Source organism: Microcoleus sp. AT8-A3, from assembly GCF_036705675.1.
Classification (GTDB): domain Bacteria; phylum Cyanobacteriota; class Cyanobacteriia; order Cyanobacteriales; family Microcoleaceae; genus Microcoleus.
In genome coordinates this window covers 1-41153 of record NZ_JAUBVD010000005.1, presented here as the reverse complement: position 1 = coordinate 41153, position 41153 = coordinate 1, and the positions used below count along the sequence as shown (strand labels likewise).

The following is a 41153-nucleotide window of genomic DNA, read 5'->3' as shown; positions in this document are numbered from 1 at the left end:
CGGAAACGGTCAATTTGGTGCTCTTCGGTGGCAATGTCGGCAGTAGTCCGTCAATTTTGACGATTAATGATGTGGCGGCCCCAACGCCGACGCCGACGCCGACTCCAACTCCGACATCTCCAAGTATCTTCCAGTTCACCCAACCAAATTACACGGTGGCTGAAGGCGGCGTGGTTACGATTGACGTTACTCGCACCGGCGGCACGGAGGCTGCATCGATTAACTACTCTACTCTCGACGGTTCGGCAAGTTCAACAGGCAGTGCACCTGATTACACTGGAACGGCGGCGGGGGTATTGAATTTTGCTGCGGGGCAAACTACCGCTAGTTTCACGGTGACGGCTTTGACTGATTCGATTTTGGAATCGCCGGAAACGGTCAATTTGGTGCTCTTCGGTGGCAATGTCGGCAGTAGTCCGTCAATTTTGACGATTAATGATGTGGCGACCCCAACGCCGACGCCGACGCCGACTCCAACTCCAGCAACATCAACAGCAACCCAGTTTGTTTTTAGTGCGGCTACTTTCACCACTCCAGAATCATCTGGCTTTGCTACGGTGACAGTCAATCGCATCGGCGCCACTACGGCTGCCGCAAGCATTGGCTACGGTACTCTTGACGGCACCGCCCTATCAACTGGAGGAAGTGCGGCTGATTATGCGTCTACTGCTGGTGTACTCAACTTTGCCCCTGGGGTAACTTCCACGACGTTCAACATCTTTGTCAATGCTGATACTGTGCCTGAAATGACTGAGATTGTTAACCTATTTCTCAACAGCGGCCCCGTCGGCACTCCGTCAACAGCACAACTACAGATTATTGACGGTAGCAGCAGTGCATCTGGCAATATCTTCGAGTATAGTGCGTCTAATTACGGATCGATCGCCACTCAGGGGGGCAACACAACGGTTACAGTTACCCGCTCAAGCGGCTTAGGTGCAGCATCGATTGATTATATTATTCTGGCGGGTACTCCAGGCGCCGGCCCTGCACCTGTATATGGTACCGACTACCTGCTTAACCCGGGCGGCCCCACTGGCGGCACGTTGTCCTTCGCCAACGGCCAACTCAGCCAAACCTTTACTATTGAAGACAACCCATTTAGTACCAATAATGGGATTGTGCGCTTAGGTCTTGCTAACCCCACTGCGGGCTACAGTTTCGGCAGTACAGCGGCAACAAGTATCACTCTCATCTAAGGCTGTTAGTAGGGCGAGCAATCCTTGCTCTACTAATATGTCCCGCAAGTAGTTAAATGCTTTTTATCAGTCTGATTCCTCACTACAGCTTTTTTCAAGAAAGCGAGGTACGCGGGTAAAATCTTCGCTGTGGGACAGTCGCTGGCACTGACAACTAATGGGATTCACCCACAGGGTCGATTGTGGGAGGTCTCGACCCGAATCCCATTGCTGGTGCTAGTTTCGTTGCCTTCAACCCATTGCTTAATTGGGTCTGATAGAACCATTTCAAGGTCGTACTCTTAGATGCTGCGCGCGTTATTCGAGTACGACCTTGAACCCTTGTATGTGGAAAGAATTAGATGGCGATTTGCCCTTGGGTGGGGGTTTTTGAGATTGTCGGTTTTTGGCAATAATTTTTGATAAAACCTGCCCCTAGAATTATTGATTGGATATTATTGTTTTTTTCCGCTTACCTACTTAATCCTTAATTTTTTGATAAGCTTGCTGACACTGTTCAAAGATTGAGGCGTCAGCTTCTCTATTCCCAAAATATAGTTGCTGATGTATTTTTATCAAAGTTTCGTAAGGCGCTGGCTGGGGTAATTGCTCGATTAATTGCAAATATTCGCCATCAGTGCGGCTGGGTTGGTGAATCGCGGTTCCCGCATCATTTAACCGCTGCAACCGCCATGTAAAGCAAGCAGCAAGCTTGGTGGTATTTCCCTTGCTGCTGCAACTTTTGCGATCGCAACAACAACTCTGCTACGGATAAATCTTTAATTGTTGTTTTGCACTGCCATCAGTTGTTTTATTCCTATTTTTGAAATTATGAATATAAAAACGCGACAGTTGCCAAATCCGCCAACTCGCCCAGACTGCGAGCAATGCTAAGATTAACCAAAAGGCTGCTTTAGCGATCGCCCCCAAGATGGGGGAATCAAACCAAGATGGCAATTAGACATTCGGTATATTTTGGGCAGTTTTTAGTTCCCACCACTCCTGCAATCGTTGTTGCGACTGTCCTAATTGCCAACCCAAATTAGTTTTATCAAAGGAACTTTCGGACATAGCTTTACTTCACTGAATCGATTTTGCCCTGTGGATTTGGGCTTTTTTTATTCGATCGTCTTACTGCACATTTTGTACAGCTTTTAAGTTGGTACTAACTAAGGAATGAGAATTAAATAACTTCCACTCTTGAAAGTGGGATGGGCGTCCCGCCCGTCATGAGTGGACGGGCGGGACGCCCATCCCACAATAACAATTAAAATTGTAAGTTATTTAATTCGCGATCCTAACTGACTGCTCGATCACAATTTCCATGCAAAACCAAGTTCGATCGGTTGGGCGATCGAACTTGGTTTCCATAGCACACATATTAGGTTTTTGTCAATACATAGAGATCAGTTTTGGGATGCTTAACTGAGTGATAGGAAATTTTATAAAGATTTACAAAAAAAACGTGTCAGAATGAAGACAATAAGGTAATGGGTAAAAGACAAGGAGGCACTGATGGTAGCGCTGACTGAACGAGTCCAACGCAGATTGACGGTGGAAAAAGTCGAAATTGCCTCTGACACAACGGCAATTCGATGCCTGGATTGGGATAGAGACCGCTTTGACATCGAATTCGGACTCAAAAACGGTACAACATACAACTCATTCATCATTCGCGGTGAAAAAACGGCCCTCGTGGATACCTCGCACGAGAAGTTTCGCCAGCAATACATGGAAACTCTAACGGGCGAAATTGACCCCAAAGAGATTGACTATCTAATTATCAGCCACACCGAACCAGACCACAGCGGTTTAGTCAAAGACGTGCTGGCGCTGGCACCCCAAGCGATTGTCGTGGGGGCGAAAGTAGCAATTCAATTTTTAGAAAACCTTGTACACCAACCATTTGAGCGATTGGTGGTCAAAAACGGGGACAAACTAGATTTAGGAAACGGCCACATTATCGAATTCGTATCGGCGCCGAACTTGCACTGGCCTGATACTATTTTCAGCTACGACAGCAAAACTCAAGTGCTGTTTACCTGCGACGCTTTCGGGATGCACTACTGTTCCGACAGCACCTTCGATGACGATTTAGCAGCAATTGAGGAAGATTACCACTTTTATTATGAGTGTTTGATGGGTCCCAATGCTCGATCGGTACTCGCTGCGATGAAGCGGATGGCAGAATTGGGAGAAATCGGTACAGTTGCGACCGGTCACGGGCCGCTGCTGCGGCACAATGTGGTGGAACTTACCGGACGCTACAAAAAGTGGAGCCAAGCGCAAGCTAAGGCAGAAACCACTGTAGCGGTATTTTACACCTCCGACTACGGATTTAGCGATCGACTCAGCCAAGCGATCGCCCACGGTATCACCAAAACAGGTGTCGCTGTGGAAATGATGGATTTGAGAATCGCCGACTTACAAGAAGTTGCGGAACTTGTCAGTAATGCTGCCGGTATCGTAATTTGTTCGCCACCGAGTGGCGGTACTGCTGCTGTAAATGCCGAAGCCGCAATCAACACAATTTTAGTTGCAGCTAACAACAAACAATCTTTCGGTTTGTGTGAATCCGGCGGCGGCGATGACGCATCGATTTACCCGCTGCGAAACAAGTTCAAAGAGTTGGGTTTAAAAGAAGCATTTCCCAACATTTTAATTAAAGAATCACCGACTGAAGCGAGTTATCAACTTTGCGACGAAGCCGGCACTGACTTAGGACAGTGGCTGACGCGGGACAAAGCAGTCAAACAGATGAAATCCCTCGACAGCGACCTCGATAAAGCTTTGGGAAGAATCAGCGGCGGACTGTACATCATTACCGCTCAAAAAGGCGAGGTTAGCGGTGCGATGCTAGCTTCTTGGGTAACGCAAGCCAGCTTTAAACCGCTGGGTTTAACAATAGCAGTTGCGAAGGATCGGGCGATCGAATCGATGATGCGCGCGGGAGATAAATTTGTTCTCAACGTGCTGGAAGAAGGCAATTATCAAACTTTGATGAGGCACTTTTTAAAGCGTTTTGCTCCTGGTGCCGATCGATTTGCCGGAGTTAAAACTCAACCAGCAACCAACGGTTCTCCAATTCTGACAGATGCTTTAGCTTACATGGAATGCGAAGTAGTCAGCCGGATGGAACTTTCGGATCATCATATCGTATATGCGATCGTTGATAGCGGCCGCGTATCCAATCCCGATGCACTGCCTGCTGTTCACCACCGCAAAGTGGGAAATCACTATTAGGAAGTCAGTTGACGGTTGACAGTTGTCAGTTGATAGTTGACAGTTGACTGTTGTCAGGTGCAAAGGGGAAATTCAACGATATATTGATTGACTGTCTGAGTCAACATACCCCAAACGTATTAGTAAGGTGCGTCAGCCGATGTTTTATTCGACTTCATCATCGACTATCTACTGACGCACCCTACAATTACAGTCCAGGACACAACTGGCTAGCCAAAAACTCTCAACTTTGGGTGCTTGTGGCGCACCTTACCGGCTTCTGGGTGTTGGGTGCGCCACCAGCAGCAAACCGGGCAAACCGTTGTCATTTAGACTTCATTTTAATAGGGGAATTGCCAATGCCTGCCAATCTTTTAGAAGACCGAGATTACACAATTATTATTGCCAGAAGCGATGCCAGCAGAGACCCTCACCATCCTTGGTACGAGGATTGGGTAGAAGCACAGGCATCTCTGATCGACTTAGCAAAAAAATGTCAGCAATTTGACAGCGACGGCATCACCGTTTACGAAGCTTCTACTCCTATGTGGAAGTATCAAAATTCCAATGTTGCGCGGTTAGCTCAAATTTTGCAGCGACAAAATACGGAACCGGATTCAGAAAACCCCACTGCAATTAATTTGGAAGAAGCTCTGAAAGCAACTTTTAGTGATTATTTTGCAAGCAAACCAAATGCCAAAGGGAAAAACGGAACAATAATTGTTGCAGTTTTAGATCAAAAACCCGAAAATACCGCTGCTGTTGCCGAAATTCTTGTAAGTGCGGCAAATAAAATAGATAAAGATGAAGAAATTGGAGTGAGCTTTATCCAAATTGGCGACGATTTGAAAACCAGGGAATTTCTGATTGACCTGGATACCAATTTACAGGGTAGAGGTGCAAGGTTTGACATTGTAGATACCAAGTTTTGGCACGAAATCAAAAGAAGTTCTGTAGTTCAGTTTCTCATAGGTGCAATAAATGACTAATACTTTGACTCCTAGACTCGCATCGGATGCCAAACCCCGCGATGTGCAGTTTATCCCGATCGCACTCGATACTTTTATTGTGCGATCGCGCACTTGGGACAGACTCAAATTTGAAGTCGAGTATTCGCTGCAAAAGGGGACGACAGCCAATAGCTATATTATTCAAGCTGACAAAACTGCTTTGTTCGATCCGCCGGGGGAATCTTTTACTCAAAATTACATCGATTTTTTACAGCAACGGGTGGACTTGACCAAGCTGGATTACATAATTTTGGGGCATTTCAATGCTAACAGATCAGTAACAATTAAAGCTCTGTTAGAATTAGCTCCTGAAGCAGCTTTGGTTTGCACGAATCCAGCAGCAATTAGTTTGCGCGCCGCTTTCCCCGACCAAGAATTAAACATTATGGTCGTTCGGGGAGAGGAAACTCTCAACTTAGGAAAAGGTCACGCCTTAAAATTCATCGCGACTCCGACTCCCCGCTGGCCTGACCAACTTTGCACCTACGATCCGCACACTCGAATCGTGTTCACTGACAAACTATTTGGAGCTCACGTTTGCGGCGACCAAGTATTTGATGAAGGGTGGAGCGTTTACAGCGAAGATCGGCGCTATTATTACGATTCCCTGCACGCATCTCAGGCAAAACAAGTGCTGACGGCAATGGATAAATTCGCCGATTTACCCGCAGCATTTTATGCTCCCGGTCACGGCCCGATCGTCCGTTACGGCCTTAATGAACTGAGCAATTTGTATCGGGAATGGAGCCAGCAACAAAATTCAAAAGACTTGACAGTTGCTTTGATTTATGCTTCGGCTTACGGAAATACGGCTACTTTAGCGCAGGCGATCGCCAAAGGAATTACGAAAGCCGGCGTGGCGGTGGAAAGTATTAACTGCGAATTTGCCGAACCGGGAGAAATTCAAGAGGCGATCGAAAAATGCGCGGGATTTATCATCGGAACTCCCACGCTAGCAGGACACGCTCCGACGCAAATTCAAACTGCTTTGGGAATTGTTTTATCTACAGCAACTAAGAGCAAACTAGCGGGGGTTTTCGGTTCTTTTGGCTGGAGTGGAGAGGCGATCGACTTAGTGGAAAATAAGCTGAAAGATGCCGGCTATCGAATTGGATTTGAGCCGATTCGAGCCAAATTTAAGCCGACGGCGGCGACGATTCACGAGTGTAAAGAAGCGGGAACGGATTTTGCTCAAGCTTTGATTCGATCGCAAAAATTGCGGGCACCGAAACCGCAGTTAGCAGCCGGTAGCGATCGCACTGAACAAGCAGTAGGGAGATTGGTTGGTTCGCTGTGCGTACTCTCGGCGAAGCGGGGGGAGGTAGCCAGTGCGATGCTGGCTTCGTGGGTGTCGCAAGCAACATTTAATCCGCCCGGTGTGACGATTGCGGTGGCGAAAGATCGATCGATCGAAGCTTTGATGTACGCCGGAGATAAGTTTGTGCTGAATATCTTAGCCGAAGGGCGACAGTTGCGGAAGTATTTCATGAAAAACTTTGCTCCGGGAGAAGACAGATTTGCGGGAGTCGAAACAATGGAAGCTAGCAACGGCTGTCCGGTTTTGACTGATGCTCTAGCTTATCTCGAATGCGAAGTGATAAGTCGGATGGAATGCGGCGATCACTGGGTAGTTTATGCAGCAGTTGAAAACGGTCATTTGCTGAAAAATGACGGCGTGACAGCGGTGCACTATCGGAAATCTGGGAGCCATTATTAAGGGGAAGTAATCTTGATAAACCTCGCTTTTCCCCCAGTCCGCCGGGGGTTTAAACCCCCGGCTAATAGCAAAAGTCCTCTTTAGAGGACTGATGATTTTAATAGTTAATCGGTAGGGTGCGTCGCTCCGAGATATTGGATAAAACTTGAAGATTGACGGGTGGCGACGCACCAAACAGCAGGCGATCGCTTTTCTTGTGTGTACTACATATACATGGAATATGCTGTATTTGCTAAAGATGGTGTTGAAGAAATCCTAAATCTTCAACCCAAAGGCTCGCAAGCCAAAGCCTATCAAGTCAGGCAAATTCGTGAGGTAATTCTCAAACACCAACTAGGAGGTGCAAACGATGCTTCGCTATGAAATTATCCTCTACTGGAGTCAATCGATTTTAGATTTTAGATTTTAGATTTTAGATTGACCCCACGGATAAATGCGGGGGCTTGAGGATTTTAGATTTTCGATTTTGGATTGATTCCACGGATAAATCCGGGGGCTTGTACCATCAAGAAATTCCTGGTCAAGAAGACCAAGTATTTATTGCCGAAGTGCCGGAATTACCAGGATGCGCTGCAGATGGCGAAACTTATCAAGAAGCACTACAAAATATAGAGATTGTTATGCAGGAGTGGATTGAGACGGCTCAGGAATTGGGGCGTTCTATTCCTCAACCGAAAGATCGCTTGATTTCGGCTTAGTTTAATAGGAATTAAACTCGTTACCAGGAATAGCTTGGGAACAAGTAATCAAGAAGGTAGCTTACTTTTCCTCACCAGTCTTTTCCGGCCACAGATAAATAGCGCCAGAAATCAAAGTTAAAGCCACAGAAACCCAAAAAGCAATTAATGCGGGAAAATTCCACGCTTCAGACAAAGGAGCAATTAAAAGTGCGATCGCCACAATCTGACTCACCGTCTTCAACTTCCCCCAAATATTAGCTCCCGAAATCGTAGTTTTATTAACACGCCACCCCGCAATTGTCAACTCCCGACCAAAAATCAAAAACACTCCCCAAGCCGGGATTTTCCCCAACTCAATCAACACTAAAAGCGGCGCGAGCACCAACAATTTATCCACCAGAGGATCGAGAAACTTACCCAAATCCGTAATTTGATTCAACTTCCTAGCCAAATAGCCGTCCAGCCAATCAGTAGCCGCAGCTATCACAAAAATTGCGGTGCAAATCCAGCGGCTTTGCGCGCTTGGGTCGTACAAACCGTAGAGCAGAAAAGGCACTCCCAGTAAGCGAGAAAAAGTAATCAAATTAGGCAAATTCATAATAGATACGGCTAAGGCAAACTGGAAAATTAAACAAAGGTATGTAGTTGCGCTTTAGCGCTCTTAGCTTAAGAAAGAGCGCCCAAGCGCAACTACATACATAAAATTTAACCCTATTTGTGACAGTTGGCCTTAATCTTAATAGAAAGAAGTTCGGCAACGCGCCGTGAATGCGGATTTAACGGATGTAACAGATATCAGGAAGAAGTCAATCGATTTTAGATTTTAGATTTTAGATTTTAGATTTTAGAATTGAAGCATTGACCCCACGAATAAATACGTTCGGCAAGTTTCATCGGATACAGGTTTTTTATTTCTGGACGGATGAATCACGTGGCGGGTATCCTGGATGCTTTCGGTCAGAAGTCGATCGTGCAATTCATTAACTGTCGATCCAGTTCTATGATATAATCTCTGCCATAAGATTGATTTTCTAATCCTTGTACCAGATTTTCTGGCAGGTCTTGGGCAATTTCACTGCTACAGGAACCAGCCGCTAAAGCAATAGTGGCTACTGTATCCACATCTCCAGAAAAGGCAATGCAATCTTGGAGCAGTTTGCTCATACTATCATTTCGCATGATCGCAGTAATAGCTGCTCTAACACAGACCAAACCTTTAACGCTGACTTGTCCTTGCCAAGGTATCGACCACTCACCAGGGACGTGCTTTTCTAGAAAATTTCCCAAATTCTTCTTTAAACCTAGCTGATAAATAAAGTAATGGGACATCAAAGCGGCCGCTATAGCTGCATTAATGCCATCTGGACTATTGTGGGTAATTGCAGCTTGAATGGTGGCATTTTCGATGACTTTTTCAATAGTAGGAAAAATGCCAATGGGGCCGGATCGCATCGCCGATCCGCTTTTATCGCTAGCGGAGTGCATTTTTTCTAAGAATTCTTTGCCGTCTTGAACTTGCAGCAAAAAATTGTACATTTTACCAGCATAACCAAATCGCCGATCGCGGTGAAAAGCTGCAACAAATTTGCTGGCTAAAAGTTCGGGCGTCCAAGGTTCTCGGCTGACGATAGCTTCTGCGACGGCTAAACTCATCTGCGTATCGTCCGTGTAACATCCAGGCTGGATATCGTGACGGGGATGCTGGATGTAGCCGTTGAGATTGTTGTACATTGCGATCGTCTGCTGGTCAACAAATTCAAAACCCGCACCGTAAGCGTCACCAATCGCTAATTCTATTAACATATATTTAATGTGTTTCCTACTATTTCATCCCGTGTTTTTTCCTAAATTTTAAAATCAAAAAACAACCCAAAACAGCAAGTCTATTAACACGCACCATTTTTGCTGAAGACAACCAAAATTGTTTTGCAAATCAGAGTGATGTCGTAGACAATAGACCACTTGCCCTGATAGTCGAGATCCATGCGGACAATCTCGTCAAAGTCTTTAACTCTAGACCGTCCGTTGACTTGCCACTCCCCAGTCAGACCGGGTTTGACATTTAAACGTTGCCAGTGGAACTCGTCATAGGCAGCCACTTCATCGGGAGTTGGCGGTCGAGTTCCCACTAAACTCATGTCGCCAACTAACACATTCCAGAATTGAGGTAACTCGTCCAAACTCGTGTTCCGCAAGAAGCGGCCGACGCGGGTAATTCGCGGGTCATTTTCATTCTTAAAAATGTGACCCTTGGCTTGGTTGCTAACTAAATGTTTGAGATTTTCTGCACCGACAACCATCGATCGAAATTTCCATATTCTGAAATGTCGCCCTTTGAAGCTGCAGCGGACTTGACTGTACAGCAGCGGGCCCGGATTGTCCAACAGCATCGCCACAGCCACCGGCACCGCCACCACAGCAGCAATTGCCAGTCCCAGCAGCGCACCCAAAATATCGATCGACCGTTTTACCTTGCTCGTTACGGATCGGTGAGCGTGTTGTTTTGATACACAGACATTGTAAGTAGATTCTGGAAAACATAACGACATCATTTCTGATAATAATGATTTCGACGAGGCACCCATCGGAAATTTCATATCATTTGTCTCAACTTTAACGATCTCTTACGTCCATCTTATTAGCCATCCCAAATCTGCTGAACCTGAAATACTCAGCTTTGCACAATCTTTAAAAAGCAATCACACTTTTATAAAGTTTCTATGTATTTTTTATAAAAACGTATAAAGTTTCTGTAAACTTACGTAAATTTACAGAAAAAAGTTAGTCCGGGACGCAAAAAAACCTGGTTTCGGCTAGGACTCTTCCCGGAAGACAGGGAGGATTCTACTGAGAAACCGGGTTTTTTGCCGTTTAGCGATAAATATCGGTGCGAACATCCCAAGCAAGTGTTAGCGGTTCTAACAATTTTTGCTGGCTGCTAGAGGCGAGTTTGCCTAAATATTTGCGAACAACAAAGGCGTGTTCGAGATTCAAACGATAACCGCGTGAGACATCTTCAAAGAAAAGCGGCTCAGCCCAAATTTCTTCCCAATCAGGATTTTGCCTTGACTCCTCGGCAAGCAGGATGAAATCTTCCTCCGCAGGCACAAGTCCCGCCGGCAAATTTCCTTCCAAAATCCGCAAAATCCGGGGTTCGCAGGTGCGGGTATTCACGCCTTGGCCCTCCAACAACTGCAAAATTTCCTGAAAGCTCAAAGTTTCCCCGCCCAAAACCTTCATTAATTCCCACAGCAGAAAAAAGTCGCTGTACTGCTGCTGCGACACATCCAAAATGTGAGGATAGAGAGCCAAACTCGCTAACCCGCAGGCAACTCGACCAATTTTTTGGGAACTTGTACTTTGAGATACAGAATTTAATGCAGAATTGTGAATCTCAAAAATATCTCGATCGCCCTGCAATTCCTGGTCTTGAACCACGATCGCATTCGGCAACTTCTGCCGCAACCAGCGGGCAATCGCAGGCCAAGCACCCATACCCCCCGCACAAATCGCCTGATTAATCCCCGCCGGCGACATTCCCGCGCGGCTGAGCAAAGCATTCAATTCACGGTTCAACTGCTGCACAAAAGGCACTAAAACCAGACTTTCCAAATCTTTGCGCTTCACATCCCAATGCTGCTGACCAATATCCAAAGCAAAACTTTTTTGATGTTGCAAAGTAACTTTTATTTGTCTTGCCGCCTCTAACAATTGCAGGCCAAAAGCAGAACCTTGTAACCGCTGCTGCAATTGATAGCGACTCGGCAAATCTGGATGGCCAGGACGTGGCAAATCGATCGACATTCCCCAAGTTTCATTTTTAGCCAACAACTGACAGATAATATCCTGATCGAAAGCATCGCCAGCCGCATCAAAACTGTGGCAAGTAAAATCAGCACGAGTTAAATCTTGAAGATTAGACGGCAACTCAACTAAAGCTAATTCCACCGTCGCCGCCCCCGCATTCAAAATCAAAGTTCCCCCGCTAAAAGACGAAGCATTCACAGTCAGCGGTGCAGCTTCTTCAGTGCCCTTAGCAGAATCCACGGCTGACGACTCGACTTCCATGTCATTTTTCACAGGAGTTACAGCAGCAAGCAAAGTGGCGATCGCATCTTCCACCACAAAAATTTGCGAACCAGAAGCCACCAGAGACGCACCCAAAACCGCCTCCCGCAGATTAAACCGATAAACATCCGACCAGCCGGCCGGAGTCCCCAAAATTACACCCTGCAAGTCTAAAAGCGCCGCATCAAGAGTTTCTGGCGTCAGTCCCGAAGCCCTACAAATTAAATTAGAAACTGGCAATCCTGCAAAATTCGCCCTTGGTGCAGAATCCAAAATTTCCCCCGATTCGGCAAATTTTTGTCCCCGCAAACTCGGATTCAAAGTAGCCAGCAGCGCCCGCACACATTGCAGCGGCAAGGCGATCGAAAAAGCCTGCAAGGGATCCCACTGCAACAGCGGTTCGTACATCCCAGCAGCCTCCCGCTGATAAGGAATGCCCACCTTTAGAGGCAATTTAAAATTTTCCAGTAAAAATTCTCCTGCAGGCAAAGCCTGGGGTCGGAATCCCACCGACTTGACTGTCACCTCTGACCCTGGGCTACCTGGGGATGTTTGGGTCAGCACCGCAGCCGAGGGAATCCGACAACTGGCGTCTGCTGGCCAAGCCTCAGCCTGCGATGCTTCCCAGTAAATCGGGTGCAATTCGCCACTGGTGCGATCGAGTAAAGCCGCAGACAGGCCGCTGGAACCAAAATCAATGCCCAAATACCAGCTAGAATTCCGGCGTTGTCGGGATGGGGCGATCGCACCTGCTGCAGAATGCCCAGCCGCCTCTTGCTGCTGTGTTTCGGCAAACTCGCTAAAATCGGTTTTCCCCTCAACAACTCCTGCTTTACTCTCTGTCGAAATTAGGTTTTTTTTTTGACTTTCTGGAGGACTCGATCGCAGTTCGTTAGTTTCGGCAGTTTCTGGAGGGGGAGAATCAGTCAAAGGTCGATCGGTTTCGGTCAAACTAGCCAAAATCTCGTCTAGCGTCAAATTCGAGTCGTCTTCCTCAGCCAACAAATCATCCTCAAGTTCGTCTTCCAAAACAAAAGGTTGATCATCCGAGGATAGTTCCAAAACATCGGAGAACAAATCCTCCAGCGTGCCGAGTTCTTCCTCTGCCACCTCGGCAAAGGGATTGTTTGCAATGCCTTCGGGGGAACTCGCCGATAAATCCAAGCTGTTAGCGACTGAGAAATTCGATCGCCGGGAGCTAGTATTTTCCACTTCCTCCAGATTGTAGAGGTCTGCCTCCAAAAGTTCCAGAGTGTTGTTGTCCAAATTTAGAGCTCGATCGAGGTCATCTTCTAATTCCTCTATCGGCAGCAAATCCTCGTCCGGCGAAGCTTGGATGTACTCCTCATCGAGTCGCTGCGACGAAGTGCCGGACTCGCCAGTTTGAACCTCACCGATACTTGGCACATGAGACTCGGCACTGGGGAGGTTTGGGCTAATTTCGGCTGGCGTTCTCAACGGCAAAGGTGGCGATTCAGGCATCGCAGCGTCGAACTGCTCGCCTTGGTTTTGACCCGTTTCTAGATTTTCTCGATCGTCCCCGTCAATTTTCACCTCAGCAGTTGAGGCTGGTGCTTCTGACACTTCAGCTACTGTTTCCACTTGCGGTTCAAATAAATCTGCACTATCTAAAGTTAGAGACTCTACAGAATTCCCCATTACAAAGTCTGAATTTTCATCTCCTAAAATCTCTTCCAAAGATTCGCCTTCATCCAGCAGATTTACAAACAAATCTTCGGTCATTTTTAGCGATTCGGCAGTTTCCAGATCCGTCGTCGCTCGGTATTCTAAGCCTTCTGTTTTTGTCTTGATTTCAGTATTTTCTACCAGGAAACTTTCGACTTGTAATTCTACTTCAGGAACCGCTTCTCCCGCGAACAAACTTGCATACAAATCCTCAATCTCTTCGTTTGTTTCTGTAAACCTATTGTCCGATTCTTCCCCCGTATCTAGAGTTGAATTTTGAGATGTTTCGGGTGTAGAACCCAACAAATTATCTTCCAACTCCGGGAGCAAAATTGGGGATTGAATGCGATCGCGTTCGCGCCTCAACTGTCTGAATTGCGGAGAAATTTCTGTACCGGCGTAGGGAAATCTGTCTTGTTCTCCGAATTCGCCGGTGCGAATGGACTGCACCGAGTCTCCCGTCTGAGTCTCTGGGGCTGAGTGTTCGATCGCAGTATTTGAAAGGGCTGGAGCGACAGGAGATCGATCGGCTGCGGTTGGGGTGACGGTTTCGAGATTATTTGCTAAATCGATCGGCTGTTGAACGTAGGAAGAAGCTTCTCGCCCCAACTGTGCAGCTAAATGGTTGACCAAAGCCGCGAACATCGCCTCGCTCTGCTGGTTCAAACCGTACATATTTTCGAGTTCTTGTCTCAAGGAAGCTTGATAGCTTTGCAGATTTGCTTGCAAAGCCTCGAACACGATAGCCATCCTCGAATCGAGGCTCATCAGCAGACTGTCAGCATGAGATTGGAAAAGTTGCATTTGCTCCAACCTCTGAGCCGGCGTCAGCAGCGGGTGTTCTTCTGAGGTTTGTCGGTGAAGTGTTACGTCAATAGCCGATTCTTCATCAGGCGCACTGCCCAAAGAGTATGGTGCTGAGATACTTTGCAATAACTGATTTTCTAGGGAATTTAGAATTTGGGAGAAATCGCTAGTCAAGGTTTCTTCCAAGCGGGCACTCAGTACCTGCAAAAATTCAGCAATGATTTGCTGTTGGTTGGCTTGTTGCTGAGCTAGGGATTGTTGCTGCTGCCGTTTTGCTTCTAGCTGTTTGATTTCTTGAATGAGAGCTTGCTGCTCTTGCCGCAGAGCTTCTATGTCTTCTTGGAGCGGCCCTGTCAGGCTGGAACGCAGGTGGCTGATTTCTCCGGTTACTGCCAGCATGATTTGCTCTGCTGCTGAGGGGCCAGGGGGGGGCAGAGGCACTTTGGGTACTGGAACTGGTTCGGGGCGGACATTTTGGCGGGCCGCGGCCTTTGGGGCCGTTAGCTTTGAGTCTGAGGAAACCAGATAAGCGCGAACTCGCTCTAAAAGTTGGCGCTGGTGGACAGTATCAAGAGAACCCGTCCAAGGCAAGCGGGGTGCGGGCTTGCTGAGTACCTCGTCTATCTCAGCAATCAGTGCTTGAATTTTGTACTTCTGAGAATTCAAGGGCGGAACCTCTGGGAATGCGGCTTGGGAGAAACTTTACCGACAAAAGACTGAAGTCAATCGATTTTAGATTTTAGATTTTAGATTTTAGATTGAAGCATTGACTTGCGCGAGATAAATACGTTCGGCAAGTTTCTCGGATACAGGTTTTTTATTTCTGGACGGATGAATCCGGGGGCTTGTATCCTGGATGCTTTCGCTCAATAATTCACTAATATTTTCTGACAACAGTTAATTAACCTTTTGTCTTCGGATAACTTCTATTGCCTATCATAGGTTAACCGGTACTTCCGCACCAAATGCCCGCTTCTATCAATTGCAAGTGCTTTCAAATTCTGCGACTCAGGGGCGAGTTTCCTGACCCGGAGGCTGATTCCTGCTCGGAATAGCTGTGATCCCGACCAACTTTTGCCTTCACCCGCTTGAACAAAGAGCCCCACACTGTCACCGCGAGTTTCGTTAGGATGTCTGCGCGCCACTGTCTCTTCATTTTTCACCGACTTGGAAAAAACCTCAAACAATTTGCGATTTGGGATACCGAGATTCGGGATTATCCCCGTATACTGGATTTGAGTAACCTTTAATTATAGCCTATTATCTGTATTCATGGCTAGATACTAATGGTACAATAATCTTGGGTAGCAGAAAATTTTGCTGGGAAGTGGGAGGGTTTCGCTCGCCAAGAGCGCCAGTATTTAGGCTTGCAATGGCTGTGGATTTTGCCGATCGTGCTGACATTGGCCAGATTCTAGGCAGTTGCTCGGATTTGGGATCTGTCTGCCGTGGCACCCCTTGCGATCGTGGATTCTGCCTTCTCGAAAGCAAGGCCGAGTGACAACAAATCTCTCAGCAGTGTTAAGCTTGTCTTCGCGAAGTGCTTTCAAAGGTAATTCGATCGGCTCAGTCGTTTGCCACATAGCTAAAATTTTGTTAATAAAATTTGCTCAGTGGTATGTATCTAAAAAATTATGGTATATTCTTTAGTTTCTAGCTCCCAATCAGAGCTTGAGGCTATTAATTACCATATTGAGCCTTTGACCGCAAAACTTTAGAGGTAAAATTGCCGATTTTAGATCCTTGTTTCTCAAATCTGGAATCTCAAATCGAATGACTCGGCTGCAAGCTATTTGTAACTGCCCAGCGCAGCTCAAGCGCATAAATTAAAATGATGGCCTCATGGAAGACCGCTTTAACACCCGAGACCCGAATTCTAATATAAATCAATTGATAGTTTCTACTCCTTTTTTTGCAGGATTACCCGATCCTGTAATCGAGAGAGCAACTGTCCACATCGTTACCCGAAGTCATCCGTCAAATCAAGTGATTTTACTCGAAAATGACTGGGGAACATCAGTGTATTTTATATTGGATGGTTGGGTGAAAATTCGCACCTACAACCTAGACGGAAAAGAAGTAACACTGAATATTTTAGGGAAAGGAGAATTATTCGGGGAAATGGCCGCGATCGAAGAAGCACCGCGATCGACAGATGTGATCACCCTAGCCCCGACACTGATCGGCAATATGCCATCTCAGGATTTTGTGCAGCTCATTCATACCGAGCCTCTAGCAGGCATTCGCCTAGCTCAACTGATGGCGCGTCGCCTGCGACAAGTCAACCGCCGCCTGCGTTTACGAGAGTCCGACAGTACCTCGCGAGTAGCAGATATTCTCTTATTTTTGGCCGAAGGGCAAGGCAAAAAAATCCTGGAAACAGGAGGTACAGAAATACCGAACCTGCCACACAGAGAATTAAGCAGCCTCAGCGGGCTGGCTCGCGAAACAGTAACGCGAGTGCTCAGCAAGCTGGAAAAAAAAGGAACTATTCAGCGCGAACGTGACGTTTTGTGCATTCCCGACCTGCACGCCTTAGAGCGTCTGTTAGTCTAGAAGTATCAGAGTTTGCTTTTATTGAATCTAATTCAAAAGCACTCTCTGTTAACTAAGTGATATTAATGATTTCCTGCAGGAGGTAAAGCTGTGAGTTTTAAGAAAATTTTCGCCGCCTTAGATGATTCTGAACTGGGCCACCGTGTTTTCACGCAAGCTTTAGAATTAGCTCTGAACGATCGCGCCCAGGTGATGCTATTTAACTGCGTTACTGTCAGCACGCTGGGGGAGACGGCAGTGCCAATTCCGGTAGATTTGGGCATGAATGTCGAGTTAATGGATCAAGCTTATCAAGCTCAACGTTTGCGGCTGGAAAGCGACGTAAAACACGCTTCGGGTTTGCTAAAAAATTACTGCGACGCTGCAGCAAAAAAAGGATTGCAGGTAGAATTTGACTGCAAAAAGGACGGCGATCCGGGGCATTGTATCTGTGAAGCAGCCGAAAATTGGGGCGCAGATTTAATAGTATTGGGGAGGCGCGGCCGCACGGGGTTCGCAGAAGCTTTCCTCGGCAGTGTCAGCAATTATGTCGTTCACCACGCATCTTGTTCGGTTTTGGTAATCCAGGAAGGCAAAATTGAAAAATAATGCTGCTGAAAATGTTTGCTGAAAAAATCGATCGAAAATACAGCACTTTCCAGGTAAGTGAAGTACAGAGAAACCGGGTTTCTTGAATAAAACCGATTTCTGGCGAGAAATCCAGAAGAAACCCGGTTTCTGGGGTGTACTTTATAAACCTGGAATCCGCTGTAAGACTTCCGCTCCTGGCTGATTCCCGGTTTCTGCGAGCAATATTAAATTTGGCGGCGAGGCATCCAAACACTGAAACCGGGAATCAGCCGTATCGGGGGCCAGTCCCGTAAAATCTAAAATCTAAAATCTAAAATCGGATGAGTGATTTTTTGTCAGCAGATGCTGCGTCTAATTCGGGTAGTTCACCCAGTACAAATAACGAGCCCCAAACCGCCGATATTTCAGCAATGACTGGCGATCGCCCAAATCCCGATCCGGGGAAGCACATCTCTGGGGAAGCGCCTTTAAGGCTGGTAGAAACGGCTTTTTTGGCAAGTACCGCTAGCTTAATTTGGCTGGTAAATTATTACTTTCCGCTGGGGCCTTTGCTGCGGGTTTTTTTTCCGATACCCATCGCCCTGGTTTACTTGCGCTGGGGCAACCGAGCAGCTTGGATGGCAGCTTTGGTATCGGGTTTGCTGCTGTCGGTACTCATGGGCCCGACGCGGAGCATTTTATACGTGATGCCTTTTGGAATTATGGGAGTTGCGCTGGGAGGACTTTGGAGGCGCAAAGCGAGTTGGTCACTCTCTATTAGTGTGGGCGCTCTCATTGGTACTGTCGGCTTCTTTTTTCGGTTTTGGCTGCTGTCAGCGTTGGTGGGTCAAGACCTCTGGGTTTACGTAACGGCCCAGGTAACAGAGATGGTGGAATGGGTGTTTGTGAAGCTGGGCTGGCTTAATGTACCGAGTTTGAACACAATTGGGGCGATCGCAGCCGGGATGATTTTAGTTAACAATATTGTCTATTTATTTGTAGTGCATTTAGTAGCTTTGCTGCTATTAGATCGTTTGGGAAACCCAATTCCGCGCCCACCAAGCTGGGTGGAAGTTTTGATCGATTATAACGATCAAGCATGAAAACCCCGTGACTTTAGTCCGGGGAAGAAAAACAGAAGGAGGCTAAAGCCTCCCATTTCCTTTGTTAGAACCAAGTTTTTACGACTAACTTTATAGTATACGAAACTTACGTGTAAAGCTTTGTGAACAACTCAAGCGATATTAAGCCGATGTTGTTAGCATAAGCATATCGTGATGAGGTCGAAGTCATGCTAGTTTTTGAATTCAAAGCATACGGAAAAAAGCAGCAATTTGCCGCTGTAGACGAAGCAATTAGAACAGTACAATTCATCCGTAACAAAGCATTGCGCTTTTGGATGGAAAACCAAAAAGTCAACAAGTATGACTTGAATAAGTACAGTGCTGTTTTAGCTAAAGAATGGACGTTTTGCGATGAACTCAACAGCATGGCTCGACAATCAAGCGCAGAAAGAGCGTGGTCGGCAATCGCCCGATTTTACGACAACTGTAAAAATAAAATTACCGGGAAAAAGGGTTTTCCGCAGTTTCAGAAAGACAATCGGTCGGTCGAATATAAAACGACCGGGTGGCGGATGGCAACTGACCGAAAATCTATCACTTTTACCGATAAAAAAGGCATCGGAAAACTTAAGCTGAAAGGGACGCGCGACTTACATTTTTATCAGCTTACCCAGATTAAGCGAGTACGCTTAGTCAAACGAGCCGATGGATACTACATCCAGTTTTGCGTTCAAGTTGACCGTTCCGAGAAGATTGAAGTTACAGGTAATGCTATTGGATTAGACGTGGGGCTCAAAGAGTTCTACACAGACTCTAATGGTGTTACAGTCGAAAATCCGCGTTTTCTGGGCAAAGGAGAGCGCCGACTAAAGAAAGCCCAAAGGCGGCTTTCAAAGCGAGTCAAAGGTTCAGAAAATAGAAAAAAAGCTAGGGTAATTCTAGGAAAACGCCACCTCAAAATAAGTAGACAGCGTAAAGATTTTGCTGTGAAATTAGCAAGATGCGTCATCCAGTCAAACGACTGTGTAGTCTATGAAGATTTGAGAATCAAAAACATGGTGAAGAATCACTGCTTAGCTAAATCGATTAACGACGCATCTTGGTATATGTTTCGAGTGTGGATGGAATATTTCGGTAAAGTATTCGGAAGGATTACAATTGCCGTGCCAGCCCACGGGACGAGTCAAGAATGTTCTAGCTGCGGAACCATGGTTAAGAAAAGTCTATCAACGCGAACTCACGCTTGTCGGTGTGGATGTGTATTAGATCGCGATCACAACGCAGGTAGAAATATCCTAAGTCGGGGATTAAGTACGGCGGGGCACGTCGGAACTTGGATCTTAGATCCGAACGCTTGTGGAGAGTTGACCGCTACCGATGTTGAAGTAATTCTGCATCGGCAAGTTGATTCTGCGAATCAAGAATCCCCTCGGCTTTAGCCAGGGGAGTGTCAAGAAGAGTAGTTATTGGGCCTGGGGCATGCGGCATGGGGCATCGGGCATTGCTAATTGCTAATGGCTACTAAATAACTAATGACTAATAACTAATAGACCTCTCCTGCAAAGCAAGTCTTGAACAGGCAAGATGCCTGTTCCACAATAATTATTGCAGAGGTCTAATGACTGCTGACTAATGACTACTGACTACTGACTAATGACTAATTTATGATTGGTATTTATACAGAAATTGAACAGGGGCAGCGATGGCTCGATCGCTATCGAGGACGAAAACCGATATTTGCCTGCGTGTTAGGATTTACCGCGACAGGCTTAATTCCGGGGATTTCAGCAGCAGGAGCAACCCCGCACGATCGACAATTTACTTGTTTAGCCGATGCAGAATTTTTGTATAACGGCCCCCAACCGTCGCCCCAATATCCTTTGCCGCCCCTAGAAGCGGGTGCCTCGCCGGTACTGATATCTCGCGCTGTAGTCGAAGCTTTGGAACTGCCGCTTTACCTATTTAATGCTGGTTTGCCCCTCCCACCTACCGTACCTGCAATTGATTTGGGCGGCACTCCGGCAAAGTGTCTGATTTCTGGCAATGCTTTAGAACTCGAAACAGTCAAACATTTGCTCGAACAAGGATTAATTTGGGGAGCTAAATTGGCTGCTCAAACTAATGGCAGCTATTTAATTTTAGGGGAGTGCGTAGTTGGGGGAACGACTACTGCTTTGGGCGTGTTAATGGGTTTGGGTATTGCAGCGGCAGGCAAAGTGAATAGTTCTCATCCTCGCTGCAATCACGCTCAAAAATTGGCTGCGGTGACAGCGGGACTCAATAATGCTGAGTGGGAAATTAACGGACAAAACAGCACTCCCCTAGAATTGGTAGCGGCGGTGGGCGATCCGATGCAAATAGCGGTGGCGGGAATGGCGATCGCCGCGAGTCGGACTTGCGGGGTGCTTCTGGCCGGGGGTACGCAAATGCTGGCAGTATACGCTTTGATGCAAGCCTTAGCCCGTGAATATGCTCTGCTATGGTGTCCCGAACAAGTTGCGGTGGGGACTACGCGCTGGGTAGCCGAAGACCCTACAGGAGACACTGTAGGACTTGCTAATGATATCGGCGGTGTGCCTCTGTTCGCCGCGCAGCTAAGTTTTGCGGGTTCTCGCTACGGGCAACTGCAAGCTTACGATCGCGGCTATGTTAAAGAAGGGGTCGGTGCGGGATCGTGTGCGATCGCCAGTGGCTTGACTGCAAATTGGACTCCAACTCAACTCCTCCACGCTGTTGAAGCTTTAGCCTCGCGGTGTGAAGTTAAAAATTAAGTACGTAGTTATAGCAATCGATCCCGGATTTGCGAACTTCTCTCTTTCTGCTCTTTGTGCTCTTTGTGCTCTTTGTGCTCTTTGTGCTCTCTCTCTGCGCCCTCTGTGCCCTCTGCGGTTCATCAAAAAAAATCTTGTTCACCAAACAAAGAGGATTGCTATTTCTATACCAAATCTCGCCTTAATATGCTATTTCCATCCTACTTGTGCGAGACCAAAAACTCCCTACAATCACTCTATAAGTAGACGAGCATAAATCGACGCAAATTGTATTTTTTCTGAAATTAATACCCGATACCCGGTAGCAATATTTAATTAGGCCCGCCTAGATGTTGCGAGTGCATTCTTTTGGAGAGCAACTGTTCTTCCAAGGCGGCAATTCGATTGTAAGCTGCTGTTAGCTGAGCTGTTAAGCGCTGGATTTGAATCTCAGCGCTCAGCTCTTTTTCCAGGCTTTGAGAATTTTTGTCGAAGTAGCTGTCATCTAACAGTATGTCTTTGTGTTCGAGGAGGCCGTCGAGACTGCTGTAGCTTTGATAGGGGGAGGTTTGATCATTTCCTAGCGTTCCAGAGCGATCGTTTCTCTGTTGCTGAGTCAGCTTCGTCTCCTTGGCCGACTCCAAGAGCTTTTCATTGAGGTTTTCTATGAGTTTGTAGAGGGCCTCGACTTGTTGGCTCAATACTGTAACTTGCTGGCGGAGCGCTTCCATACAATTATCCTTTGGCTCGTAACTTAATATCTTTACATTTTAGGTAAATCTTTACATAACTTGGATTTATCACTAAATTATTTAATTTTTGACGTAATTGTTGTGTTTCTAATTCTGACGGTAGATTTAGGGAGCCAGCCTGAAGATAATCGCTCGCCATTCGTGAGTCGATTGTAGATTTTAGATTTTAGGTTTTACATAGTCTTGGACACAGGAACCGGGTTGGTTAACCTCCATACTTCGTTCAAACCTTGAATCAGAGATAAAACGTCGGGTTTCTGAGAGTCGGATGGCAGAGCGTCCTATTAGATTGACTTCGCTCTCGCTAGTGCTTTCAGGATTTAGATAAATTGGTTTTTAGTTTTTTTAGTTATTAATCTGTCGCCGATATAAAAATACTTTTTCACTTCGGTTGTGTAAAAAGCGTCATCTAACGGCAGATGGCAGCGCTCTCGTTGTTTCGTTATATTAAAAAATGTAACACAGATGCAGTCGATCGACCGGGCTGACGAGCAAAACTGGCTCAAAGTAACTTGCAGCACAGAAATTAGGCGTTAAGTTGACGGAGTTTTCGGCATCGGAAAGCTCGATCGACAATGTAGAAGGTAAAATCAGGGCAAGAGCCAATCGATTGCGCGATTTTAGATTTTAGATTTTAGATTTTAGATTTTAGATTTTAGATTTTAGATTTTAGAATTGATCCCATGGATAAATTCGGGGGATTGTATCCTGGATGCTTTCGGTCAAACAGACTCTCTTGGCAGCAGAACCGAGTACAATGGCTCTGTGTTTGAAAAAGAAATAAGACAAATCGGCGCCCACTACCGGACTCGACAAACAATTATTTCCCCGGCTGTAGAACACAAAACGATGGGTCAATATTTAGAAAAGCGGATTGACAGGTGAAACGAAGGTCTTTGCTATTGGGGGCCGCCACCCTAACTTTAAGTCAATTGGCGGCAGGGTGCGACTCGAAGCCGATTCTCAAAATTCGATCGCTCAAAAACGGTATTCCGGCCCAACTGGTAAGCAAATTTAGGCGCGATGTACAACCGTCTCCGCTTTTACAGGTAACGCAAGAAGCACAATTAAAAGAATTATTCGCCCTGTTGCAGGAGTGGAAACGGGTTCCCGAATCAAAAAATCAAGCTAACTTGGTGATGTTGGGAGATTACTGGCTGACTTTGGCAATTCGGCAAAAATTGATTAAGCCGATCGATCCTGGTAAGTTTGCTAATTGGTCACAATTGCCCGAAAGATGGCAAAAACTCGTCAGGCGCAACGATGAGGGTAAATTAGATCCTCAAGGTAAAGTGTGGGCTGCACCTTACCGCTGGGGAAGTACGGTAATTGCCTATCGAACCGACAAATTTAAGGCTTTGGGGTGGACTCCGACAGATTGGAAAGACTTGTGGCGAGTCGAATTGCGCGATCGAATTTCTCTGCCAGACAGTGCCAGAGAAGTTATCGGTTTAACATTAAAAAAACTAGGGAAATCTTACAATACGCAGCAATTAGATCAAGTCCCAAATCTCAAAAAAGAACTCGCAAATTTGCACCAACAAGTTAAACTTTATAGTTCGGACGCTTACCTGCAACCATTAATTTTAGGCGATACTTGGTTGGCAGTAGGTTCCTCTGGGGACTTGCTGCCGCTGCTGCAAACTCAAAAGGATATTGCTTTAGTAATTCCAGTTTCGGGAACTGCACTGTGGACAGATTTGTGGGTACAACCAGCATCAGGGAATCCAGTTTCTTTAGTGGAGAAATGGATTGATTTTTGCTTGCAGCCTCGGGTTGCTCCTCAATTATCTTTGCTGGCTAAGGCTAGTTCGCCGATAATTGTCGGCATGAAACCCGAAGATTTACCGGAAGCTGTTCGCACTAATTCTGTGTTGTTGCCGGATGCTAAGATTCTTGCTGCTAGCGACTTTCTGCTGCCGTTTGGGGATGCGGGCATTTCGCTGTATCGATCGCTCTGGCAAGAAATTCGGCAAGTAGTGAGAAGTTAAATTACAGTCATCCCGCGAGCCCGCCAGGGGTTGAAACCCCTGTCTAATAGCTAAAGTCCTCTCAAAGAGGACTGAAGAACTCATTAGTCGTCTTCAGACGACTTTAGCTTTGAGGCAGGGGTTTCAACCCTTGCCGGACTATGGGTTTGACCTTAAGTTGACACTCCCAAAGGCACGGCGCCGTGTCCTAACTCTTGTAAGGACACTAATCTAAAAGCCTTTCACCCCTCCTCGAAGACCTGGATTTGACAGAGATTCTAAATCAATCCGACAGTTAAGCCGATCGCCCTTGCACGAATAAACTGCCAAAGCAGTGCCTTGACGGTTGCAAACTCGCACATTGTAACCATAATCGCTGGCGACAGTGCCGAAGCGGTTGACAAACTGATAGCGTTCCATATAATCGAGCAAACTCCAAAGTTGGCGATTGACTATGATAATTACCCAAGTATTGCCGGGATCGACAAACCAGCGATCGAGCAATTTGCCGCCATAGAGTTTTTGAGCTAACCACAGACTCGGCACGCTTTTTTCCGTTTGCGAAAGCGGGGGCGACGGGAAATTAGCAGCGCTGCCAGTCGGGCAGACCGGCTCCTGGGCAAAAGCCGCAGATTGCTCGCATAGCAAGGCTCCGAGGCACGCATAACAGGCGATCGGGAACAAAAATAAACTTTTTGTCAAAATGCTATTCTTGCGGGTATCAACATCGTATTTCATAATTATTGTTTTCTTTTTTATATATTTCCCGTAGGGGCGGGTTTTACCAACCATTTATGTCGGCAAGTCGCCATCTAGAAAACCCGCCCCCGCACAGCAGATAATCTACATCAACCTTACCTTTTACGATATGCAAAAGATGTAAATTGCGATTTTGTGTTGCGGAGGGGCGGGTTTATTAGTATTGTTTGTTTTTGGCTTTTATTGTTAGTAAAACCCGCCCCTACAATATTAAAATTCCGATCGCCTAAACAATGAAGCAGGCAGACAAGCAGTAAAAGTAGAACCGCAATCTAACTCGCTAGTAACTTCAATATCGCCGCCCATCATCTGACAAAAACGCTGACTGATAGTCAGTCCCAAACCAGTACCCCCGTACTTGCGAGTAGTTGAATTGTCCGCTTGAGTAAAAGGTTGGAACAGTCGCTCTTGCTGTTCTGGTGTCATGCCGATGCCCGTGTCCGTCACTCGGAAAATTAAAAAATCTGCATCCAAAATTAACATTTGAGCAACTTTCGGTTGATATTTATTTTTTAATTCTTCACTGGTAATTCTTTCGACAGTAAGCACGATCGCCCCATTAGCAGAAAATTTAGCAGCATTGCTGAGCAAATTCAGCATTACCTGCCGCACTTTCATCAAATCGCCGTGCATCGCGCCGATATTGTCAGAACTCAATACTTCCAAAGTATTGCCGTTTTTATCCATTAGCGGTTTGATAGTTGTTGCCACCTCCTCGATTAAGCCGCCGACATCGAAGCTTTCGAGGTAAATCTCCATCTTGTCAGCTTCAATTTTGGAAATGTCGAGAATGTCGTCAATTAGGCGCAGCAAATGTTTCCCAGCAGTGCGAATTTTGTCTAAATCCGAGACAACCTCTAAGTTGCCCAACTCTTCGGCATCTTCCACCAGCATATCGCTGTAGCCGATAATCGCGTTGAGGGGAGTGCGTAACTCGTGGCTCATGTTTGCCAGAAAAGCACTCTTGGCGCGGTTGGCGAGTTCTGCGGCTTCTTTAGCCAACTGCCATGCTTCCTCAGCGTCTTTGCGTTCGGTGATATCCCGCAGTGTCGCCACCACCGCTTCGACGCTGCCGTCTGTCGCCGATACCGGGCTGAGAATGTACTCGTAGTCGCGGGTTCCCCAGTTTGCCGTGGGGACAATTACTTCGCCTTTGACGGGTTCGGCTGTGGCAAATATGCCCTGGCATTCTTGGTGAACCCGCTGCATAATTGTTGGTGGCCAGCCTAATTCCTGCCAGGTTTTGCCAATCATTTCTCTGGGGTTCATGCCGGCAGCTTGAGCCGCGGTGCGGCTGACATAGGTGTATTTCCCCGATCGATCTACTAGAAAAATTAGGTCAAGAGAAGCACCGAGAATGCCGTCAACTGTTCTGGCGTGTCGGGCTACTTGAGCCGTCATTTGTCTGACTGTGATGGCGCCGCGGACTCTGGCGGCGAGTTCAAACCGCAAGAGTTCGTTGGCTTGTTTGAGGAATAGGGTGCGCTGTTCGACTTCTATTTCTAGTTCTGCTTTGGCTTTTTCTAGGGTGCGTTCGGCAAGTTTGCGATCGCTCACATCTGTAGAAATTGTACCGACTGCATAAGCTTTACCTTCGGAGTTGCAGAGGGGAAATTTCAGAGAAATATAAGTGTGCGGGCCGTCGTCTTGAGGAATGATTTCTTCGAGGGTTAGGGGCGAGGAGGATTCGAGAACTTTCAGGTCATTTTCTCGCAGGGCTGCTGCTTTGTCTTGGGGAAAAATATCGCCGTCGGTTTTCCCTGTTATTTGCTCTTTTGCGATGTCGAACAAATTGTCAAAATGGCGGTTGGTGAGCAGGTATTTTCCGTCAAGGTCTTTGATGTAAATTACTGCTGTTGAGTTGTCTAAAATAGCTTGCAGTAGTGCTTCGCTCTTTCGCAGGGCTTTTTGAGTGTTTTGGCGATCGAGTATTTCTGGCTGCAATTCCCAGTTGAGGCGATTTAAGTCTTGCCAAGCTTCCTGGACTTGATTTAAGGCGATCGCGCTTTTTTCTAATTCTGTATTTTCTGTATTTACCTGCCGCGACTGGTTTGAGACGGAGTTTTCGGGCAATTCTAGGGGTTGGAAAGCGAGCGGTATGTGGGGATTTGCGATTTGGCGATCGTCAGCCAATTTTTTATATCGAAAATCGACCGCTAATTTACCATCTAAACTCGATTTTTTGGGAAATAAATCTGGAAATTCGCCGAAATTTAAATTGTCATAAATGAGATCAAACTTCCGGGATCGCTGCGGTTCGGCGCTGGAGTTAAATGCCCAATTCCCCTCTGCTGTTGATAAATCTGAGTTAGCGGGTTTGGCAATTCGGCGGGTGACGGCAACTCCCAAGGCGAACGGGATAACGGCAGCCGCAGACATTGCCAGCAGCCAGTTATTGCCCCCCCAAGTTTCTATTGATGTTTTGGGGATGAATCGCACTAAAATTGCGGCTGGTTTTCCGGCTAAATTGCCAAGGGATTTGGCAGCTACAGCATAAGTTTGACTGCCTGTTTGTACGTTTCCGGCGACTGGTTTGCCGCCTGCTGCGAGTGCAGATTTCAGCAGCGATTTCTCTGCCAGCAAGTCTGGTAACTGTTGGTTTTTGGTAACTGCTTGCGAACTTGCCAAAACAAATTTGCCGTCAGCCAGCGGTGCGTAGATAGCCTGATATCCCCCGCCCTGTAAATTGAGGGTTTCGGTGCTAGCAACTGCCGAAGTTGGGCTGATAATTTCTCCTAAAACTAAGGCAGCAATCACGGTCTGATTTTTGGGATCTTTTATGGGAATTGCTGCGTAGTGGAGGAGAACAGGGCGAGATCCCTTTCCGGGCGGCAAAGATCCCAATTGTTCCTGAACTTCCGATTTAGCAATGATTTCGGTGGCGGTAATTGGCTCTTTTGTAGCGAATACTCGATCGACTATTTTTTGCAGGTTAAAACTTTTTCCCTTCTGGTTAGAGTTGACGCTAACCACTATCTGCCTGTTTTTTCCAACTAATGCCGCGCTGTCTATTTCCCCTGTTGTGACTTGATTTTCTATAATTTGCTTGACAGATTTTTGCAAATCTGATACTTTTTTACCGCTGTTGTAAGCTAAGGCTATTTGGGCGATCGTTTTGCTGTCAGAGGAGTTTTGCAAACGGTCGGCGGCGCGATCGAGTTTGAGATTGTAGTTAATTTCACTAAGGCTCAGTTCTGATTTAGCTTGATTTTGCAGTTGATTGCTTCCAACTGCCGATGTTAGCCAAAGTGCTGCAGCCGTTAGTCCGACGGGCAAGATTGTTTGTAAAGTCAGCAGTCCGATTAGCTGTTTTCTGGTAACAGATAAGTTGTAGGTACACGGCTTGAAAGCTGCTTTCAATCTTCTTTCGGAAGTCGCAACTTTAGTTTGCTGCAGACAATTTTGCTGGCTGTCGTTTAACTGAGTATGAGCCATAGTAGTAGATGCGGGATCGGTTATAGATGACAGGCGATCAATTTTAGATTTTAGATTTTAGATTTTAGATTTTAGATTTTAGACTTCGGCGTGAGTGCTCAGTTGAACGATTTTAGATTTTATATCGAGTTCGGTTAATCACTCATCATAAAATTGTTGCCTCTCGCCGCCAACCCAGCAAGAAAATGACTGGGGTATTCTCAAATAAATCGGTTTCTAGCTGTTGAATCAGATGGTGTTATTTAGTTGTTTTTACATATAATAGTCGGCTCCTATTTAAAGTGTGTTGGGAGCATCCAAATGAGTGCTTTCACAGGAGTGTTCGCGGTTAGATGTAGGCTTTGCTGTGCAAGATACTCGCTCCTCAAAAACGCTTTTTGCAAAATCGGGATGCTCCTCCATACAGTCGTAAAACGAAGTAGTTGATCGATCGACTGTATCGTAAATTTAGTTAAACAGAGATGTTGCACCATTTTCAATAAGGTTTTTATGGGCGGGCTCTCCTGCCCAACCCCTACTCCCCACAAGAAATTAATTCTTTGTGGAACAGGGATCTTGCCTGTTCTGGAGAATGGTGCAAGATGTCAGTTTAAACCAAAGTTTAGCGTAATTATTGCAACACTTAGATACGCTCGATCGACCTTTTCCCTGCTTCACACCTTTTTTTCAATCCCACAACCGCCTGCCTGCTTTGCCACCGAGTCGCTGGTGAGTATCTTTGAGCAAGGTTGGGATGTCTAACTCTTCGGGACACCGGGGCAAACATTCGCCGCAATCGGTGCAGCGGTTGCCTTTGCTGCCGGGAAACCAGTGTCCGGCATTTTCAAACATGGCATAGCGGTATTTGCCAAAGTCAGTCATGTCGCACCCGACGGCGAGATTGCGGAGTCGCAATACTTCGGGAATGTTGATGTTTTCCGGGCAAGGCAAACAGGCATAGCACTGGCTGCATTTGTCGGTTTTCAAAGTGGCTGCAATAACCGATTCTAGCCGATCGAACGCAGCGATTTCGGCGTTGGTGAGGGGAAAGTCGCGATCGCAATATTTCAGGGGTTGCTCTAATTCTGTGGCATTTGCAGGGCCCACACTCAAAGTCCCAATCCTAGTATCGCTAAGTAAAAATCGATAGTTCAACTCTAAAGGCGAGAAAGGCGAGCACAATTGTGCGAGAGTTTCCGGGGGCGTGTAGAGTTGCCCTCCTTTATCGGCTGGGGAAATGATGAAAACGCCCATATCTTTGTCTTTGGCGAGTTCAATTGCCGGGGCGTTGCGCTGAAAAAAATAGTAATAATGCAGGTTGACAAATTCAAACAAATCTGTATTGATTGCAGCCAAAATCAGATCCAGAGGCCCGTGAGTCGAAAAGCCGACGTGCCGAATGATCCCATCAGCCAGGGCTTTGCGTACTGCTTGCATACAGCCTGTGGCCGATCGCACCATCGCCAAATGTTCCCAAGTATTCAAACCGTGAATTGCCAGACAATCGATATAGTCTAAATTCAGGCGTTTGAGGGATGCGTCGATGCAGCGTTCCATTGCTGCTGCATCCTCGGTTGGGGAAATTTTTGTAGTGACGTGGAGGCGCGATCGATCGACAGACAAACCAGCCGAAAGGGCCGCGCCAAGATAGTCCTCGCTGCAACCGTAACCTGCAGCCGTTTCCAGGTGATTGATTCCCTGAGACACAGCCTGTTGTACAGTCTGACAGGCAGTTTCCTCAGAAGCCAAATAGCGCATGGTTCCCAAGGAAAATACAGACAGGTGCAACTCCGTTTTGCCAAACCGTCGATAGCGCATAAAGTTTAGGAAGTTTCGCCCGGGCTGAAGCCGCTTCTCTTAATCAAATCCTCTGGACGGAGGTTTGAGATAAATTCCCGGAAGGCCCGGCGTTCGGCCTCATCAGCATCTCGATCGACAGGTATCGAAGCATCGGCGACGACTTCTTCCATCACCCAGATGGGGCTATTCGTTCGCAAGGCTAGGGCGATCGCGTCGCTAGGTCGGGCATCGATCTCTTTTTTAACTTCTCCCTGACGGACGATCAGCACGGCATAGAACGTGTTATCTTGCAGCGAGTGAATAACTATGCGCTCCAAGGTAAGACTCCATGCCTCTAAAAAATTGACCATCAGATCGTGAGTTAAGGGCCGAGGAGGTTTGTGGCCTTCGATCGCGCTAATAATAGCCTTTGCTTGCTCCTGACCGATATAAATAGGCAAAGCCCGTCGCTCAGTAGCGTCTCTCAATAGGACAATAGGACTGCGCGTGGCTGCATCTAAGGCAATTCCAGCGACTTTCATTTCAATCATAAAAATACTCGGTAAGTGGGAAACTCAGAGACTTTAGTCCTGAGAGGGAAACAACATGGGCGGTTTCAACACATTCGACTACGCGAGAGTGACCACCACCTTGAATCCCCTTTCCCCTTTCGGGGGTAGAGGGGTATGGTTGCCCCTCTTTGGAGATATGGTTGTCTCCGGCTCCCTTTCGGGGTAATGTTCGCTTGTCGGTCAATGTTATGAGAGCTTGTTAGACTTGCAACACTGTCTCTGTTACCTTAAGACTGTTTAATTGCAAATGACAGAGCGGAAAACTAGCGTCGCATTCAAGGAGTGTCGTGACTCAAATAACGTAGCCAGTTAAGGCTGAGGCCCGTCAGCACAGCTTGCTTCGATTGCTCTTACAAGCTCAGTCCCTGGTTTTAGGGCTGGGTTACTGACAGAATTAAGAAACTGCAAGGCGGTAGAAAACTCGGACATAAAGATGACCTAAATCCAGTATGACTCGATCTTCGCCTGAATCTGCAACTGATCTGGGACTATCGATTTTAGATTTTAGATTTTAGATTTTCGATTGACTCCGGGGGACAGGGGGACGGCAAAACCTCCTGCGTCTGGTTTGTGACTGTGGTTTGATGTAAATAGGCGATCGACTAAGGAAAAATACTTATGTTTACAGGACTGATTCAATCTCTCGGAAAGCTGAAGTCGTTAGGCAACGATTATTTCCAAATTTCCTGTACCTCAAACAACTCCTACCTAATTTTACAAGATTTGGCCATTGGGGACAGCGTAGCCGTGGATGGAGTCTGTTTGACGGTAGTGGAAGTTCTGCCTGCGACGGGTTTTGTCGCCGTCGCTTCCCCAGAAACCCTCCGGCGCACAACTCTGGGATCATTCCCCGATGCTTTGGTGAACCTAGAAACCTCCCTGCGCGCCGGTAGCAAATTGGGGGGACATTTTGTGACGGGGCACGTAGATGCGATCGGCACTTTAGCGACATCCACCCAAACCGCCAACGCTTGGGATATGCGCTTTACTGCCCCACCTGTAGCAAATTCGGGATGGCAACGTCAAATCGCACCTTACATCGTTTCCAAGGGCAGCATCGCCGTCAACGGCATCAGCTTAACCGTGGCAGATTGCGATGCTGACGGTAATTGGTTTGAAGTTGCTGTCATTCCCCACAGTTTTGGTGAGACAAACCTCAGCTATTTGCAACCAGGAAGTTTAGTAAACTTAGAAGCAGATATTCTGGGCAAATATGTCGCCAAATTTCTCCGCAGCGGCTCAAAATCCCATCCCGAACCTTGGGAAGAAGATTCCGCAATCAACAGTTTAGGAACAATTACACCCGAATTCTTAGCAGAACACGGATTTATGTAATCAATGAAACAATAAAAATCATTGCTGAACGAAGTAGCTGTGGGCAGACTAGCATCTTTTTATCATTTAGAATATAACTTTTAGTTGTAGTATATCACCATTCTCTTGCTTTGCACAACTCATTGATACGTGCTATATACCATTGACGTTGAACAGAGAAGGCGGTACAATTTTTATTAGGGGTTTCTCGGCTATCTCTTCCAGCGACTGTGTAAGTCCTGACTGCGACGAGTGTAAGGTAGATATGCCAATCTACAAAGAAAAAAAAATGAAAAATCTTGTTAAAAAGCAATGCAGCCAGATTCTCAAAAATCTCCCACTTTACCTCTCGTCTCAGTCATTATCCCTGCATACAACGCTGAGCCATTTATTGAAGAAACTCTGAAATCAGTTTTAGCTCAAACTTATCCAGCAATTGAAGTTTTAGTAGTCGATGACGGTTCCCAAGATCGAACTCCTGAAATTGTCGAAAAATTTGGCCAAAAAGATTCTCGCGTCCAGCTTCTGAAACAGCCAAATTCTGGAGTCGCTGTTGCTCGAAACTTAGGAATTCAGAAATCCAGAGGAGAATATATTGCCCCCATTGATGCCGATGATATTTGGTATCCTGAAAACATAGAAAAACAAGTTGAATCTATGTTGGAGGGAGGGGAAGAAGTAGGGGTAGTCTATTCGTGGACAGTGGACTTAGATGAAAAAGGATTGCTAACAGGAGGATTCCGGTCTTTTAGAATTGAAGGTGACGTGTACGCCACCCTAATCTGCCACAACTTTATAGGAAACGCGAGTGCTTCTATGATCCGTCGCAGTTGTTTGGAAAAGGTGGGGGTTTATGACAAGACATTGAAGGAAAGGAATGCTCAAGGCTGTGAAGACTGGGACTTATACCTGCGGATAGCAGAGCTTTATCAATTTCGAGCCGTGCCGGAATTTTCCATTGGCTATCGCAGAATGTATAACACTATGTCTACCAACTATACGGCAATGGCGAATTCTCAATCTTTGATGCTGCAAGCGGCCAAGCAACGGCATCCCGAAATTCCCGATTTCCTGCACCGATTATCTACCAGTAATTTTTTGCTGTACTTAGCGAACCAAAGCAGCCGCAACGGCCGCGATCGCACCGCGCTCTTTTGGTTATTCCAAGCTTTAAAAACTGAGTGCATCTCACCCTTATTACGTTCTGGCTTTTACATAGTATTGGGAAAGAGCCTTCTAAACCTATTATCCCAGTCTGGGAAACATCAGGATGCTCTAGATGCACCTGTGAGAGTAGAAGATACGCCATACTCTGAGAACCCACCGATGGGCCGGGAGGTGTTGGTAGAGCTCCGGCGCAAAAAGATCGAATTCATGGTAACGATAGGGAACATTTTTCACCAGTCAATTTCCCTCCTTGTCCAGCGAAATCAACCAAATATTGACACGCTCCCTTAAGTAAAAATTAGCGCCACGCCACCGACAAAGGCAGAGTTGTCTTATGAAAAAAGAAATTCAGGCTATTAGAACTCTGCTACCCCTCCTCAAGCTTTATCCTTGGGCTATCCCGGCAATGATTTCCTTGGGTATGCTTGCTTCCCTTTCCGACGGCTTTGGCATTAGCTTATTCATTCCCTTTTTGCAAACTTTACAGCAAGAACAAGCTCAGGCTATAACTGGCAATTCTTTCATTGATTCTCTGAACCAGATATTCGCTGGTGTCCCTGCTGGCTACCGCGCCTTAATCATTCCATCTTGTATTTTAGTCAGCATCCTCATCAAAAACCTGATTGTCTATAGTAATTCTCTGCTTTTTGCTTGGTTAAATTCGCGAATTAGCAACCGATTGCGCTGCCAAATTTTTAACCAAACTTTAACCGTTAGCTACTCTTTCTTAGAGCGCAGCGAATCGGGAAAGATTATGAATATTTTGGCAACAGAGAGTTGGCAGACTAGCAAAGCTTTGAGTTTGTTTGTTAACTTGATTACGTCTGCTTGTACGATTACTGTCCTGGCGACGCTGTTACTGCTCATCTCTTGGCAACTCACCTTAATTATCAGTATAGCGCTCTTCCTCATCTCACAGTTCATCCAGTTTGTGACGCGGCGAGTCAAACATCTGGCACAGCAAGCAGTAGACGCCAATTCTCAGCTCGCTGTCCGAATGTGGGAGGGATTAGGGGGGATGAAAACCATCCGCTCCTTTGGACGGGAATCTTACGAGCAAGAACGCTTCGATCGCGCTTCCCTGCAGGTGCGAAACACCTTTTTGCAACTCGATATGCTGGGAGGGCTCATCAATCCGCTCTATGAAGTTTTTTCCGCACTCCTCCTGCTAGCAATTTTGGCGATCGCCCTCCTGCAAAACCAGTCAGCTATGCCAACGCTGCTGACTTTTTTATTCATCCTCTACCGCTTGCAACCGCAGGTGCAACAACTAGATATCGCGAGGTTAGGTTTAGTCTCTACCGCCTGTTCTGCTGAAGTGGTAATGTCTTTTTTAGACACTTCGGATAAACCTTACATCCGCTCTGGTACAGTTCCCTTTGACAAGCTGAAGCAGGCGATCTATTTTGAGTCAGTTTCCTTAACTTACAATCCTGAAGATCGGCCGGCAATAGAGGCTGTCTCCGTCGAGTTTAAACGCGGCGAAACGACTGCTTTAGTGGGGCCATCGGGTGCGGGAAAATCTACGATCATCAGCCTCCTCTGCCGCTTTTACGAGCCAACATCAGGAGGAATTTATGTTGACGACTGCTCATTAAAAGAACTTAATTTAATGGACTGGCGGAAACGAATTGCGATTGTCAGCCAAGATGTCCATATCTTTAGCGGGACGGTGAGGGATAATATCGCCTATGGGCGTTTAGAAGCAACCGAGGCAGAAATTTTTGAGGCGGCAAAACTTGCCAATGCTCACGATTTTATCAGCCAACTGCCGGAAGGGTATGACACGAAAGTGGGCGATCGCGGCGTTCGCCTTTCTGGCGGGCAAAGGCAGCGCATTGCCCTCGCTCGGGCGATTGTCCGCAACCCAGATATTCTAATTCTGGATGAAGCAACGAATGCTCTGGATAGTATTGCCGAAAACTTGATTCAGGATGCCCTCAATACGCTCAGCCAGGATCGTACCGTCATTGTCATTGCTCACCGCTTATCGACGATAGAAAATGCGGATAAAATTATTGTGATGGAAAATGGCAGGGCGATCGAACAAGGCAACCTCCAGTATTTGCTGAAACTCGACGGCCTCTTCGCCAAGCTTTATCACTTGCAACACCGTAACGTACAAAACTAAGTAAAAAACTAAGAGTAAGTTGGTGAATTATTTATGCCTTATCCCATCCTTGACATTGAAGTGACACAGCCCCTCCCAAATCTGATAATTTCTGAGGAGGATACAGGAATTGCCTTAGTTGTGCGGCGCAAAGATAAAGCTGTTGGTTTGATCATGCAGCCTCTTCCTCCCAAGACCGTCTTTTCTCCTGAAGATTTAGCTAAAATCATTGAACGGGAGGTTGGCATTAAGTTACTTCAGGAATCGATTAGAGAAGAGCTAACTCCTGCCGAAAATGGCGATCCCTTTCCGCCGCTGACAGTAGCAATTTGTACGAAAGATCGGCCGGACAACTTGGCGCGGTGCCTGCAACATTTACTCAAGTTGCAAACACCTATTTTGGGTGAAAAGCTTTACTTTGAAGTGTTAGTAATTGATAATGCACCTTCAGATGAAAGAACGAAGGAATTGGTAGACTCTCTACCAGGAGTTCGCTATGGCCGGGAACCAAAACCCGGTTTAGACTTCGCTCGCAATCGCGCCTTGCAGGAAGCAACGGGCGAACTATTAGCCTTTCTTGACGATGATGTCACGCCCGATCGCCAATGGCTCAAAGGCTTGAGGGAAGCTTGGGCAGAAAATCCTGATGCTGGCGGTTTTACAGGGTTAGTGCTGCCTTATGAGTTAGTGACTGAAGCCCAAATTTTATTTGAAAGCAGAGGAGGCTTTCGACGCGGTTTTGAAAAAATTCGTTATGGTCAAATCTTGCCCTATAATCCCTTATACCCCTGTGGGGCTGGCATATTTGGAGCTGGTTGCAATATGGCATTTCGCCGAGATGTTCTACTGAAATTAGGGGGATTTGATGATGCACTCGATACAGGTGCGCCTCTCCCCGGCGGTGGCGATTTAGATATGTTTTATCGAGTTGTTCGCGCTGGCTATCCCCTCGTCTATGAGCCTCGCTATCTGGTGTTTCACCAACACCGTCGGGAATATGAAAAATTGCGCCGCCAGTATTGGACGTGGGGTTTAGGTTTTATGGCTTTTGTCGTAAAATCTTATCAGACCGATCCGAGCCAACGCTCGAAATTGCGCTGGCTTGTAGCCTGGTGGTTTGCCAATCAGTTAAATCAGTTGCAACAAAGTGTCAGAGGATGCCATGTATTGCCTCCGCCCATGATTCTAGCCGAGTTGTGGGGCGGTGTTGTAGGTCTGTTTGGGGAATATCCCCGCTCTTTAAAACTAATTGAAAAAATTAGGCAGCAATTTGCCTAAAATTAGGAGAGTTTTTTCAGAGATATGTTTCATATTGAATGCAGGGAAGAATAGTTAAATATGAGTAAGCTTCCGCCGATTGATATCGTAATTTGTACTTATAACAATGCTCCCCTTTTAGACAAAGCTCTCTCAGCTATTTCCCAACAAATAGTTTCACCCAACCTAGAGTGGAGGGTTTTAGTAGTTGACAATAATTGCACCGATAATACGCAGAAAATTGTCGAAAAATATCGAGTGATGGGGCAAATTCCCCAGCTTTCTACAGTATCAGAAACACAGCAAGGATTAACCTATGCCCGCCACTGTGGCGTTAAAAATACAACTGCTGATTGGATTGCTTTTGTAGATGACGATTGCTTCCTGGCAGAAAATTGGGTGGAACAAGCTGTTAGATTTGCAGCGGCTCATCCCGACTGCGGCGCTTTTGGCGGTCGAGTAATTTTAGATTGGGAAACTCTACCAGCCAAATATGTATTGAATTATGGGTACTCCTTCGCACAACAAGAACACGGTACAGAACCCCAAAAAAAATCTTGTTTAGTGGGAGCAGGATTAGTTCTGAATAGAGCAGCCCTCGCTCATACTGGCTGGATAGATAAACCGTTACTTCAAGATCGCATCGGAACTAAGCTCATATCAGGGGGAGATGTGGAAATCGCTTTGCGGATTTACGGAGCAGGATACGACCTGTGGTACACTCCCGACTGTCAGTTAAGACACTTTATTCCGGCTAGGCGTACTTCTCAAAAATACTTGATCGACATTAACTATGGTCTAGGAACCTCTCAAGTTTTGGGGGATTCTCTTCTCTGGTCTGGTTCTTATCGAGATTGGCTGTTGAAATTTATTATCGATGCGGTGAAAGCTTCCCAAAATGTCCTGATTCAATCTTTAAGAGCAGCTTTGGGGCGGATGAATCCAGCGGAAGTGGAGATAAATGGGAGTTTTGTCCGTGGTAAGTGGGCCGGAATTAGCCGTGTGGTTCGCATGAGCCCAGAAGAACGCAGCTTGATATTGGGGCGTGCAAAATTAGCTGGCTAAACAGCTCATAAATAATATTTCTTGAGGTAATTTCTGTGAGCAAGCCTTGGAAAGTTCTCAATGTCGAATTGAGCGAAAATATTCCTGAATTGCCCTTGATTTCCAACTACGCCGGAATATATGTAGTGTTTTGGTGGCATAATATCCCCCTTGGCGAACGGGAGATTTTAGAGGATCAGTTGCCAATCTCGGCTTCACAACTAGCGAATCTAGCGGCTCTGGCGATCGCGCCTGCAGTCGGTAGCCACCTGCTAGAGCAAGGTTTTAAAGCGCCTTTGCCTGAAGTTTACAAAAAAAATCGGGCGTGGCACCAGTCCCCTGAGTTTGATGCCCTGACTGCCTTAGAGCAACCCCTGGCCAAGCTGCAGGAACGCTTGAACCAGACTAGCAGCGCATCTGTTTCTGTCGTAATCGGCACTCGAAATCGGCCAGAACAGTTGGCGCGATGTTTGCAATCCCTGCAAAATTTATCCCAACCTGCTCATGAGCTTATCGTGATTGATAATGCTCCGAGTTCAGACGCCACCCGCCAACTGGTGGCCGAGATCCCTGGAGTCAAATATGTATTAGAACCTCGCCCTGGTTTAAGCATCGCCCGCAATACTGGCATCCGCCACTGTACAGGCGACATTATTGCGTTTACCGATGACGATGTGATCGTTCACCCTGACTGGGTGGCCAGGATTGCACAAAGCTTCCGCGAATCCAAGATCATCGCTGTAACCGGCCTCGTCCTGCCTGCTGAACTCGAAACAGAAGCCCAATTAATATTCCAAAAAGGTGATACGGGCTTTGGTTGGGGATACCGATCTCTGACTTTTGACGCTGAATTTTTTAAGGATACGAAACACCTAGGCGCTCCCGTTTGGCGCATTGGTGCAGGAGCAAATATGGCTTTTCGGCGTGAAGCTTTTGAGTTACTAGGAGACTTTGACGAACGCTTGGGTGCAGGGGCATCTGGGTGCAGTGAAGATTCAGAGCTATGGTATAGAGTGCTGGCGGAAGGGTGGATTTGCTACTACGATCCGACCCCTGTTGTTTATCACTATCACCGGGGCGATCTCGATAGCTTGAAACATCAGATGTACCAATATATGCGGGGTCACATCGCGGCCCTTTTGATTCAGTTTGGGCGCTACAAGCACTGGGGGAACTTGCTTCGCTTATTCATCATTTTACCTCTCTATTATGTGAAACGATTTTTAATCGGTCTTTTGACCGGATTTAAAGGGATTAATAGAACGCTATTGGCAGAGGTATTAGGTTGCTTTGCGGGAGTCAGCTTTTACCTCAAAAATCGTGTAAAGAAGGATCAATAGTTTTTCCAATTAGAGGAAGATTATGGCAACAGTTGTTGAGACCAAAAAATTTGAGACGCATAAAGAAAAGCTGGGCAATTTCTTAGCCCGCAACCCTTTCGGTCAGCCCTTGACCCTGGGATTCTTTTACCGAGAAAAGATGCGGGCAATTCACCGCATTTCCCCAGATATGCCCTTTAAAGAAATTTTAGAAGTAGGAGGAGGTCAAGGAGGCTTAACGTCTTTACTTTATCCGCAAGCGCAAATTACTAACATTGACCTCGATCCTAAATATGCAAATGTTCCTTGCAACCTGCAGGAAAAAGTACGCTTCATCTGTGGCGACGCGACCAATTTACCGTTTGAAAATGAGTCCTTTGATGCAGTGACGATGTTCGACGTTCTCGAACACATTCCCGACCACCAAAAAGCTGTATCTGAAGCGCTGCGAGTGCTTAAACCCAAGGGTTTTTTATTAGTGAGCAGTCCCAATGAGAACTGGCGCTTTCCCTACTACGGCGTGATGAAACCGCTCTGTCCGCCTGAAGCAGAGGTGATGGCAGAATGGGGTCACGTTCGGCGCGGCTATAGGATCGATCAACTGAGGGATTTAATCGGTTTGCCTTACCAGAGTTCTGCTACTTTTATCAATCCCCTGACAGTAGTCTGCCATGATTTTGCTTTCTCTCGCTTGCCTGCCCTCATACGCTTATTATTCTGTACTGCCCTGAGTCCTGTAACCTGGGTAAGCTATTGGCTGCATAAACCTGATTCCCTGGGAACGGAAACAGCATCAGCTTGGCAGAAGCCATAAAATTTATGAATTTCCAACCAGAACCAACGATCGCCCTCCTGCACTGGGGCGATTTAATCGAAGATTTTTTAGATACCATCGGGGTTTCCTTTGAAGCTTTCTGCAACGAAATGACGGGGGGCTGGATGTTTGGCTACATTGAGGCGCTGCGGCGGGCAGGGGTGCGGACAGTGTTATTCTGCATCTCTGGTAGCGTGGCTGAACCCGTGCGCTACACCCACAAAGACACAGGTGCAACAATCTGCACCCTGCCGGCACCTCAACTCTACCAAGCTGTCCGCCGCCAGATGGTTAACCCTCAAGGGTGGACGGTTCAGGATATGTTTGGAGAGGTTCGAGGCCTGGGCCGTCTGATGTTGGCAGGGGTGAAAAGCGTTACTCCTTATCTGGCTACACCGCTGGGGTTGCTGGCGGCAGAACTGCGACGGGAAAACTGCCAAGCGATTCTCTGCCAAGAATACGAGTACCCGCGCTTCGACGCTTGCACTTGGTTGGGGTGGCGGATGGGGCTGCCTGTTTTTGCGACGTTTCAGGGGGGCGATTTTCAGGTTAGTCCTTGGGAAGGTTTGTCGCGCCCGATCGCCCTCAAAGCGAGCGCGGGTTTAATTATTGCTTCGCAAACCGAGGTACAGCGCGTGCAAAGTCGCTATGGCGTGCCGACAGCCAAGATTGCCCGCATTTTTAACCCGCTGGATTTGGAACTGTGGCAACCAATGGATCGCGCTGAAGCTAGGCAACTGCTGGGTTTTCCCGGTGACGCTGAAATTGTCGCCTGTCACGGGCGGATTGAGATTCGCCGCAAGGGGTTAGATATATTGCTGGAAGCTTGGGAACGGATCTGCCGCGATCGCCCCAACCGAGATTTGCGGCTGTTGCTGGTGGGGACTGGTAGCGACGCGGAGGAATTGAGCCAGCGAATCGCTCAGATGCAGCTTTCGGGCATTGTTTGGGTGAATGAATATGTGCGCGATCGCGCTTTGATGCGACAGTACCTCTCGGCTGCTGACGTTTATACTTTGCCTTCTCGGCATGAGGGGTTTCCGGTTGCACCGCTGGAGGCGATGGCTTGCGGGTTGCCCGTTGTGGCTGCTGACGCCCCTGGAGTGCCTGATATTTTCGAGGGGGGCGAAGCTGACGGCGGGATCGTTGTGCCCCGTGAGGATGCAACCGCTTTGGCAGGGGGGATCGGTCGGGTTTTAGACGATCGGGCGTGGGGGCGGGAGTTGGGTAAGCGCGCTCGCATTCGGGTGGAAACTCATTTTTCTCTGGAGGCGATCGGTGTGCAACTGCGCCAGTTTTTGTGCGATCGCTCTTTAGCGCACATTCGGCATATCTGACTCGCAGCACTGGGAATGCTTGAAAAATCCCAGCCCTAAAAATTTATCTCCGCCTAATTTTTCTGGTTTTATTATCATTTTTTTTGCCAATTATCGGAGACCTAATAAATTTAACTTTACGAATTTTTTTAATATATTCATTGTTTCAACTAAGGAATGAGAATTAAATAACTTCCACAATGAAAGTGGGATGGGCGTCCCGCCCGTCCACTCATGACGGGCGGGACGCCCATCCCACAAAAAAAAATAAAAATGTTA

At 46.8% G+C, this 41153-nt stretch carries 33 protein-coding genes; 21 read left to right on the top strand and 12 right to left on the bottom strand.

Translation table 11 applies throughout. The annotated features are described in order from the left end of the window. On the top strand, positions 1–1199 hold a 1199-nt coding region (locus tag QUB51_RS04570), incomplete at its 5' end, for a Calx-beta domain-containing protein (protein WP_333058357.1). 459 nt (positions 1200–1658) lie between these two features. Here QUB51_RS04570 and QUB51_RS04565 read toward each other — a convergent pair. Continuing rightward, positions 1659–1865 (bottom strand): DUF4129 domain-containing protein, encoded by a 207-nt coding sequence (locus QUB51_RS04565; protein ID WP_333058356.1) that lies wholly within the window; start codon positions 1863–1865, stop codon positions 1659–1661. Positions 1866–2693: 828 nt separating this feature from the next. On the opposite strand from QUB51_RS04565, the gene QUB51_RS04560 reads away from it, so the two are divergent. From QUB51_RS04560 to QUB51_RS04540, 5 genes are all read left to right on the top strand, one after another. Then, positions 2694–4421 carry a diflavin flavoprotein gene (locus QUB51_RS04560; RefSeq protein WP_333207639.1) on the top strand — a complete coding sequence of 576 codons (1728 nt, stop codon included), beginning with the start codon at positions 2694–2696 and terminating at the stop codon, positions 4419–4421. A 338-nt stretch (positions 4422–4759) separates the two neighbouring features. Next, positions 4760–5389 (top strand): hypothetical protein, encoded by a 630-nt coding sequence (locus tag QUB51_RS04555; RefSeq protein ID WP_333058218.1) that lies wholly within the window; start codon positions 4760–4762, stop codon positions 5387–5389. Continuing rightward, positions 5382–7127 carry a diflavin flavoprotein gene (locus tag QUB51_RS04550; protein WP_333233753.1) on the top strand — a complete coding sequence of 582 codons (1746 nt, stop codon included), beginning with the start codon at positions 5382–5384 and terminating at the stop codon, positions 7125–7127. Before QUB51_RS04555 ends, QUB51_RS04550 begins: the two co-directional genes overlap by 8 nt. 159 nt (positions 7128–7286) lie before the next feature. Then, the gene (locus tag QUB51_RS04545) at positions 7287–7490 is read left to right on the top strand and encodes a hypothetical protein (protein ID WP_333260663.1); all 204 of its coding nucleotides are present in this window, start codon (positions 7287–7289) and stop codon (positions 7488–7490) included. 80 nt (positions 7491–7570) lie between these two features. Then, on the top strand, positions 7571–7825 hold the full coding sequence (locus QUB51_RS04540) for a type II toxin-antitoxin system HicB family antitoxin (RefSeq protein ID WP_333260660.1): 255 nt from the start codon (positions 7571–7573) through the stop codon (positions 7823–7825). A 61-nt stretch (positions 7826–7886) separates the two neighbouring features. Here QUB51_RS04540 and pgsA read toward each other — a convergent pair whose 3' ends face one another. From pgsA to QUB51_RS04515, 5 genes are all read right to left on the bottom strand, one after another. Continuing rightward, positions 7887–8405 carry a CDP-diacylglycerol--glycerol-3-phosphate 3-phosphatidyltransferase gene (gene pgsA, locus QUB51_RS04535; RefSeq protein ID WP_333260657.1) on the bottom strand — a complete coding sequence of 173 codons (519 nt, stop codon included), beginning with the start codon at positions 8403–8405 and terminating at the stop codon, positions 7887–7889. A 359-nt stretch (positions 8406–8764) separates the two neighbouring features. Beyond that, positions 8765–9610 (bottom strand): ADP-ribosylglycohydrolase family protein, encoded by an 846-nt coding sequence (locus QUB51_RS04530; RefSeq protein WP_333260654.1) that lies wholly within the window; start codon positions 9608–9610, stop codon positions 8765–8767. An 83-nt stretch (positions 9611–9693) separates the two neighbouring features. Then, on the bottom strand, positions 9694–10359 hold the full coding sequence (locus QUB51_RS04525; RefSeq protein WP_333058211.1) for a sugar transferase: 666 nt from the start codon (positions 10357–10359) through the stop codon (positions 9694–9696). Between the two features lie 319 nt (positions 10360–10678). Further along, complete coding sequence (locus tag QUB51_RS04520; RefSeq protein ID WP_333260651.1) at positions 10679–15034, bottom strand: hypothetical protein; 4356 nt, start codon at positions 15032–15034, stop codon at positions 10679–10681. 695 nt (positions 15035–15729) lie between these two features. Next, positions 15730–15951 carry a hypothetical protein gene (locus QUB51_RS04515; RefSeq protein WP_333260648.1) on the bottom strand — a complete coding sequence of 74 codons (222 nt, stop codon included), beginning with the start codon at positions 15949–15951 and terminating at the stop codon, positions 15730–15732. Between the two features lie 259 nt (positions 15952–16210). Here QUB51_RS04515 and QUB51_RS04510 point away from each other — a divergent pair, with 259 nt between their 5' ends. From QUB51_RS04510 to cobT, 5 genes are all read left to right on the top strand, one after another. After that, positions 16211–16924 carry a Crp/Fnr family transcriptional regulator gene (locus tag QUB51_RS04510; protein WP_190663937.1) on the top strand — a complete coding sequence of 238 codons (714 nt, stop codon included), beginning with the start codon at positions 16211–16213 and terminating at the stop codon, positions 16922–16924. 90 nt (positions 16925–17014) lie between these two features. Next, positions 17015–17512, top strand: coding sequence for a universal stress protein (locus QUB51_RS04505; RefSeq protein ID WP_333058207.1), 498 nt, complete (start codon positions 17015–17017; stop codon positions 17510–17512). 302 nt (positions 17513–17814) lie between these two features. Further along, on the top strand, positions 17815–18576 hold the full coding sequence (locus QUB51_RS04500; protein ID WP_333233756.1) for a DUF2232 domain-containing protein: 762 nt from the start codon (positions 17815–17817) through the stop codon (positions 18574–18576). Between the two features lie 188 nt (positions 18577–18764). Continuing rightward, positions 18765–19976 carry a transposase gene (locus QUB51_RS04495; protein WP_333298332.1) on the top strand — a complete coding sequence of 404 codons (1212 nt, stop codon included), beginning with the start codon at positions 18765–18767 and terminating at the stop codon, positions 19974–19976. Positions 19977–20201: 225 nt separating this feature from the next. Then, a complete protein-coding gene (cobT, locus tag QUB51_RS04490) occupies positions 20202–21308 on the top strand; it encodes a nicotinate mononucleotide-dependent phosphoribosyltransferase CobT (protein ID WP_333057989.1) in 1107 nt (368 codons plus the stop codon). Between the two features lie 311 nt (positions 21309–21619). Here the strand turns inward: cobT and QUB51_RS04485 are convergent, their stop codons facing one another. Both QUB51_RS04485 and QUB51_RS04480 read right to left on the bottom strand, forming a co-directional pair. Continuing rightward, positions 21620–22018, bottom strand: coding sequence for a hypothetical protein (locus QUB51_RS04485; RefSeq protein ID WP_242715966.1), 399 nt, complete (start codon positions 22016–22018; stop codon positions 21620–21622). 468 nt (positions 22019–22486) lie between these two features. Then, entirely contained in the window at positions 22487–22645 is a 159-nt protein-coding gene (locus tag QUB51_RS04480; protein ID WP_333057988.1) for a hypothetical protein, read from the bottom strand. A 69-nt stretch (positions 22646–22714) separates the two neighbouring features. On the opposite strand from QUB51_RS04480, the gene QUB51_RS30370 reads away from it, so the two are divergent. Next, positions 22715–22924 (top strand): phycobiliprotein lyase, encoded by a 210-nt coding sequence (locus QUB51_RS30370; protein ID WP_445243076.1) that lies wholly within the window; start codon positions 22715–22717, stop codon positions 22922–22924. Next, positions 22921–24030 (top strand): extracellular solute-binding protein, encoded by a 1110-nt coding sequence (locus QUB51_RS04470; protein ID WP_333212090.1) that lies wholly within the window; start codon positions 22921–22923, stop codon positions 24028–24030. Before QUB51_RS30370 ends, QUB51_RS04470 begins: the two co-directional genes overlap by 4 nt. Before the next feature lie 210 nt (positions 24031–24240). On the opposite strand, the gene QUB51_RS04465 is transcribed toward QUB51_RS04470, so the two are convergent. From QUB51_RS04465 to QUB51_RS04450, 4 genes are all read right to left on the bottom strand, one after another. Further along, positions 24241–24747 (bottom strand): hypothetical protein, encoded by a 507-nt coding sequence (locus tag QUB51_RS04465; protein WP_333057986.1) that lies wholly within the window; start codon positions 24745–24747, stop codon positions 24241–24243. A gap of 231 nt (positions 24748–24978) precedes the next feature. Continuing rightward, positions 24979–28203, bottom strand: coding sequence for a PAS domain-containing protein (locus tag QUB51_RS04460; protein ID WP_333263158.1), 3225 nt, complete (start codon positions 28201–28203; stop codon positions 24979–24981). Between the two features lie 666 nt (positions 28204–28869). Further along, on the bottom strand, positions 28870–30000 hold the full coding sequence (locus QUB51_RS04455; RefSeq protein WP_333263160.1) for an aldo/keto reductase: 1131 nt from the start codon (positions 29998–30000) through the stop codon (positions 28870–28872). Positions 30001–30005: 5 nt separating this feature from the next. Continuing rightward, positions 30006–30512, bottom strand: a complete 507-nt coding sequence (locus tag QUB51_RS04450) for a bifunctional nuclease family protein (RefSeq protein WP_333026715.1) — start codon at positions 30510–30512, stop codon at positions 30006–30008. 639 nt (positions 30513–31151) lie between these two features. Here QUB51_RS04450 and ribE point away from each other — a divergent pair. The 8 genes from ribE (at position 31152) to QUB51_RS04410 (ending at position 40895) form a co-directional block, all read left to right on the top strand. Beyond that, positions 31152–31868 carry a riboflavin synthase gene (gene ribE / locus QUB51_RS04445; protein ID WP_333057983.1) on the top strand — a complete coding sequence of 239 codons (717 nt, stop codon included), beginning with the start codon at positions 31152–31154 and terminating at the stop codon, positions 31866–31868. Positions 31869–32159: 291 nt separating this feature from the next. Beyond that, positions 32160–33305, top strand: a complete 1146-nt coding sequence (locus QUB51_RS04440) for a glycosyltransferase family 2 protein (protein WP_333057982.1) — start codon at positions 32160–32162, stop codon at positions 33303–33305. Positions 33306–33348: 43 nt separating this feature from the next. Then, entirely contained in the window at positions 33349–35145 is a 1797-nt protein-coding gene (locus tag QUB51_RS04435; protein WP_333212099.1) for an ABC transporter ATP-binding protein, read from the top strand. Between the two features lie 33 nt (positions 35146–35178). After that, positions 35179–36402, top strand: a complete 1224-nt coding sequence (locus QUB51_RS04430; RefSeq protein WP_333263163.1) for a glycosyltransferase — start codon at positions 35179–35181, stop codon at positions 36400–36402. A gap of 60 nt (positions 36403–36462) precedes the next feature. Beyond that, positions 36463–37446 (top strand): glycosyltransferase, encoded by a 984-nt coding sequence (locus QUB51_RS04425; RefSeq protein WP_333057979.1) that lies wholly within the window; start codon positions 36463–36465, stop codon positions 37444–37446. A gap of 35 nt (positions 37447–37481) precedes the next feature. Continuing rightward, entirely contained in the window at positions 37482–38765 is a 1284-nt protein-coding gene (locus QUB51_RS04420; protein WP_333263166.1) for a glycosyltransferase, read from the top strand. Between the two features lie 22 nt (positions 38766–38787). Next, positions 38788–39558 carry a class I SAM-dependent methyltransferase gene (locus QUB51_RS04415; protein ID WP_333263170.1) on the top strand — a complete coding sequence of 257 codons (771 nt, stop codon included), beginning with the start codon at positions 38788–38790 and terminating at the stop codon, positions 39556–39558. Between the two features lie 5 nt (positions 39559–39563). Then, positions 39564–40895: a glycosyltransferase family 4 protein gene (locus QUB51_RS04410; RefSeq protein WP_333057976.1), complete on the top strand. Its 1332-nt coding sequence runs from the start codon at positions 39564–39566 to the stop codon at positions 40893–40895. Positions 40896–41153 lie beyond the last annotated feature (258 nt).

Excerpts from the sequence above, each read along its gene's own strand:
- ribE (WP_333057983.1), top strand. The coding sequence starts at position 31,152 with ATGTTTACAGGACTGATTCAATCTCTCGGAAAGCTGAAGTCGTTAGGC.
- QUB51_RS04530 (WP_333260654.1), bottom strand. The coding sequence starts at position 9,610 with ATGTTAATAGAATTAGCGATTGGTGACGCTTACGGTGCGGGTTTTGAA.
- QUB51_RS04450 (WP_333026715.1), bottom strand. The coding sequence starts at position 30,512 with ATGATTGAAATGAAAGTCGCTGGAATTGCCTTAGATGCAGCCACGCGC.
- QUB51_RS04555 (WP_333058218.1), top strand. The coding sequence starts at position 4,760 with ATGCCTGCCAATCTTTTAGAAGACCGAGATTACACAATTATTATTGCC.
- QUB51_RS04515 (WP_333260648.1), bottom strand. The coding sequence starts at position 15,951 with ATGTGGCAAACGACTGAGCCGATCGAATTACCTTTGAAAGCACTTCGC.
- QUB51_RS04415 (WP_333263170.1), top strand. The coding sequence starts at position 38,788 with ATGGCAACAGTTGTTGAGACCAAAAAATTTGAGACGCATAAAGAAAAG.
- QUB51_RS04500 (WP_333233756.1), top strand. The coding sequence starts at position 17,815 with ATGAGTGATTTTTTGTCAGCAGATGCTGCGTCTAATTCGGGTAGTTCA.
- QUB51_RS04410 (WP_333057976.1), top strand. The coding sequence starts at position 39,564 with ATGAATTTCCAACCAGAACCAACGATCGCCCTCCTGCACTGGGGCGAT.
- QUB51_RS04485 (WP_242715966.1), bottom strand. The coding sequence starts at position 22,018 with ATGGAAGCGCTCCGCCAGCAAGTTACAGTATTGAGCCAACAAGTCGAG.
- QUB51_RS04495 (WP_333298332.1), top strand. The coding sequence starts at position 18,765 with ATGCTAGTTTTTGAATTCAAAGCATACGGAAAAAAGCAGCAATTTGCC.
- QUB51_RS04455 (WP_333263160.1), bottom strand. The coding sequence starts at position 30,000 with ATGCGCTATCGACGGTTTGGCAAAACGGAGTTGCACCTGTCTGTATTT.
- cobT (WP_333057989.1), top strand. The coding sequence starts at position 20,202 with ATGATTGGTATTTATACAGAAATTGAACAGGGGCAGCGATGGCTCGAT.
- QUB51_RS04425 (WP_333057979.1), top strand. The coding sequence starts at position 36,463 with ATGAGTAAGCTTCCGCCGATTGATATCGTAATTTGTACTTATAACAAT.
- pgsA (WP_333260657.1), bottom strand. The coding sequence starts at position 8,405 with ATGAATTTGCCTAATTTGATTACTTTTTCTCGCTTACTGGGAGTGCCT.
- QUB51_RS04465 (WP_333057986.1), bottom strand. The coding sequence starts at position 24,747 with ATGAAATACGATGTTGATACCCGCAAGAATAGCATTTTGACAAAAAGT.
- QUB51_RS04460 (WP_333263158.1), bottom strand. The coding sequence starts at position 28,203 with ATGGCTCATACTCAGTTAAACGACAGCCAGCAAAATTGTCTGCAGCAA.
- QUB51_RS04560 (WP_333207639.1), top strand. The coding sequence starts at position 2,694 with ATGGTAGCGCTGACTGAACGAGTCCAACGCAGATTGACGGTGGAAAAA.
- QUB51_RS04440 (WP_333057982.1), top strand. The coding sequence starts at position 32,160 with ATGCAGCCAGATTCTCAAAAATCTCCCACTTTACCTCTCGTCTCAGTC.
- QUB51_RS04510 (WP_190663937.1), top strand. The coding sequence starts at position 16,211 with ATGGAAGACCGCTTTAACACCCGAGACCCGAATTCTAATATAAATCAA.
- QUB51_RS04430 (WP_333263163.1), top strand. The coding sequence starts at position 35,179 with ATGCCTTATCCCATCCTTGACATTGAAGTGACACAGCCCCTCCCAAAT.
- QUB51_RS04550 (WP_333233753.1), top strand. The coding sequence starts at position 5,382 with ATGACTAATACTTTGACTCCTAGACTCGCATCGGATGCCAAACCCCGC.
- QUB51_RS04525 (WP_333058211.1), bottom strand. The coding sequence starts at position 10,359 with ATGATGTCGTTATGTTTTCCAGAATCTACTTACAATGTCTGTGTATCA.
- QUB51_RS04435 (WP_333212099.1), top strand. The coding sequence starts at position 33,349 with ATGAAAAAAGAAATTCAGGCTATTAGAACTCTGCTACCCCTCCTCAAG.